The 57671-nt window shown below is 63.7% G+C and carries 49 protein-coding genes, 1 tRNA gene and 1 pseudogene (1 of these 51 cut by a window edge); 28 read left to right on the top strand and 23 right to left on the bottom strand.

Annotated elements, in window-relative coordinates:
* The first annotated feature begins 219 nt into the window (after positions 1-219).
* Complete coding sequence (locus JQ635_RS28220) at positions 220-837, top strand: hypothetical protein (protein ID WP_211413036.1); 618 nt, start codon at positions 220-222, stop codon at positions 835-837.
* A gap of 40 nt (positions 838-877) precedes the next feature.
* On the opposite strand, the gene JQ635_RS28215 is transcribed toward JQ635_RS28220, so the two are convergent.
* The 3 genes from JQ635_RS28215 to JQ635_RS28205 form a co-directional block, all read right to left on the bottom strand.
* Complete coding sequence (locus JQ635_RS28215; protein WP_211413035.1) at positions 878-2074, bottom strand: PepSY-associated TM helix domain-containing protein; 1197 nt, start codon at positions 2072-2074, stop codon at positions 878-880.
* 2 nt (positions 2075-2076) lie between these two features.
* Positions 2077-4413, bottom strand: coding sequence for a TonB-dependent siderophore receptor (locus JQ635_RS28210; protein ID WP_211413034.1), 2337 nt, complete (start codon positions 4411-4413; stop codon positions 2077-2079).
* Positions 4414-4613: 200 nt separating this feature from the next.
* The gene (locus JQ635_RS28205; RefSeq protein WP_211413033.1) at positions 4614-5498 is read right to left on the bottom strand and encodes a dihydrodipicolinate synthase family protein; all 885 of its coding nucleotides are present in this window, start codon (positions 5496-5498) and stop codon (positions 4614-4616) included.
* 179 nt (positions 5499-5677) lie between these two features.
* Between JQ635_RS28205 and JQ635_RS28200 the strand changes: the two genes are divergently transcribed.
* Together JQ635_RS28200 and JQ635_RS28195 are read left to right on the top strand one after the other, a co-directional pair.
* Entirely contained in the window at positions 5678-7090 is a 1413-nt protein-coding gene (locus tag JQ635_RS28200) for an FAD-binding oxidoreductase (RefSeq protein ID WP_211413032.1), read from the top strand.
* Between the two features lie 12 nt (positions 7091-7102).
* Entirely contained in the window at positions 7103-7798 is a 696-nt protein-coding gene (locus JQ635_RS28195; protein ID WP_211413031.1) for a GntR family transcriptional regulator, read from the top strand.
* Positions 7799-7804: 6 nt separating this feature from the next.
* Here JQ635_RS28195 and JQ635_RS28190 read toward each other — a convergent pair whose 3' ends face one another.
* Together JQ635_RS28190 and JQ635_RS28185 are read right to left on the bottom strand one after the other, a co-directional pair.
* Positions 7805-7969: a hypothetical protein gene (locus JQ635_RS28190; RefSeq protein ID WP_211413030.1), complete on the bottom strand. Its 165-nt coding sequence runs from the start codon at positions 7967-7969 to the stop codon at positions 7805-7807.
* Between the two features lie 179 nt (positions 7970-8148).
* Positions 8149-8334, bottom strand: a complete 186-nt coding sequence (locus tag JQ635_RS28185; RefSeq protein WP_211413029.1) for a hypothetical protein — start codon at positions 8332-8334, stop codon at positions 8149-8151.
* A gap of 193 nt (positions 8335-8527) precedes the next feature.
* Between JQ635_RS28185 and JQ635_RS28180 the strand changes: the two genes are divergently transcribed.
* The gene (locus JQ635_RS28180) at positions 8528-10549 is read left to right on the top strand and encodes a YgiQ family radical SAM protein (protein WP_211413028.1); all 2022 of its coding nucleotides are present in this window, start codon (positions 8528-8530) and stop codon (positions 10547-10549) included.
* 255 nt (positions 10550-10804) lie between these two features.
* Here JQ635_RS28180 and JQ635_RS28175 read toward each other — a convergent pair whose 3' ends face one another.
* Together JQ635_RS28175 and JQ635_RS28170 are read right to left on the bottom strand one after the other, a co-directional pair.
* On the bottom strand, positions 10805-11458 hold the full coding sequence (locus JQ635_RS28175) for a nitroreductase family protein (protein ID WP_246583826.1): 654 nt from the start codon (positions 11456-11458) through the stop codon (positions 10805-10807).
* Between the two features lie 121 nt (positions 11459-11579).
* Positions 11580-12497 carry an NADP-dependent oxidoreductase gene (locus JQ635_RS28170; RefSeq protein WP_211413027.1) on the bottom strand — a complete coding sequence of 306 codons (918 nt, stop codon included), beginning with the start codon at positions 12495-12497 and terminating at the stop codon, positions 11580-11582.
* A gap of 143 nt (positions 12498-12640) precedes the next feature.
* On the opposite strand from JQ635_RS28170, the gene JQ635_RS28165 reads away from it, so the two are divergent.
* The 4 genes from JQ635_RS28165 to JQ635_RS28150 all read left to right on the top strand — a co-directional run bounded on the left by JQ635_RS28165 (position 12641) and on the right by JQ635_RS28150 (position 16235).
* Positions 12641-14044: a PLP-dependent aminotransferase family protein gene (locus tag JQ635_RS28165; RefSeq protein WP_211413026.1), complete on the top strand. Its 1404-nt coding sequence runs from the start codon at positions 12641-12643 to the stop codon at positions 14042-14044.
* A gap of 16 nt (positions 14045-14060) precedes the next feature.
* On the top strand, positions 14061-14273 hold the full coding sequence (locus JQ635_RS28160; RefSeq protein ID WP_211413025.1) for a hypothetical protein: 213 nt from the start codon (positions 14061-14063) through the stop codon (positions 14271-14273).
* Between the two features lie 286 nt (positions 14274-14559).
* Entirely contained in the window at positions 14560-15018 is a 459-nt protein-coding gene (locus tag JQ635_RS28155) for a hypothetical protein (protein WP_246583825.1), read from the top strand.
* Between the two features lie 194 nt (positions 15019-15212).
* On the top strand, positions 15213-16235 hold the full coding sequence (locus JQ635_RS28150) for an LLM class flavin-dependent oxidoreductase (protein ID WP_211413024.1): 1023 nt from the start codon (positions 15213-15215) through the stop codon (positions 16233-16235).
* A gap of 116 nt (positions 16236-16351) precedes the next feature.
* Here the strand turns inward: JQ635_RS28150 and JQ635_RS28145 are convergent, their stop codons facing one another.
* The 5 genes from JQ635_RS28145 to JQ635_RS28125 form a co-directional block, all read right to left on the bottom strand.
* On the bottom strand, positions 16352-17395 hold the full coding sequence (locus JQ635_RS28145; protein ID WP_211413023.1) for a zinc-binding dehydrogenase: 1044 nt from the start codon (positions 17393-17395) through the stop codon (positions 16352-16354).
* 13 nt (positions 17396-17408) lie between these two features.
* Positions 17409-18074, bottom strand: a complete 666-nt coding sequence (locus JQ635_RS28140; RefSeq protein ID WP_246583824.1) for a class I SAM-dependent methyltransferase — start codon at positions 18072-18074, stop codon at positions 17409-17411.
* A 144-nt stretch (positions 18075-18218) separates the two neighbouring features.
* On the bottom strand, positions 18219-19253 hold the full coding sequence (locus tag JQ635_RS28135) for a tripartite tricarboxylate transporter substrate binding protein (RefSeq protein WP_211413021.1): 1035 nt from the start codon (positions 19251-19253) through the stop codon (positions 18219-18221).
* A gap of 22 nt (positions 19254-19275) precedes the next feature.
* Positions 19276-21363: an acetate--CoA ligase family protein gene (locus tag JQ635_RS28130; protein WP_211413020.1), complete on the bottom strand. Its 2088-nt coding sequence runs from the start codon at positions 21361-21363 to the stop codon at positions 19276-19278.
* Between the two features lie 3 nt (positions 21364-21366).
* Positions 21367-22158: an enoyl-CoA hydratase/isomerase family protein gene (locus JQ635_RS28125; RefSeq protein WP_211413019.1), complete on the bottom strand. Its 792-nt coding sequence runs from the start codon at positions 22156-22158 to the stop codon at positions 21367-21369.
* A gap of 160 nt (positions 22159-22318) precedes the next feature.
* Between JQ635_RS28125 and JQ635_RS28120 the strand changes: the two genes are divergently transcribed.
* Positions 22319-23104, top strand: a complete 786-nt coding sequence (locus JQ635_RS28120) for an IclR family transcriptional regulator (protein WP_211413018.1) — start codon at positions 22319-22321, stop codon at positions 23102-23104.
* A 58-nt stretch (positions 23105-23162) separates the two neighbouring features.
* A complete protein-coding gene (locus JQ635_RS28115) occupies positions 23163-23516 on the top strand; it encodes a hypothetical protein (RefSeq protein ID WP_211413017.1) in 354 nt (117 codons plus the stop codon).
* Positions 23517-23663: 147 nt separating this feature from the next.
* On the opposite strand, the gene JQ635_RS28110 is transcribed toward JQ635_RS28115, so the two are convergent.
* The 6 genes from JQ635_RS28110 to JQ635_RS28085 all read right to left on the bottom strand — a co-directional run bounded on the left by JQ635_RS28110 (position 23664) and on the right by JQ635_RS28085 (position 30102).
* Positions 23664-24323, bottom strand: coding sequence for a hydrolase (locus JQ635_RS28110; RefSeq protein ID WP_211413016.1), 660 nt, complete (start codon positions 24321-24323; stop codon positions 23664-23666).
* Between the two features lie 366 nt (positions 24324-24689).
* Complete coding sequence (locus JQ635_RS28105) at positions 24690-24962, bottom strand: hypothetical protein (protein ID WP_211413104.1); 273 nt, start codon at positions 24960-24962, stop codon at positions 24690-24692.
* A 6-nt stretch (positions 24963-24968) separates the two neighbouring features.
* Positions 24969-25343 carry a hypothetical protein gene (locus tag JQ635_RS28100; RefSeq protein ID WP_211413015.1) on the bottom strand — a complete coding sequence of 125 codons (375 nt, stop codon included), beginning with the start codon at positions 25341-25343 and terminating at the stop codon, positions 24969-24971.
* A gap of 219 nt (positions 25344-25562) precedes the next feature.
* Positions 25563-25988, bottom strand: a complete 426-nt coding sequence (locus tag JQ635_RS28095; protein WP_211413014.1) for a globin domain-containing protein — start codon at positions 25986-25988, stop codon at positions 25563-25565.
* 87 nt (positions 25989-26075) lie between these two features.
* A complete protein-coding gene (locus tag JQ635_RS28090; protein WP_211413013.1) occupies positions 26076-26711 on the bottom strand; it encodes an invasion associated locus B family protein in 636 nt (211 codons plus the stop codon).
* A gap of 16 nt (positions 26712-26727) precedes the next feature.
* Positions 26728-30102: an autotransporter outer membrane beta-barrel domain-containing protein gene (locus JQ635_RS28085; RefSeq protein WP_211413012.1), complete on the bottom strand. Its 3375-nt coding sequence runs from the start codon at positions 30100-30102 to the stop codon at positions 26728-26730.
* A 327-nt stretch (positions 30103-30429) separates the two neighbouring features.
* On the opposite strand from JQ635_RS28085, the gene JQ635_RS28080 reads away from it, so the two are divergent.
* Positions 30430-31464, top strand: a complete 1035-nt coding sequence (locus JQ635_RS28080) for a helix-turn-helix transcriptional regulator (RefSeq protein WP_211413011.1) — start codon at positions 30430-30432, stop codon at positions 31462-31464.
* Between the two features lie 323 nt (positions 31465-31787).
* Here JQ635_RS28080 and JQ635_RS28075 read toward each other — a convergent pair whose 3' ends face one another.
* Positions 31788-32690 (bottom strand): hypothetical protein, encoded by a 903-nt coding sequence (locus JQ635_RS28075; protein WP_211413097.1) that lies wholly within the window; start codon positions 32688-32690, stop codon positions 31788-31790.
* A gap of 91 nt (positions 32691-32781) precedes the next feature.
* Here JQ635_RS28075 and JQ635_RS39065 point away from each other — a divergent pair.
* The 4 genes and pseudogenes from JQ635_RS39065 to JQ635_RS28060 form a co-directional block, all read left to right on the top strand.
* Positions 32782-32895, top strand: a pseudogene (locus JQ635_RS39065) (TetR/AcrR family transcriptional regulator); the annotation flags it as partial.
* A 190-nt stretch (positions 32896-33085) separates the two neighbouring features.
* On the top strand, positions 33086-35383 hold the full coding sequence (locus tag JQ635_RS28070) for an MHYT domain-containing protein (RefSeq protein WP_211413010.1): 2298 nt from the start codon (positions 33086-33088) through the stop codon (positions 35381-35383).
* A 552-nt stretch (positions 35384-35935) separates the two neighbouring features.
* Positions 35936-40759: an NAD-glutamate dehydrogenase gene (locus tag JQ635_RS28065; RefSeq protein ID WP_211413096.1), complete on the top strand. Its 4824-nt coding sequence runs from the start codon at positions 35936-35938 to the stop codon at positions 40757-40759.
* 46 nt (positions 40760-40805) lie between these two features.
* Positions 40806-41126, top strand: a complete 321-nt coding sequence (locus JQ635_RS28060) for a hypothetical protein (protein ID WP_211413009.1) — start codon at positions 40806-40808, stop codon at positions 41124-41126.
* An 80-nt stretch (positions 41127-41206) separates the two neighbouring features.
* On the opposite strand, the gene JQ635_RS28055 is transcribed toward JQ635_RS28060, so the two are convergent.
* The gene (locus JQ635_RS28055) at positions 41207-41785 is read right to left on the bottom strand and encodes a hypothetical protein (RefSeq protein WP_211407597.1); all 579 of its coding nucleotides are present in this window, start codon (positions 41783-41785) and stop codon (positions 41207-41209) included.
* Between the two features lie 181 nt (positions 41786-41966).
* On the opposite strand from JQ635_RS28055, the gene JQ635_RS28050 reads away from it, so the two are divergent.
* From JQ635_RS28050 to JQ635_RS28035, 4 genes are all read left to right on the top strand, one after another.
* Complete coding sequence (locus tag JQ635_RS28050; protein WP_211413008.1) at positions 41967-44819, top strand: penicillin-binding protein 1A; 2853 nt, start codon at positions 41967-41969, stop codon at positions 44817-44819.
* A 10-nt stretch (positions 44820-44829) separates the two neighbouring features.
* Positions 44830-45837, top strand: a complete 1008-nt coding sequence (locus JQ635_RS28045; RefSeq protein WP_211413007.1) for a hypothetical protein — start codon at positions 44830-44832, stop codon at positions 45835-45837.
* 466 nt (positions 45838-46303) lie between these two features.
* Positions 46304-46738 carry a CBS domain-containing protein gene (locus JQ635_RS28040; protein ID WP_246583822.1) on the top strand — a complete coding sequence of 145 codons (435 nt, stop codon included), beginning with the start codon at positions 46304-46306 and terminating at the stop codon, positions 46736-46738.
* Between the two features lie 428 nt (positions 46739-47166).
* Positions 47167-47541, top strand: coding sequence for a hypothetical protein (locus JQ635_RS28035; RefSeq protein WP_211413006.1), 375 nt, complete (start codon positions 47167-47169; stop codon positions 47539-47541).
* A 36-nt stretch (positions 47542-47577) separates the two neighbouring features.
* On the opposite strand, the gene queD is transcribed toward JQ635_RS28035, so the two are convergent.
* The 3 genes from queD to JQ635_RS28020 form a co-directional block, all read right to left on the bottom strand.
* Positions 47578-47934 (bottom strand): 6-carboxytetrahydropterin synthase QueD, encoded by a 357-nt coding sequence (gene queD / locus JQ635_RS28030; protein WP_211407620.1) that lies wholly within the window; start codon positions 47932-47934, stop codon positions 47578-47580.
* An 82-nt stretch (positions 47935-48016) separates the two neighbouring features.
* A tRNA-Arg gene (locus JQ635_RS28025) sits at positions 48017-48093 on the bottom strand.
* 274 nt (positions 48094-48367) lie between these two features.
* Positions 48368-49867, bottom strand: a complete 1500-nt coding sequence (locus JQ635_RS28020) for an ATP-binding protein (RefSeq protein WP_211413005.1) — start codon at positions 49865-49867, stop codon at positions 48368-48370.
* Positions 49868-50231: 364 nt separating this feature from the next.
* Here JQ635_RS28020 and rpmH point away from each other — a divergent pair, with 364 nt between their 5' ends.
* The 9 genes from rpmH to dapD all read left to right on the top strand — a co-directional run.
* Positions 50232-50366 (top strand): 50S ribosomal protein L34, encoded by a 135-nt coding sequence (gene rpmH / locus JQ635_RS28015; protein ID WP_008542748.1) that lies wholly within the window; start codon positions 50232-50234, stop codon positions 50364-50366.
* A gap of 27 nt (positions 50367-50393) precedes the next feature.
* A complete protein-coding gene (rnpA, locus tag JQ635_RS28010; RefSeq protein ID WP_211413004.1) occupies positions 50394-50801 on the top strand; it encodes a ribonuclease P protein component in 408 nt (135 codons plus the stop codon).
* A gap of 16 nt (positions 50802-50817) precedes the next feature.
* Positions 50818-52659 (top strand): membrane protein insertase YidC, encoded by a 1842-nt coding sequence (gene yidC / locus JQ635_RS28005; protein ID WP_211413003.1) that lies wholly within the window; start codon positions 50818-50820, stop codon positions 52657-52659.
* 133 nt (positions 52660-52792) lie between these two features.
* Positions 52793-53446, top strand: coding sequence for a ribosome biogenesis GTP-binding protein YihA/YsxC (yihA, locus tag JQ635_RS28000; protein WP_211413002.1), 654 nt, complete (start codon positions 52793-52795; stop codon positions 53444-53446).
* Entirely contained in the window at positions 53446-53805 is a 360-nt protein-coding gene (locus tag JQ635_RS27995) for a DUF423 domain-containing protein (RefSeq protein WP_211413001.1), read from the top strand. Before yihA ends, JQ635_RS27995 begins: the two co-directional genes overlap by 1 nt.
* 276 nt (positions 53806-54081) lie before the next feature.
* The gene (gene argB / locus JQ635_RS27990; protein ID WP_211413000.1) at positions 54082-54969 is read left to right on the top strand and encodes an acetylglutamate kinase; all 888 of its coding nucleotides are present in this window, start codon (positions 54082-54084) and stop codon (positions 54967-54969) included.
* A gap of 143 nt (positions 54970-55112) precedes the next feature.
* Positions 55113-56099 carry a DUF1036 domain-containing protein gene (locus JQ635_RS27985; RefSeq protein WP_211413094.1) on the top strand — a complete coding sequence of 329 codons (987 nt, stop codon included), beginning with the start codon at positions 55113-55115 and terminating at the stop codon, positions 56097-56099.
* 216 nt (positions 56100-56315) lie between these two features.
* Positions 56316-57008, top strand: coding sequence for a pyrimidine 5'-nucleotidase (locus JQ635_RS27980; RefSeq protein WP_211412999.1), 693 nt, complete (start codon positions 56316-56318; stop codon positions 57006-57008).
* A 234-nt stretch (positions 57009-57242) separates the two neighbouring features.
* A protein-coding gene (dapD, locus tag JQ635_RS27975; protein WP_211412998.1) for a 2,3,4,5-tetrahydropyridine-2,6-dicarboxylate N-succinyltransferase crosses the window boundary here: on the top strand, positions 57243-57671 show its 5' portion. The gene runs 417 nt beyond the window's last position; the window shows 429 of its 846 coding nt (coding positions 1-429); the start codon lies at positions 57243-57245; the stop codon falls past the right edge of the window.

The raw sequence follows: 57671 nt of genomic DNA, 5'->3' as shown, positions 1-57671 counted from the left end.
CTTCGAAGTTTTAACAGGGCGCTTTTGGCCGATTGCAGACCGCTTGACCAGCCCGACGAGAGCATGCCCTCCCCACTCCGCGGCGTACATCCCCCAGACCGGGGAGAAGAAGCATGTTGTCCGCGGGCGCGAGGCGGGTAAAGTTCCGATTCGTGCGTGGGGGGCAGCATGCGAATCGTAAAATTCCTGGTGGTGTTTCTGGTGCTTCCGGCTGCGGCCATGGCCGCGCTGACCAATGCGGAGCGCAAATCCCAATTCGAGCGAGCGATGGCGTCGATCGTAGCCGCGACGACGCCGACCGTGTTCGGCTTTGTCCGCGACACGCTGATCAAGGACTACGTCGCCTGCAAACCCAACAAGGGGCAGGCCGTGGAGCTCGTCGGCGCGAGCTATTTTCGGTCCTGTGAACACGAGGACGCGTCGGTCACCGGCGAACGCTCGCTGGAATCGTGCCAGTTGCGCTACGGCAAGCCGTGCGCCCTGCTTGCGGTGAATGAAGAGATCGTTGTGGAGGGCGAACTGACCGCGCGGGACATGCCGCGACTGCATTATGCGGGCAAGTATGATCTGTCGCAGATTCCGATCATCCGGCGGGTGACGCGACAGCGCGCCGACGTGCAGAACTACGACAAGGCTATGGAGCCCAAGGCCATGGCGATCCACCCCTGGGGCAAGTTGTTCATCTCGGCCGGGGATCCAAGTCTGCAGGACGCACAGACCTCCGCACTTGCAAAGTGCAACAGCGATCCGGCGCGGAATGGCAGGGATGGCGGCTGCTTTGTCTACGCCGTCAACAACGATGTCGTCATTGGTGAACGGCGCATGCAGCCGAAGTGACGTGACGGGATGACACCGGACGATCGAGGTGCCCGACCCCTCACTCGCCCGGAACGAGGCGCCCGAGCGGCGCCTGCGCGGGGCGCCGCAGCTTGCGGCGCGACAGATAGAGCAAAATGCCGGTGATCGAGAACAGCGGCATCAGGGCCGCGGCAATCATGAACGCGAGCTTGCCGGGCCAGCCCAGCACCGCGCCACAATGGATGTCGAGCACGTTGGCGATGATCTTCTCGCCGAACGTCTTGTCGGCATAGCGTTCCGCGGAGGTCAGCTGGCCGGTCACGGCATCGATGCGGAATTCATCACGCGTGGTGTCGAGCGTCGAATCCTTCGCCCACGACCGGATCCGTATCGCCGTGCCGGGGCTAGGCGGCAACGTCAGCAAGGCCCTGGCAAAGCGGCCGCCCTCCTCACGCCGGAACGTCGTCCATGCCTGGTCGAATCCGATCGGCTGGGCCGGCTCGGAGCGGGCGGACGCGCGCGGAGTCTTTGCGGACATTTTGGGCTGCATCTTCGCAGCACTGACCTCCGGGCGTGCCAGCAGCCAGACGACTCCGTCCTTGTACCAGTCGAACGAGTACCACAGTCCGGTCAGCGTCATCACCAGATAGACCGGCAGGACCCAGGTGCCGATGACCGCATGCAGCGAGCGATGCAGCCCGCGTCCGCTGAGCCCGAGATTCGGCTTCAGCCACATCTTCACGCTACGCGCGCGGCGCGGCCAGCGCAGCACGAGGCCCGAGACCAGCATGACGATCAGGCCGAGCGCGGCGATGCCGGTGATCTGGCGGCCCCAGCCCTTGGCATCGCCGGGGATCAGCAGCCAGCGATGCAGCCTGCGCACCGTCGCGAAAAATTCTTCGCCGCGCGGCGCCCCCAGCACGCGCGCGTCATAGGGATCGACATAGAGCGACGCCGGTCGCGTGCCCTGCTCGTCGCGCGCGAAGCGGACCCGCACGGCGGCGGCAGGATCGATCGACAGCGTCACGGCCGAGACCTGACCGAAATCCTGCCTCGCCTTCAGCCGGGCGACCAGCTCGTCCGGCATCAGCGCCGGCATCTCGCGCAGCGCGACATGCATGATGCCGGCATTGAGATGATCGACGATCTCGTCCTCAAAGCTCATGACCGCGCCGGTCAGCGCGATCAGAGCAAGCAGCAGCGCGAGCGCCAGGCCCGCAATGGAATGGACCTGCAGCAGGGCAGCCTTGATGGTATGGCCCAGCCGCGCTGCCATGGCTAGAACTTCACCGTCGCCGACAGCGAGAAGCGTCGGGCATCGCCGATGGCGACGTTCAGATTATTGACGGCGGAAGGATAGTAGACAGTGTCGAACAGGTTCTTGACGTTGAACTGATAGATGACCGGAAGCTGCTCGTACTTGGTCTCGTAGGTCGCGAAGATGTCCGCGACGACATAGGACGGCAAGAAGAAGGTATTCGTCGAATCGCCGGGGCGGTCGCCGACATAGCGCGCGCCGCCGCCGAGGCGGAGCTGGCCCGGCAATGCTGTGCCGAAGTCGTAGACCAGATAGAGCGAGGCCGTGTTCAGCGCGACGTTCTGCAGCTTCCTGCCATAGAGCGTCGGATCCTCGGAGGCCGTCACCCGCGCGTCGGTATAGCCGTAGCTACCGATCAAGGCCCAGCTGTCGGTGAGCCTGCCGGTGACGTCCAGCTCGACGCCCCGTGAGTGGGCGCGGCCGACAGTGTGGAGCTCCACCACGCCTGCGCTGTTCGTCTTGGTCGTCTGCACGTTCTTCTTGTCGAGATCGTAGAGCGCCAACGTACCGGAGATGCGTTTGTTCAGATCGAACTTCACGCCGGTCTCGTAGGACACGCCCTCTTCCGGTGCGACATTGGAGTCGATCACGACGCCGATCGGTGCAATGGTCGAATTCGGCTTCAGCGATTCAGTGTAGCTCGCATAGAGCGAGATCTCGTCGGTCAGCTTGAAGATGGCGCCGCCGAGGGGAAGCACCTTGTCCTGGGATACGTTGGTATTGGTGTTGAACGGCTTTCCGCGCCCAGCGATCTGGTCGTAGTCCATGTAGCGCACGCCGCCGACCAGCGCGAACCGCTCGGTGAGATGCAGCGTGTCCTGGACGAACAACGACCATTGACCGAGCTTGTCGGTCTGGGCGCTGTCCATGTTCGACGCTGTCGTGCCGGGCCCGATCAGCCCGTAGACGGGATTGTAGACATTGAAGGCGGGAGTTGCCTGCCGGATCAAAACGTCGCGGTAGATCGTGCGATACTGACCGTCGCCGCCGAACACCACGTCATTGCGCATGTTGCCGAGCCAGAAGCTGCCTGAAACGTAGGACGTTCCGTAGCTGACGTTGCTGAGCGAGCTTCCCGTGCCGTCATTGCTGCGCTTCTCGGCGCCGGTGGTGAAGTCGATGCTGGTGATGCGGAGCTGATTGGCGCTGAAGGTTTCGGTGTTGTAGCTGTAGCCGGCGTAAAGCTTCCAATCCTGGTTGAAGCGATGCTCAACCGAGGCCTGCATCAGGTCGGATGTGCCCCAGGTGTTGTTGAAGGGCTCGTCGAGCCGGCGGTCGGCGGGAACTGCCAGCGGCGCCTTCGTCACCGGATTAAACGCGGTGCCGCGGTCGAACGGATAGATGAACTCACGGTGCTCGTAGTTGAGCTGGACGGTGGTGTCCTGGCCGTACCAGGCCAGCGACGGTGCGACCAGCATCTCGCGATGGCGCCCGAAATTGCGCCAGTAATCCTCGCTGACACCGTAACCGATGAAGCGATAGGCAAGACCCTGGTCGCCGATCGGGCCGGTGACGTCGAGCAGGCCATCAGCGCCGGTCTTGGAGACACTGAAGGCCGAACCGAGCAGCGTGACCGAGCCGTGCTGATAGAGTTCGGGACGCTTGCTGATGGTGTTGACGATGCCGCCGGGGTCCATGATGCCGTAGAGCAGCGAGGCCGGCCCTTTCAGCACCTCGACGCTTTCGACCGCGGCATTGAGGCTGCGGCCCTGCACCAGCGGCATGCCGTTGCGCATGATCGAGCCGTCGCGGTTGTCGCCGAAGCCGCGCCGGATGACGGCGTCCTGGGTGCCGGCGAGCGTGTTGGTTTGAGTGATGCCGGAGATGTTGATCAGCGCATCGTCGATGTTGCGCGGCAGCTGATCCTTCAACACCTGCTCCGGCACGATGTTGACGGACTGCGACGTGTCGAGCGGCGAGGCGCCGCTGCGCAGCGTCGTCGCGCTCGGCATCGCGCGGTAGCCGAGCTTGGCGGCCTGTTGCGCGGCGGCTTCTGCGGCAGCGCGCTCCGAGAGCGTCGGCACCGCAGGCGCAGCCGTGGCATTGCGACTGCGCTGGCGCGCCGCGGCTTGCGTGCGGCGTGGAGTCCCCTCCGATGCGCGGGCCGGCTTCGGCCGCGGCGCCGGTGCTTCCACCGTCACCGGCGGCAATGCCGATTGCGCCCGCGCGCTCGTCGTGTTGGTGGGAGATTCGATGAGCAGCACCGCTGCACCGATGAGAAGACCTGCACGGCTCTTGCCGGCACGGGTTCGATGGCCGCTGTCGCGCTGGCCATCCACGAAGGCACGCACTTTCATTCCACTTCAAGTCAAGAACGTTGAAGTGTGCGCGTGTAACAGCCACTGCGATCGAGGAGAACCGCAGCCGAGCTTGAATCGCTCTAGTCTTGAATCGTTCTAGGCGCAGAGGAACGCCAAACGTCAATCAACGATTGATCTCGCGGAAATCGCGACACGCTGCGCGAGAATTTGCGGCAGCGTGTCCCGATATTTCACGATCACGCGAAGGCGGGAGCCACCAGTTCGTCGAGCTTCCGCTTGAGCGCGGTACCGTCGGACAAGGCGCGGAGCGGCGGTCGCACGCGCAGCCAGCTTGCATCGCCGGTCTGCGCCGCAAGGATCGCCTTCAGCGTCGTGAGGAAAGATGGCGATTTCACCACGATGTCGATCGCCGCCTGCATGCGCGCTTCGACGTCTTTGCCGTCGACCATCGCCTTGACCAGCTCCGGCGCAATGTTGGCCATGCCGCAGATGGTGCCGGCGCCGCCGGCGGCGATCGCGCGGGTGATATCGGCTTCGTTGCCGACGGTGATGGCAAGCTCCGGCGCGGCGGCGCGGAACGCCTGGAACTGCTTGAAGTCGCCGCTGGAGTCTTTCAGACCGGCGACCACTTTGCCGTAGCGCTTGCGCAGGCTTGCGGCGACCGTCGTCGGGATCGCAACACCCGAGATTTGCGGGATGTGATAGAGATAGGCGCGCAGGCGATCGTCGGCGACGCCATCGATGATCGCGGCGAACGCATCCTCGATACCCTCGGGCGTGACGTTGCGATCGAAATAGGGCGGCAACATCAGCACGTGGCGCAGGCCGAGGCCGAGCACGGCGCGCGTCAGCGCGATGCTGTCGGTGATGGCGGGAAAACCGCCGCCGATGCCGATGCGCTCCGCAGCGACGCCGTTCTTGAGCAGAGCCTCGATGGTCGCGATACGTTCGCCGGCATTGAACGAGGTGCCCTCGCCGGTGGTGCCGAACAGCACGACGCCGTCGACACCTTTGCTGAACAGGTGCTTGGCGTGAGCGGCGAGCTTGGCGGAGTCCACGCCGCCGTCCGTTGCCAGCGGCGTCGCCGACGCCACCCAGAACCCGCGAATCGCCTCCGTCATCACACCACCCTTTGCTGCGGCCGCCGGCTAAGCCTCTGATCCCTAACGATCTTCTCAGCCAAACAGAACCATGTTTTTGCTTTACTTTTCATCTTGTACCTTACATACAAGAAGGGCGCAAACCCTTTCCACCGTCACGGCGCGCATGACGCCCCGGCGAATCCTTAAGGAGGTCTCGCATGAACATGGTGACCCCCATTGAACGTCCCGACCAATTGCTCGGCGCGTTGCGCGACAGGCTCGGCGCGGCCGCCGTGCTTGTTGGCGCGGATGTGCCGGCGCGCAATTGCAATGACTGGAGCGCGAGCCTGCCGCAGACGCCGCGCGCGGTGATCCGTCCGACCGATGCGCAAGGCGTTGCCGATGCGATTGCCACCTGCCGGCAGGCGTGCGTGCCGTTCGTGCCGCAGGGCGGATTGACCGGGCTGTGCCGCGGCGCTTCGCCCGAAGCAGGCTGGGTCGCGATCTCGCTGGAGCGCATGACCGGCATCGAGGAGATCGATCGCGCGTCGATGACGATGACCGTGAAGGCGGGCACGCCGCTGGAGACGATCCAGAAGGCCGCCGATGAAGCCGGCTTCTTCTTTCCGCTCGATCTCGGCTCGCGCGGCTCCTGCGCCATCGGCGGCAATCTCTCGACCAATGCCGGCGGCAACCGCGTGATCCGCTACGGCATGACGCGCGAGCTCGTGCTCGGCCTCGAAGTGGTGCTGCCCGACGGCACCATCATCACCAATCTCAACAAGCTGATGAAGAACAATGCCGGCTACGATCTGAAGCATCTGTTCATCGGCTCGGAAGGCACGCTCGGCATCATCACCCGCGTCGTGCTGAAGCTGTTCCCGAAACCGCGTTCGACCATGGCGGCGCTCTGCGCCTTGAAGGACTATGCCGCCGTGATCGACTTGCTCGGCGCGGCTCGCAGCGGACTCGGGCCGCTGCTGTCGGCCTTCGAGGTGATGTGGCCGGACTATTGGGACGTCATCACGACGCGCGCCGGCGTGAAGCCGCCGGTCGCGGCCGGCCACGGTCTCTACGTGCTGGTGGAGGCGCAGGGCACCGACGAGAGCATCGATGCGCCGCGCTTCCAGACCTGGCTCGAAGAGCTGATGGAGCGCGGGCTGCTGGCCGATGCCGCCGTGGCGCAGTCGCTGGCGCAGACGCAGGCGTTCTGGCGGGTGCGCGACATTTGCGCCGAGTTCGGCCAGGTGCTGGGCCCGCACATCTCCTACGACATCGGCCTTGCGGTGGCGCGGATGGACGAGTTCGTCACGCGCTGCAAAGCGGCGCTCGCCTCCGGCATCAAGGGCTGCGAGAGCGTCTATTACGGCCATATCGGCGACGGCAATCTGCATCTGGTCTCCTGGGTCACCGGGCTCACGGTCGAGCAGCAGCCCAAGGAGGAGATGGACGCGATCATCTATGGTCTCGTCCGCGAGATGGGCGGCAGCGTCTCCGCCGAGCACGGCATCGGCACGCTGAAGAAGAAGTGGCTGGGCCATGCCAGGAGCGAGGCCGAGATCGCGCTGATGCGGACGCTGAAGGCGGCGCTCGATCCCGATCACCTGCTCAACCCCGGCAAGGTGATCTGAGCGGGAGCGCGCATGCGATCGCTCAAGCTCAATACGCCGAAATCGCTGTCGCAGCGCGTGATGCAGCGGCTGCGGCAGGCCATCATCGACGGCGAGTTCGCGCTTGGAGCTGCGATCTCGGAAGAGATGGTGGCAAATTCCTTCGGCGTCAGCCGCACGCCGGTGCGCGAGGCCATGGGCCAGCTGCAGACGCAGGGCCTCGTGGTGATCCGGCCGCAGGTCGGCAGTTTCGTCTTCACCCCGAGCGCCGACGACATCACCGCGCTCTGCACCTTCCGCATTGCGCTCGAGCCCAAGGCGGCCGAGCTCGCTTATCACCATGATCGCGAGGGAGCGATCGCCGCGATGAGCGATGCGATCGCGGCGATGGAGCCTGCCGTCGCGACCAGGGACAACATCGCCTATGGCCGCGCCGACGCCGCATTCCACGAGGCGTTGTTCGCCCATTGCGGCAATCGCTATCTCCTCGAATCCTACCAGCTCGTCTCCGGCCGCGTCGCCGCGCTCCGCACCAATTTGACCTCACCGATCGACGTGCGCACCCGCACGTCGTTCGACGAGCATCGCAAGCTGCTGGATCTGTTCGCACGCGGCGAGCTTGCCGCTTTCGAACAGCTGATGACGACGCACATCACCAATTCGGGCGTGGTCTATGCCAAGGCCTTGAAAGTGGAGGCCTTGAAAGTAGACGCGCTGAAGGCGGATTGAGCGCGGCTATCGCCCGTCCCTCGATCCCGGCCGGTCCAGGAAGTCCAGCGCGGTGTTGATCTGCTCGAGCTGGTGCTCGATCCTGTCGCGGTCCTCGACGACCTGCACCTTCTCGAGTTCCTCCACGAGCTTCTGCTTCCGCGCCAGCAAGTTCTCTATGACCGTGCTCACAAGTCCCCCATCGCCCCGAAGCGAGCATCGGGGCAAAAATCCGGCCAGCGGCGCTGGCGCCGGGATTGTCGAGGCGCGCGCGAGCGGGGCTCGCGCGGGTGCCAGGGTCAGAATGTTCGCGAAGGCGGTTGGTTCCTGCGAGTGAACCACAATGCTGGCAGATGTGATGATTGCGACACTCAATGTGTCGAGACGATACCTGCAAGTTGCAGCGGCACGATGGGGGTGCGGGTGATCGAGACCGAGAACGCAGCCAGCAACACGAAGAACATGCAGAGCCTCATGTGCACCGTCCTTCGATCGGTGACCGGCAGAAGCAGGAAGAACAACATCGCCAGGATCAGCAACGCGTCGATCAGAAGCATGGACCTCTCCCTTGAAACCTGGAGCAGGATGACACGGCGCGGCCGACCGGTATGTGGACGGCGTCACAGAGCCGGGCCGGGCCGTCCGCGCGGCTCGTGCTGCTGAATTGTGCGCCACCGGGGAACCTTAATCAGCAAACGCGGCATAGCGGCCGGTTGTATTCGCGGCCCCGGGGTCCTATGCGTAGGCGCCATGGACACCCAGATCATCACCGCCGAAAAGCCCCTGATGGCCCAGGCCCGGCCGCGCACGCCCGCGCCGTTCCTCCCCATGAGCCGTGCCGAGATGGATGCGCTCGGCTGGGATGCCTGCGACATCGTGCTGGTGACCGGGGACGCCTATGTCGACCATCCCAGCTTCGGCATGGCGATCATCGGGCGGCTGCTGGAGGCGCAGGGATTCAGGGTCGGCATCATCGCGCAGCCGGACTGGCATTCGGCCGAGCCGTTCAAGGCACTCGGCAAGCCAAAGGTGTTCTTCGGCGTCACCGGCGGCAACATGGACTCCATGGTGAACCGCTACACCGCGGACCGCCGCATCCGCAGCGACGACGCCTACACGGCCGGCGGCGAGGGCGGCAAGCGGCCGGACCGCTGCACCATCGTCTACGCCCAGCGCTGCCGTGAGGCGTTCAAGGATGTGCCGATCGTGCTCGGCGGCATCGAGGCCTCGCTGCGCCGGATCGCGCATTACGATTATTGGTCGGACAAGGTGCGCCGCTCGGTGCTGGTCGACGCCAAGGCGGATCTCCTGCTCTATGGCAATGCCGAGCGCGCCGTCGTCGAGGTGGCGCAGCGGCTCGCGGCCGGCGAAGCGCCGCGCGAGCTCGACGACATCAGGGGCGTCGCGCTGTTCCGCCGCGTGCCCGAGGACTACGCCGAGCTGCACGCCGACGATCTCGGTTCCGCCGACGAGGGCGCAACACGTCAGAAGGGCGCAACCGTGATCCGGCTGCCGGCGCTGGAGCAGGTCGAGCAGGACCGCGAGGCCTATGCACGCGCGTCACGCGTGCTGCATCGTGAGAGCAATCCCGGCAATGCGCGGCCGCTGGTGCAGCGTCACGGCGACCGCGATCTCTGGCTCAACCCGCCGCCGATCCCGCTGACCAGCGACGAGATGGACGCGGTCTACGACCTGCCGTATGCGCGCGCGCCGCATCCGTCCTACGGCGATGCCAAGATCCCTGCCTGGGACATGATCAAATTCTCGGTGACAATCATGCGCGGCTGCTTTGGCGGCTGCACCTTCTGTTCGATCACCGAGCACGAGGGCCGCATCATCCAGAACCGCTCGGAAGGCTCGATCCTGCGCGAGATCGAGCAGATCCGCGACAGGACGCCGGGCTTCACCGGCGTGATCTCCGACATCGGCGGCCCCACCGCCAACATGTACCGGATGGCTTGCAAGGATCCGAAGGTCGAGGCCGCATGCCGGCGACCGTCCTGCGTCTTCCCCGAGATCTGCCCGAACCTCAACACCTCGCATGATGATTTGATCCGGCTCTATCGCAAGGTGCGCGAGACCAAGGGCATCAAGAAGGTGATGGTCGCCTCTGGCGTCCGCTACGACCTCGCGGTCGAGAGCCCCGAATACATCAAGGAGCTCGTCACCCATCACGTCGGCGGCTACCTCAAGATCGCGCCCGAGCATACCGAGCGCGGCCCGCTCGACAAGATGATGAAGCCGGGCATCGGCGCTTACAACAAGTTCAAGCGGATGTTCGATGAAGCGGCCGAGCGGGCCGGCAAGAAATATTACCTGATCCCCTATTTCATCGCGGCGCATCCGGGCACGACCGACGAGGACATGATGAACCTCGCGCTGTGGCTCAAGAAGAACCGCTACCGCGCCGATCAGGTGCAGACCTTCCTGCCCTCGCCGATGGCGACCGCGACCGCGATGTACCACACCGGCGTCAATCCCTTGCGCGGCGTCCGCCACGGCGGCAGCGACAAGGTCGATGCGATCAAGGGCCTGCGCCAGCGCCGCCTGCACAAGGCGTTCTTGCGCTATCACGACCCCGACAACTGGCCGGTGCTGCGCGAGGCCTTGATCGAGATGGGGCGCCGCGATCTGATCGGTTCGCAGCCCCACCAGTTGGTCCCCGCGCACCAGCCGCCCGGCACCGGCAAGGCCGCCGGCACGAAGCGCCCCGTTCGCCCCGGCGGCAAGACGCAGCGGTTCACGACCAAGGGCCTGCGGGTGATGAAGTAGCGGGCGAGAGCCGGATGCCTTCGTGCCTCCAAAACAAAAATGTTCGAAAACAACCCCATGCACAGTAGCCGGCCCTAGTGGGATCAATCACTTAGGCGCTCTGCAGAGACGTGGCGCGTCGGGCAACTGGTCGTTGCTCCGTCGGGCAAAACAGGAGCATGATGGCATGATCGGGCACGTGGGATAGAACGAGCCCGGCCTCTTCCCCCTACAGATATTCTCGAGCTTCCGCCCCGTTAAGAACGGACTCCGCAACTATGCGAATTCCAACACATCAGCCACCGGACGACGCGGCTTCTGCGGCCAGTTTCCCGAACGCACCGCCCCCACGGATAACAGCATGACCGGCACTTCGTCCGCGGCCAGTACGAACTCGCGGACCACTGCTTCGGCATCGAAACCGATCATCGGAGTCGAACCTAGGCCCAGCGAGCCGGCCGCATAGATCATCGCCGCCGCACCGAAGGTGCCGGAGCGGACTGCCTCATCGCGCTGGCGCTGCGGATACGCCATATACAGATCGCGCGCGGGGATTTCCCAATCCGGCACCATCTTTGCCGGCATGATGCCCGCTTCCACCAGCGGTGCCAAGCGCGCCGGTATTACGCTGGAATCGGCCAACTGGCCACAGACGATGAAGGTAACGGCTGCATCAGTGATCGCGGGCTGATGCCAGGCAATCGGATGCAGCCGAGCCTTGGCTTCAGGCGTGCGTACGGCGATGAAGCGCCAGTTCTGCAAGTGGAAGGATGTCGGCGCCGTGGTGCCGATTCGCACCAGCTCGCGAATTTGGTCGTCGCTCAGGGTCGCAGCAGGGTCGTAGTACTTGGCAGCGCTACGGCTCAGGATGCATTCGATGACGGCGTTAGTCATCGTGATTCCGTCAGTCGAGGTGATTCCGTCGGTCATGGGGATTCCTGTGGGAAGGGATAGGTTGAAGTAGAGGCATGTTTTCGCCGAATGCGGCGCGCGCGGGGTAGCCGCCCCGGACAGCGCCGGCCGGTCGCGTGCGTCAACGGGCTTGCGTCGCTCAGTCACGAACGCGGATGATCGTCTTTCCCTTGCGTCGCTTGGTCGGGTTTAAGGCGGCGACGGCATCGTCGAGGGTCGAGACGTTATCGATGTTTATCCGCAGTCGTCCGTCCCGCACCCGCTGCACGATCTCACTCAGTTGGGCACGATCGGGCTCGACGACGAAGTCGACCGCAAGGCCGCCGTCGGGCCGCGCCTCGACCGGCCCGACGATGGACACCAACGTTCCTCCGGCTCGAACCAGGCGCGCGGACCGCTTCCCGACGTCGCCGCCGATGACATCGAAAACCAGATCGACTCCGCCGACGTCCTCCATGGTGTCGTTGTCGAGGTCGACGAACTCTTTCGCGCCGAAGTCGAGCGCCGTCTGACGGTCAGCGGCGCGTCCGGTGCCGATGACGTGGGCGCCGAACTCTCGCGCGAGTTGCGTCACCATCGAACCGACTGCGCCGGCCGCGCCGTGCACGAGTACGCGCTGCCTCGCCTGAAGGCGACCGTGCTGGAACAGTCCCTGCCACGCGGTGAGGCCCGAGATCGGCAGACTCGCGCCCACCGTGAAGTCGACGTCGCCCGGGAGCGGCGCAAGGTTGCGGGCCTCGATGGCTACATACTCCGCCAGGGTGCCGTCACGATACCAGTCGGCGAGTCCGATCACTCGCTGTCCCACCGACAGCCCTGTCGTGCCGTAGCCGAGAGCGGTGACCACTCCGGCCAGCTCATGGCCGGGGATCGACGGTGTCCGGTCGCGGTCGAGGCGATCGGTCCAGGTCGAGGGCCATGACAGCTCGGTCGGGACGAATCCCGATGCATGAACCTGAACGATGACGTCGTTTATCGCTGCCTGCGGCTCTGGCCGCTCCACCAGCTTCATCCCGGCGGTTCCTGCCGCCTGGTCAGTCACAACGATTGCCTTCATGATAATTTTCTCCTCGGTCGACCCGGTTCCCACTCAAGCTGAGGGATCGAGATCGCGCTGGTCGCTGGTGTCGCCGAATAGATGCGTTGTGCCCGGTCATAAAACAGTACCAAGATTGATGATCTTGGCTGTACCATCGCGCGATGGCTGTGCTCCCCATCCGACTCGATCGTGCAAGAAGGACTCCGCTGGCTGCACAGATTTACTCGGCGATCCGCGAGGGCATCGAGAACGGACGGCTCGCCTCTGGCGCACGGTTACCCTCTTGGCAGGATCTGGCCGCTCAACTCGGCGTCTCCCGCGGCACCGTCCGTGTGGCTTACGAGCGTCTCATCGCGGAGCAATTCGCGATCGGTCTCGGGCCGGCAGGAACGCGCGTGGCCGAGCGGCCGTCCCGATCTCCGGTGCCCGACTGGCCGCCTGACGCGGAGCCTCTCCCGGAACTCTTCTACGAATTCGGAAACACGCCGCTGGTATTTCAGATGGGCGTGCCGGCTCAAGATGCCTTCCCGTTCAAGCTGTGGTCGCGCATCCTCACGCGTGAGACCCGGCGGGCCGCGGCGGCGCCGGTGACGTATCCAGATCCGCGTGGTGATCCGGAGCTGCGAAAGGAGGTCGCGGCTTACTTGGGGCTGGCCCGCGGCATCAGCTGCAATCCCTCTCAGGTGCTGATAACGGGTGGATTCTCCGGTGCCCTCGGTCTGGCAATCCGAGGGCTTCAACTTGGAAGCATGGGAGCCTGGATCGAGGATCCGGGCTTTCCACTCACTCGCACCGCACTCGGCCTGGCCGGCATGGCTGTGACGGCTGTCCCGGTCGATGCGGAGGGACTAAATGTTGCCGCTGGTGTCCAGACCGCCGCTGGAGCGAAATTGGCCGTTGTGACACCGGGTCAACAGGCGCCGCTCGGGATGACGATGTCGCTGTCACGGCGTCTTGCACTGCTCGACTGGGCTCGGCAAAGCGACGCCTGGATCATCGAGGACGATTACCTTAGCGAACTGCAGCTGGAAGGACGGGCGGCTCCCGCCCTTGCATCTCTCGACCATGGAGGACGGGTGCTCCACATAGGCAGTTTCAGTAAAACGATTAGCCCTTCGCTGCGCCTGGGTTTCATGGTCGTACCGTCGGGACTGACTCGTCGGTTCGCTGAGCTGGCTGCTTCCCTGGCGCCGGCGCCGGCTGCGGGCATGCAGCGCGCTGTGGCGGAATTCCTAAGGGACGGTCACTATCTTCGCCATCTGCGCCGCATGAAGCGGCTTTATGCCGCCCGACGACAGAGCTTGCTTCGTTGCCTGGGAGAAATGGCACCAGACTCGATAAAAGTGCGGGCGACCGCCGGTCTTGCGGTGGTTATCTCCCTTCCCAAATCCGCATCGGACGTAGATATCGCTTCGCGTGCACGAGAGTTTGGCCTCGCGCCGCGTCCGATGTCGGTGTGGTGCATGCAAGCTCCACGGCAGCAGGGACTGTTGCTCTGTGTGACCAATCTCAACGAAAGGCGATTGCCGGCGGACTGTCGCCGGCTGTTGGAATTGGCGCGATAGCACTCGAGATGGTTCCATGGACGCGAAATCAACCACACGATTTAAACAGCACGCAGAGCGGGCCATTGAAGAGTTATCCCTGGCGCTCACGCTCGCCAAAGAAGCCTCTCCAGCAGATGAGTTTCTGAGATTGAGGACATCGGTCGGCGATATCATCGCTCGGATAGACGCCATGCTTCACGACAAAATTTACAAAGATCATCCAGGTCTGGATGGCATGAAAGACTGACCGCCAACGTCCGCTATTGGTCGAAAAGCAGCCATCGTCCAATCGGTCAGGCGGTGTCCGGCTTCCCTCAAACAGCAGACATGACGATCGCTCTCGTGGCGCTCGGCTCGGGGCTCACGGAAACCGACGTGAGCGGCGGCATTCTCGGCACGTGCCGAAGCATCACCGACGTTAACCCTGTCGGCAAATGATTCCTCGTGGGGTCGGCAGCCGTCGACAAGTTGCCTCATTGGCACGGAGAATTTTCAGCGACACGAACCTGGGTCAGAGGCGCATTATGCTGAGAATGGCGTTGCTGGGCCTCCTCATCCTGCTGAGTGCAGGAATCCTGTCAGCAATGGAGCTGAGCGCGCCACCGCGTCGCGCAGCCGCAATCGTGCAGCCGCTTGCCGAGCAAGACACAGGCATTTCTGCTTCACGCGACGCGTTGGCGAAGGCTGATCGCCTCGACGTTGCCGCTGTGAGCAGCGCGATGCCGACACAGACTGCCTCGGTCGAAGACCGCGCTGCTCCGCCGGAAGACACCCATATCGGCTCGTCCGAGCCGGAGCCGGTCGTCCGTCATCGGCACAATCCGAAAAAGATCGCGACCGCTGAACGTCCCAAGCCGAAGCCGAAGGCAATTGCTGTCAAGCGAACCGCGGACCTCCAGCGCTCGAAGGCCGCAAGCGATGCCGAGCCCTGTCGGCTCAAGGCGTTTGGAGGCTTGCGCAAGGCATTGAATTTGACCGGTTGCGACATCTGAGGAGGCTTCTCGGCGTGGCCGATCGAGGTCGAATGATCTGAGTTCGTGGTCCGCTGTAAGGCAGAAGCACCAGCAGTCCAAACCCGTGCCTCATCTGTTTCCCCGGGGGACGCTTACGGGTGCATGCCCCGTGTCACCATCTTTCCTCGGGTCGACGTCTCGCAAACTGTTCCGATCATCCATATGTTGCCCCCATGAAAAAGATCGGATTCCTCTCCTTCGGGCACTGGACGCCCTCGCCGCAGTCGCAGACCCGCTCTGCGAGCGACACGCTGCTGCAGTCGATCGAGCTTGCGGTGGCTGCGGAACAGCTTGGCGCCGACGGCGCCTATTTCCGCGTGCATCATTTCGCGCGCCAGCTCGCCTCGCCCTTTCCACTGCTGGCGGCCGTCGGCGCCAGAACCAGCAAGATCGAGATCGGCACCGCCGTGATCGACATGCGCTATGAGAACCCGCTTTACATGGTGGAGGATGCCGGCAGCGCCGATCTCATCGCCGGCGGGCGGCTGCAGCTCGGCATCAGCCGCGGCTCGCCGGAGCAGGTGATCGACGGCTGGCGCTATTTCGGCTACCGGCCGGCCGAGGGCCAGAGCGACGCCGACATGGGCCGGCGCCATGCCGAGGTCTTCCTCGACCTCCTGCGCGGCGAAGGTTTTGCCGAGCCCAATCCGCAGCCGATGTTTCCCAATCCGCCGGGTCTGTTGCGCATCGAGCCTCATGCGCAGGGCCTGCGCGACCGCATCTGGTGGGGCGCCGGCTCCAACGCGACGGCGGTCTGGGCGGCGAAGCTCGGCATGAACCTGCAGAGTTCGACATTGAAGAGCGACGAGACCGGCGAAGCCTTTCATGTGCAGCAGGCCGCGCAGATTCGTAGCTTTCGTGCCGCCTGGAAGGAGGCCGGCCACAGCCGCGAGCCGCGCGTGTCCGTGAGCCGCAGCATCTTCGCGCTGATGGACGATCGCGACCGCGCCTATTTCGGCGGCGAGCGCGGTGGCGAGGACCAGATCGGCTTCATCGACCCGCACACGCGCGCGATCTTCGGCCGCTCCTATGCCGCCGAGCCGGATGTGCTGATCGAGCAGCTGCGGCAGGACGAGGCCATTGCCGAGGCGGACACGTTGCTGCTGACGATTCCGAACCAGCTGGGCGTTGCCTATTGCGCGCATGCGATCGAAGCGATCCTCACGCATGTGGCGCCGGCGCTGGGGTGGCGGTGAGGGCCACTGACGTGCATGTTCGGCCTGCTCTCCGCGACATGCCAATCAGTGAAAACAGTGCATCACCGCCGATGAGGATGCACACGTCGCCATGACAAACGCAATCGCCGCATCCCTCAACTGATGTTCAGAAGTATCCGCCCCGATTCGCCGCTACGCATCAGATCCAGCGCGTCGTTGATGTCGTCGAGCGCGAACTCGTGGGTGACGATGCCGCGGTAACTGACCTTGCCGGCCTCGTCGAGGCGAACCAGACGCGGGATATCGCGCGCCGGCTGGCATTGCCCGCCTTCCGAGCCCTTCAACACCTTCTCGAAGTGCAGGGGCAGCGTGTAGATCTCGACCTTCTCGCGGGGAACGCCGACGAGGATGCAGCGGCCTTTCTTGGCGGTGACCTCGTAGGCGAGCTCGATCAGGTTCCTGACGCCGGTGGTCTCGACGACCTTGTCGGGTCCGTCAGCTCCCGTGATGGCCCGGACCGCGGCGGCGACATCCTTCACCGCGTCGGAGTTGATGGCGTGGGTGGCGCCGAACTGTTTCGCCATCTCCAGCTTGTTGTCGAGCCGGTCGATCGCAATGACCGGATGAGCGCCAACCATCGCGGCGAATTGCACGATGTTCAGGCCGACACCGCCGACGCCGAACACGACCACGGCTTCGCCGATGGCGATCTGCGCGTCGTTGTTGACGACGCCGAGCGCGGTCGTCACCGCGCAGCCGAGCAGCGGCGCGCTGGTGCGATCGATCGAGGACGGCACGGGCGTGACGCGGTTTTCCGACACCACGGCATATTCGTTGAAGGTGGTGACCCAGCCCGCGTTGAGCCGCTTGCCGCGCCAGGAATAGACCGGCGTGTTGGACTGGACGCCCTTGCCCGGCCGCCAATGCATGACGACGGTGTCGCCCTGCTTGCAGGAGACGACGCCGGGGCCGGTTTCGACAACGGTCGCCAGCGCCTCGTGCCCGAGCAGGTGCGGCAGGAACTTGTCGACGCCCTTGACGGCGTCGATCTCATTGATCTGCGCGCCGCAGATGCTCGAGGTGTGCACATGTACAAGCACCTGGCCGTGCTCGAGCCTATCCGGCAGGGTGAACTCGTCGACGATCAGCGGCTTGCCCGATTCGACGAGAATCGCAGCCTTTGCGGTCTTGATATCCATGGGGAGCGCCCGGTCACTCGAAATAGATGAATTCGTAATCGCCGGTGTAGCCGAGCTTTCCGTACAGCCAGATCCATTCCGAGGTGTGCAGGATGGATTCCGCCGTCAGCGCCCAGCATTCGAGATTGTGCAGCTCGGCGACGTTCCGGTAGCCCTCGACCATGACATATTTGTTCTTGCCGACGCGCTCGATCTCCTTCAGCGCCGCATCGAGCTCGTAAAGCCTCAAGTTGTGCAGGGTGCCGAGCGAGATGACGAGGTCGAAACTGTCGTCGCCATAGGGATAGATATCCTGGGCGCGATAGTTGAACAGATACGGCCTCACCTGCTCGTGCGAATTGGCAAGACCGTGTTTTGAGATGTCGAAGCCGGTGACCTTCAGGCCCGGCAGGATCTTCAGCATCTCGTACAGCAGAAAGCCCTTGCCGCAGCCGACGTCGAGCACGCTGGACCCGTCCTTCAGGCCGTAGGTCTCGATCAGCGCCTTGGCGACCGGCGCCCAGCGCCCCTCGATGAAGCGGTAGCCGCCATAGCCGAAACGGCGGTCGCCATCCCAGTAATCGGCCTCGTATTCCCGCGCCTTCAGCGAGCAGCCGATCTTGTCGTCGTTCATGCGCGCCATGTAGTCGCGCTTGGTCGCAGTATGCAGTGGCGTAACGATATTCAGCAGTCGTCCCATTGAGCCCTCGGATTCCATCACGGCGCTGAGACTGTCTCAGGCCCCTTGGGGCCCTGCGTCGTGAACCGCGACTCAACCCTAGCACTTTCGCTGAAGGCCATCGTTGTTTCAGATCAATGACTGCATAGGGCGGCGCGCCCGTCGCTATTGCACCTCGATGTTCGCGTCCTTGACCAGCTTGCGCCAGCGGTCCTCCTCCTGCCGGACATAGCGATCGAGCTCTTCCGGCGCGCTGCCGACCATGATGAGGCCTTCGTTGGCCTCCAGCTGCTTGAAGGCACCGGACTGAACGGCCTTTGCGACCGCCTGATTCAGGCGCGCAATCACCGCAGCAGGCGTCCTGGCCGGCGCGTACAATCCGTACCACGACTCGGCGGCGTAACCTGGCACCCCGGCCTCGGCGACAGCAGGCAATTGCGGGAACGCGGCCGAACGCTCGGCGGAGGTGACAGCCAGCGCCCGGAGCTGACCTGCAGCCACCAGCGAGGCGGCGCTCGCCACGGTGGTGAACATCACGTCGATCTGCCCGCCCAGGAGATCGCTGATCGCAGGCGCCGCGCCCTTATAGGGCACCGCCGTCATCTTGACCTTCGCCATCGAAATGAACAGCTCGCCGGCGAGATGGGCCGAGGTGCCGGTGCCGAACGTCCCGAAATTCAGCTTGCCCGGATTGGCTTTGGCCTCGGTGATCAGATCGGCGATCGAGTTGATTTTGGAGGCCGGGTTGACGACGACGATGTTGAATGATCGCGCGATCAGCGAGACCGCCGCAAAATCCTTGTGCGGATCGAACGGCAGCTTGTTGTACAGGCTCGGATTGACCGCATGCGCGAAGGTCGCCATCAGCAGCGAATAGCCGTCGGGCTCGCTGGTCGCCACCGTCTGGGTTCCGATGATGGTCCCGGCGCCCGGCTTGTTCTCGATGATGACGGATTTGCCGAGGTCCGTCTGGATGTCCTGCGCTGTCGTTCGCGCGATGATGTCGGTCCCACCGCCGGCCGCGAAGGGCACCACGATCCTGATGATCTTTTCTGGATATTCGGCCCACGCCGGCGCCAGCCCAAGCCCCGTGACGACCGGCAAGACGACGCAGGCGAGGATGGCGAGGTTCAGCCAGCGCCGCACAGCGAACCGCTTCCGGCGAGCGCCGTCGTGATTGTTGATTTCGCCAATGGCCATCTGGAGCTCCATCCGATTTTGTTCAGACATTGAGGACAACCAATCCGTCGGCCGCCTTCACGCCCTGCCCGGCCGGCAGCACGAAGACCGGATTGATCTCGGCTTCAGCGAGGCGATCGCCGAGCTGCGCAACCATGCGTGAGAAGGCGACGACCGCGGCTGCAAGGGCTTCGACATCGCATTTCGGCCGGCCACGGAATCCATCCAGCAACGGCCACGTGACGAGATCGCGCGCCATCGCGCGAGCCTCGGCCAGGCTGAGGCCGCCTTGCGGCGGAAGCAGACGCATCGTGGTGTCCTTGAACAGCTCGGCGGCGACGCCGCCCATTCCGAGAAGGATCGCGGTGCCCAGGGCATCGCGATGCATGCCGAGAATGATTTCGACGCCGCCTGAAATCATCTCCTGAACCAGGAATTGGTCGGGCCGCCTCCCGGTCCTGAGCGCGACCTCGTCAGCCATCGCCGTCAGGCGGCCGCCGATCGTCTCTTCTGTCAGGTTGACGGCGACGCCGCCGACGTCGCTCTTGTGCGCGATCTCGCGCGAGAGAATCTTGAGGACGACGCGGCCACTGAGGTCTCGTGCCGCCTGCTCCGCTTCTTCAGGCGTTGCGACCACCTTCTCAGCTGCGACCGGAACGCCAAAACGGGCGAACAGCGCCTTGGCCTGGGCTTCATCCAGCGATCCCGCCGGGAAATCGCTGATATCGACTGCCGTCCCGTTCGAGCCGGATGCCTGGACTTGTTCCGGCATTCCAGCCTGCAAGAGCCCGTCGAGCGCGGCGGCGCAGCTTTCAGCAGACGTGTAGGCCGGGACGCCTCGCCGGGTGAGGACGGAGACCACGTCGGGCGCGTAGGGACTGACATAGGCAATGACGGGCTTGTCGCTGAGCGGCAGGCAGTCGTGAATAGCATCGGCCATCAGCGCCGGCGATCCCACGGCTGAGGAGCCGGCAATGACGGCCAGCGCGTCGTAGGAGGGACTTGCGAGCAGGATGCGGATTGCGGCGCGCAGCAGATCCGGCTGCAGGCCGGCCAGGGTCACGTCGATCGGATTGCGATCAAGCATGGCATGCGATCCCGATTGCAATGCGCGCAATTGCGCGGCCGTCTCCGCATCGGGAGCGGGCGTTGCAAAGCCTGCGACACCCAGACTGTCGGACACGATCGTGCCGGCGCCGCCGGTCGAGGTGAGGATCGCCACGCGCTTGCCGGAGAGCTTCCGTCCCACGCTGAGGGCTGCGGGAATGTCGAGCAGGTCTTCGAACGTCTTCGCGCGGATCACGCCGAGCTGCCTGAACAAGGCGTCATACATGCGGTCGGAGCCCGCAAGCGCCCCCGTATGCGAGACGGCCGCCTTTGCACCCGCTTCCGATCGCCCGATCTTGAAGGCGACAATTGGCTTGTCGGCGCGCCGCGCCTTGAGCACCGCTTCACGGAAGCGGGATGGATTGCGGATCGCCTCGATATAGAGCGCAATGACGTTGGTCGCGCTGTCTTCGGCGAGAAAATCGATGAAGTCGGCGAGCTCGAGATCGGCTTCGTTGCTGGTCGACACCAACTTGGACAGCCCGACCCCGCGCGCCGCAGCGCGCGACAGCACAGCGCCGAGAATGCCTCCGCTTTGCGAGACCAGCCCGATCGGGCCTGCCGGGAAATGATCCATCGCCAGCGCGCCGGATGCCGACAGCACCATATTGTCGGTGAGATTGACGAGGCCAATCGTGTTCGGCCCGAGCAGGCGCATGGATCCGGCGGCTTGCATGAGCTGCTGCTGGCGCGCGGCGCCTTCCGCTCCCGTTTCGGTGAAGCCGCTGGCGAGAACGATCGCTGCGGCCGCGCCGCGCTCTGACAATTCGCGCACCGCGATGTGGGCACGTTCGGCGCCGAGCAGGACAATGCCGACGTCAGGCACATCAGGCAGCGACGCGATGTCGGCGTAGTATTTCAGACCGCCGATCTCGCCGCCCCTGGGATTGACGGGATAGATCGCGCCCGTAAAGCCGTGCTTCTGGAGATAGGAGACCGGCCGCCCCGACGTCTTGCTCGGGTCCGCTGACGCGCCGATGACGGCGATGCTGCGCGGCCGGATCAAGCGTTCGATCGCATTCATCGCTCAATCCTTCGACGAGGATTGCGCGAGGAACGCCATCACGGCGTCGCGGTGCTCCGCGCTGGTGTAGCAGATGGCCTGCGCCTGGCTGCCGAGATTGAAGATATCGTGCGCGGAATGCTCGAACGTCTCGTTCAGGATCTTCTTGCTCAGGGCGAGCGCGGTCGGAGATCCCTGAGCCAGTTCGGCCGCCCAGGCCTGCGCGGCCGACAGCAGTTCGCTCGAAGCGACCTTGCGATCGACGATGCCGAGTGCGAGCGCTTCGTCGGCCTCGACGACGCGCCCGGTGAAGATCAGCTCCTTTGCCCTGGGAAGCCCGACCCGGCGCGGCAGGAAATACAGGCCGCCGCCATCGGGGATCAAGCCGCGCTTGATGTAGGACCAGGTGAACTTCGATCGTTCCGTGCCCATGACGAAGTCGCAGGCCAGCGCGGTGTCGGCACCGAGGCCCGCCGCAGCACCGTTGACGGCGGCGATCGTCGGTTTCGGCAGGCCCAGCAGCAGCGACTGCACGTGATGCACGCCCTGCTGCCGGCTCCATCCGTTGAATGCGACTTCGCCCTGCGGCGCCTCGAGCCGGCGCTTCATTCCGCTGATGTCGCCGCCGGCGCAGAAGGCGTTACCGCGCCCCGTCAGCACCAGGGCCTTGATCGCCTTGTCGCGGGACACGACTTCGAGGGCGCCTGCGAATTCGGAGCGCATCTCGTCGCTCATGGCGTTGCGCCGTTCCGGTCGGCTGAATGCGATGGTCGCGACACCTGCCTCGACGGAAAATTCGATGGGCTGATAGGACATGGCAAGCTCCGCGTGGGCTCCCGAATGCCGATTCAGGCCGTGCCGTTTCCTCGTTAAGCCGTGCGCAGCCGGGCATTCTTCTTTCCCGTGCCTATAGCGGCTTGCACCCGCCCGAGCATCCCCTTAATTCCACTTAGTGGAAATGCTTGAGGAGGCTGGCTTGGCGCAGGCGCGCAGATATGCGGGCGGGGTTGATGGCAACCGGTCGCTCGAAAGAGGCATCGAGATCCTCAGGGCGTTCCGGCCCGGCGTCGACACGCTGGGCAATGGCGAGATTGCGGAGCGATGCGGCTTGCCGCGATCGACGGTCAGCCGGCTGACGCGAACGCTGGTCAATTCCGGGATGCTCGACGAAGTCCGCAGCGAGCGGGCTTACCGCCTTGCCGCGTCCGTCATCAGCATCGGCCACGCCATGCGGACGGGATCACCCGTGCTCAACGCGATCGGCCCGATGATGCGCGCGGAATCGGCGAAGCGCCGGCTGAACGTCGGGTTAGCTACCGCGGATCGAACCATGATGGTTTATCTGGAGTCGATCCGCTACAGCCCGCGCGCGGCGCTGCGCAACGTAGTCGCCGGCCAGCAGGTGCCGATGGAGCTGACATCGCTCGGTCGCGCGTACCTCGCCGGCATTGCAGAGGTCGAGCGCGAGCGGTTGCTAAGACTGTTCAAACGGCGCAGCGCTGCTGCCACGAAGGCGCTGCTTGCCGACGTCAGGAGATCGATCAGCGCCGTCGAACGCGACGGTTATTGTGCGGTGTCGTGGCAACCCGCCGTTCTTGCCGTCGCAACGCCCATCGTGCTGGAGGGCCTTCCGGTCTACGCACTCAACATGAGCCTGCAAAATGTCGAAAGGTCCGATGCGCTGGCGAGCGAGATCGGCTCGTACCTCAACGCCTTCGCAGCCAAATGCCAGGAGGTGCTGGCGGGCCGTGAACCCGAATGACGCGATGGCCGACCAAGGGGGACGCACCTGCGTGGTGCCTGCTGCCGTCGAGCGAAACATGACAAAGCGAACTTCCCTGGTGGTTCTCGTTGCGGCCCTGCCGCTGCTGGCGGCATGCGGACAGCCGGTGCCCGAGGACAAGGCCGCCTATGTCGGCGAATGGCACGCGCCGGCGATGGACGTCGAGCTGACCAAGGACGGGATCGTCCACTACAAGCGCGTCACGGACGGCACCAAGATCGGCGAGGTCACGACAACGATCAATGCGCCGCTGCGGCGGTTCGAGGGCGATAATTTCGTCGTCGGAATTCCGTTTCTGTCGACGACATTCTTGGTGTCGACCCCGCCTCACCAGGAGGCGGGGACATGGAAGATGGCCGTCGATGGTGTGGAGCTGACGCGCAGTCCCTAGAGCTCGTTTGGATCGAGCCGGAACCTGACCACCCCATTCAATTCGACATCGACGGCATCGGCACGTGCTTCAAGCGAGGCGCGCTCCGTTCATTCGACGCCGAAGGGAATGGATCAACCTTGTCCGCGTGATCGGGGTTGTACGACTTCAAGCCTTGCCGTCGCGGCTTTGGAACATCGTTTTGGCATACTGGAGGCCGACGCCGAAAGGGCCACCGTACTGCTTCGCGATGTCGACGGTGAGGTCGTAGGTGTCCAGACGCGCCCAGTCCCGCTGCAGTTCCAACAGATAGCCCAGTGACGTCATCGGGCGTGCGCCGGCCTGGATCATACGCTCGACCGCCCGTTCGTGCGCCTCGATCGTGCAGTCACCGCACGCATCCGTGACGACATAGACTTCGTAGCCCTGCTCGAGCGCCGACAGCACGGGGCCATTGCAACATACAGAGGTCCAGAGACCGCACATAACGAGGCGGTCCTTGCCGATGGCGTTGACGCGGCAGATGAGATTCTCGTCTTCCCAGCCGTTCGAGGTCGTGCGGTCAGCGACTTCCACATTCGGAAAGGCATCGGTGATTTCACTGAATAGTGGACCGGCGAAGGTATCCTTCGAAATCGTCGTGACAATCGTCGGGACTTTGAAGCCCTTCGCCGCATGAGCGAGAATGGCGACATTCGCACGCAAAGCGGTGATATCGATCGACTTGGTATTGAACGCCATTTGCGACTGATGGTCGATCAGGATCAACGCGTGATCATTCGGGCTCAGAAGTGTTCTCGCGGGCTTTGCGATCGCTTTGATGCTCATTCAGGTTCTCTTTCTCGGGATGATGCAGCGTTCCAAACGCGACGTTGCAAGGGTGCGGCACCCGCCGATCGAGGAGCTTTTGGAGCGTCAGGTAAGTCGTCCGATATTGCCATGTCGGGTTTTCCTGACCGCGCTCGTCGGCAGATGATCGCTCCATCTGGCCCCGATCAGTCGATCCGACTAGGTGGGCTATCGTGCACTCAATACTGAACCAAGATCATCAATGGTCGAAGACAGTGAGCGACCGGATCCAACCGCCTTCGGCTGCGCCCTATCGCAACCTCCGGGCTGCGACGGTCTGGCTTGGCACACCGGTTTCCCTGGCCGAGCCACGGGCGCATGCGCCCGTAATGCAACGCAGCGCCGCTACAATTTTCCATAGACCCGCCCGGCGACCGCCTTCAGGCGCTCGACCGAGCCGGACTCGGGATGCGGCTTGACCGGCGCGAACAGGATCGAGGCCTGCCTGCCCTTCTTCCAGACATAGATGTTGACGGCGTTGCCGTTGCCCTTGGTGCAGGAATGCTCGCCGAAGGCCGCTGCCGGGCTCGTAAAAAGGGCGCCTGGCCGAGCGGCGCTGGGCGATTCGGCGCAGCTCTTCGACCGTCGCAGTGAGATCGAGCTCCGGCTGGCGCACATGCGCGACTAATTTTTGGCGTTCCGCCTCTTGCTCGCTCCCCTGAGCGGGGTCGCCGGCGTGGCAGCCGGATTCACCCAGCCTGCCATCTGCAGACAGGTGAGCAGATCGACGTAGCTTTGTATTCCTGCTGCCGCAGCCTCGCCTTCGCAACTATCGCGCGCGGGATTCGGAACGGTCAGCCAAGTCGAACTTAGCTGTTGCTGCGCAATTGTTTCGTCGCGCACGCATTCGCTGGCGTCCTGCGCAAGGGCGAGCCCTGACGCTTTGTCGTCAGCGGAAACGTCCCTGCAAAGAGCTTCCACATTGAAGATGGGCACACGGTCTGAAATCGGTATCGCGGGCTGGCCAAGAAGCGACAGCGCCAAAAATGCTGCTTTCATGAGATCCTCTCCCTTAGATCGGGTTGGACAGGGCAGCTCTTGGTGAGGCTAGGCCAGGTTTGTTTCCGGCCGGCTTCGCCCGGCCGGCAAATGGTTTCGTCCTTGCCTGGCGGCGCATTGCGGGCCTCCCGGTCGCAGCGATGCCGAGACTGCCGGCAGACATTCGCGCCATGGAATGGTGGGCGATAACCGCCGTCAAATGACTGAAAATGGCGGCCTCTACTGTCGTTGAGGCGCGCCGACCGGCTCTTTCGCAGCGGTAATCGCATGGGACAGCGTATCGAGAGTCGTGGTCCAGGCTTCCCACTCATCGGAGGTCAGGACGTGCTCAAGTCCCTGCTCCAGGACCCAGACGAGACTATCACCGGCCACGAGATAATGCTCATCGAGCACCACGTTGTCCTGGTGACGGCGTGCAAGGTCAGATACGGCGGAAAGGATCGCATCGATCTTCTGAAGGTTGTCAACCATGAGGGCCAGCTTGTGCATGAGGCTTCTGGCGTGCGACTGAATGTCCTCCGCAAACAACGGTCGCAGTTGCGGATGCGCCTCAAACAATCGCCCGTACACGGTGCCGAGTTCATTTGCGATGGGCAGAAGCGTTTTGAAGCTTTCTCGGAGCTGAGTGGCGATATTCTGATCCATGGTTCTCCTCAGAATCTCACGGCGAAGCTGTGACGAACGGGCTGGCCTGCGGCGATCTCCGTCTCGGGCCGCGCCCAGGTGGAAACGTCAACGTGCGAGCGCCGCGACCCTATCGAGCGCAGCAGCGAAGCCCTGGAGCGAGATGGAGAATGGCGTTGCCTTGCCGCCGTCGGCGATAGTCGCGATCTTGAGCGCCGTGCCTCTGCGAAGTGCCGACAAGGTTCCAGCGTCGAAGGAGAGCGGAACAAGGCAGCCACCCGGCAGACAAGTACGATACCGGAGCGGCGGCGCGGCCACGCCGTCATCGATCTGGAGCGTTGCGCCAGAGTCGAGTGCGAGGCCGAAGGGAAGCATCAGCACGCCCTCCACCTTGTTGGGGGCAACGCTGTTGATTTCAACGGCCAGCACGCGCTGTCGCGTCTGGGGATTGATCTGCTGCTGAGACATCACGCAGCGCTTTCCCGTGCCCTGCTGCTCGCAGGCGACCTGCCAGTCCCGATACATTTCGTTCAGGGAGCTGGCGCCGCCCGGCAGCGTGGCCGCAGCTTGCGACGCCTGCGCAAGCGCGACCCCCAACAGCCCGGGATCCGGTCGCTGCGCAGATTGGGGAGCATCGCCGCCTGCCGATACGGCACCTCCAAGCGCCACGTAGAGACCCACCCCTATCGCGATCGAAGCCGCGATGACACCTGCGGATCCCAGCAATTTCAGATCTGATCGCATCCCGACGCCTTCGCCGTCAGAACTTGACGTTGAGGTTGGCGCGGACGGTCTGATCAAGAACACTGGAGGCGAATTGGCCGCCATAGGAAACGCCGAGGACCGCAGCCGCAGCAAGGTTGACATCGAGGCCGGCATCGACGACGGCGGCATCGCGCGCGATCGGCACGCCCGCGATGGTGAATGGGCTGCCGCCGGCGAACACAAATGTCGACAGCGGCGAGACGTCGGCGAAGGCATGCCGCCAGCCGAACGTGGCCTTCGCGGTGCCGGTGACGCCACCGAGCTTAACGTCGGTCGAGCCCCGCAGCCCCAGCGTAGAGAAGGTCGTATTGGTATCCGAGCCGAAGCCCGGCAGCGCCGCCGCGCCACCCTTTTCGGTGAAGCCGCCCGTCCGGAGATTTACATGGGCCAAGTTGGCGAAGGGCTCGAATGCGAACCGGCCCGCCTTGAGGCGGTAGCCGAACTCGCCAAAGACTTGCGCGGTGCCGGCGTTGTAGTTGCCGGTCAGGCGATCGGCGAAGCCGGGGAAGGACACGGATCGGCTAGTGGACAGGTCGTGCCATGTGTAGGCGGCGCCACTTCGAAATGCGAGATCACCCCATCGGGTGCCGCCATAGAGGCCTGCATGGTAGTTGTCGCTCGTGCCGGAAGAACTGCGGTCCTTCACGTTGAAACCGGTGCGGCTGTAGCCACCAAGCAGACCGAGCCGCCAAGTATCGCCCACTATTCCATCTGCGCCGATCAAGACGCCACCGGTATCGCGCCTGAGCGCGGCGGCGTTGCCGTCACCGCTCCAGCGGCCGAACGAGCCGAAGCCGCGCGTCCAGAGAGCGACGCGGTCGGTGGTGGCCGGTGCGAGCACCAGCCTGTCGTCGGCGGCGTAGGCCATCACCGGCGAATGCACCGCACCGACCGTATCGAATGCAGCGCGCAGCCGGTCCGCCGCAGCCTCGCGCACGAAGCGGCTGTCCTCTATCAGAGCGGCCTTGGCCGAGGCATGCACCTCGCCCGAGAGCTGGTCGAACGCAGACCGCGCTTGCGTAGCGGAGAGGTTGAGCACAGCATTGTAGATGGTGTTGCCGTAACCCAGGCTCTCGACACCACCGCCGGTGGCGATCTGGTTCCGTGTCAGGCCAATCGAGGCGAAGTTGGTGTTGTTGCGGGTCAGCGTCAGATAAATGTTGTTGGGATCGTAGGACAGGGTCGGGTCGAGGAATGCGAGATTCGAGGTGACTGCATCGAATGCTCCGCTGCGCCCGCCATTGGCCGTCAGGATGGTGTAGGTCGTGGCGGGCGAATAGTTGCCAGCGCCTGCCAGCACCTGCACCGTGCCGCCATTGATGGTCGCGGTGCCGCCGGCAACGATCCTGTCGGACTGGCCGGCCGTATTGACCTCGACCTGGTAGATCGATCCGGCTGCGAAGGTGACATTGCCGGCGACGTTGAGCGTGCCGATGGAGTTGCCGGGCGCAACGGTGGCGCCCGCGCCCGCCAGCAGCGTGCCGACGGTACCGTTACCGCCGAGAATGCCGCCGGTCATGACCACGTCGGAATTGGCGATCGACCCGTTCACGACGAGCTTGCCGTCGGAAATCGTCGTCGTTCCGGAGAAGGTGCTGACTGCCGACAGGATCGTCGTTCCCGACAGGACATGCAGGCTGCCGGTACCGGAAATCGCCGCATCGAAGCTGTAGGCCGTGCTCGTGTGGTTGAAATTGATGGTTGCGGCACCGGAACCCATCACGACGGACGTCGTATCGACCGTTCCGGGCGCAGCCGCGGCGGAGCCAGGGGCGGCACCAATGTTCAGGGTGCCGACGCTTCCGGAAGCGCTGCCGATAAAGATGGTCGTCGCGCTGACCGCACCGCCGTTGGAAACCGTCAGCGTACCATTTCCGCCCGAACCAATTTCAAGGGAGCTGGTCACGGCCAAGGACGAGCCCGATCCATCGATCGTTACGGTGCCAACGCTACCGGAGAACCAACCGATTACGCCAACCCCTGTCGTGACGGCACCGCCATTGGAAACGACGAGCGTGCCGTTGCCGGAGTAGCCGACGGCGACACCGCCGGCACCAGGGGCAAGCAAAGTCGACCCCGCGCCGTCAACGGTCAGCGTACCGACACCACCCGATGCAGCGCCGACATAGGTGACGGGGCTCGTCACCGTGCCGCCATTGGAAATGCTGAGCGTGCCGGTGCCCGACTCCCCCACAACAATGCTGTTGGAGGCGACAACGCTTGTGCCCGCGCCATCGACCGTGACCGCACCAGCACCGCCAGTATTGGCACCGATCCGGACGGATACAGCGCCAACGGCTGCTCCTTGCGAGACAGCCAACTGGCCGGTTCCGGAGTCACCGACAAAGAAAGTGCTGGCAGAGTTCAATGACGATCCCGAACCGGTGACATTCACGGCTCCTTCGCTACCCGCGAACGAGCCGACCGAAACGACATCGGCTATCACCTTTCCTCCATCGGATACGGTGAGCAGGCCGCTGCCGAAGACGCCGACGCCGATCGTCCCACCTGTGGTGACAGTCAGTGTGGCACCATTCGTAATGGTGACCGCGCCGCTCCCGGTCATCTGACCGATGGAAGCACCTCCAACCGTTACATTCGAGCCGGCCTCGGTGACCAGCAATTCGCCCTCTCCGTCCACGCCGACAGTCATGAAGTTCGCGGTCAGGGACGAACCTGACCCGATCGTCACCGAGCCTTCACTGCCGGCATTGACGCCGACCAAGAGACCGCCGCCGACTGTCACGACCGCGCCGCTTGCGACGCTCAGCTCGCCCTGCCCCTCGCTGCCGACATACATATTGCCGCTGATGGTTGCAGTCGCTCCGCTGACGGCCATGAAACCATACGCCGCTTCGCTGGTGCCGAGCGCGCTGGTCTCATGCCCGAGCATGACGGTGGTCGCGGTTAGCGTGGCGCCGCTTAACACCTGAAGGCTGCCGAACCCGCCGTCGCCCACGATCACCGACGCTGCGTCAAGCCGAGAGCCCGAGCCCGTCACCAATATCTTGGAAAAACCCGTCGCGCTCTTGTTGAGCCCGATACCAACCTCTGTCGCCACCGTCAGAGTGCCGCCGCCATGTATGATGAGCTGTCCAACGGTGCCTTCGCCGACACCCAGGTAGAGATTGTTGACCGTATAGGCTTCGCCGGACGAGATCACGGGATACGTAGAGTTGGCATCGATCGTTGCGTTATCCGCGGCCGACGGCACCGATGGGTTCGTGCTCCAGTTGGCCGCCGCGTTCCAGTTCGAATCGGCGCCATTCCAGACCGCATCCCCCGCGAAAACCGGCGCCGACAGCAGGCTCAGGGCCACCAACGCTGTGCCCCAACTGACGGCAACAGGCGTCAGTGCAGTGGACGACAACAGTGAGACTTGAGCGACAGACAACTTGCACCGCATGAAATCCAGAATCCTTGAGCAGCTAAGCTGCCGAAAGGTCTAGGTAGTCACGCCAACCTTGTCGTGGACTGAAACGCAACCTTTGGACCCAAGCGAACTCGAAAATTGAAAAGCAAAAATGTCTTGTCATCTCGATGCATTTTGGCAACGGCGCGCGGCGCGGCAAAGATGGGATAACGCGTTCGATGAAGTGGGGAGCACGGCGGTTCGCGTCGTCGACCAAGACGCTCGCGCACGATTGCCATGGCGCATGGTCGCAGGCGACGACACGGGCCTTGAACCTCGAACCACATGCCGCCTACCAAGGCCGTGCATGTGGTGCGTCAGGCAGGGCCGGCAATCGGGGGAATCGTGATCGAAGCAGATGTATTTCGGCTTTCCGCTGCGGATGGCGGCGAGAAGTGGGCGGATCATTTTCATGATGTCATCGGCAGTCAAATCATGCGCGTGCAGATCGACGTCAAGCCTGGCGAAGACTTCCTCTTCAACGCGCGCGGGCGCGTACTGCCAGGTGCTACGCTTTTGCGTCAGGCACAAAAGTCCGAACGGATCGTTTTTCGCCGGACAAGAAACCTGATCAACAACGACGATGTATTTCTCCATTTCGTGCGCAAGGGGACCTTGCAAGTTCATCAACTCGGACACGAGGTCTTGCTCGAAAGGGGACAGGCCGTCATCACCACCCAAACCGATATCGGCCACGGCATCGTCGGCGGCGCCGGCTACAGTCAGTCGCTACGCATTCCGCGAACGACGATCGCGGCCCTCGGCGGCACAATCGAAGACAGGTGCATGCGGCCGATTTCGTGGACGCTGCCAACGCTGCGCCTCTTAACGAGCTATTGTGACCTGATCTTCGATATGGGCGGCGCGCTTACACCCGAGACCGGCGTTTCGACCGTTGCCCGGCATATACAGGATCTCGTCGCCCTCATCGCGGGAGCGACCGGAGATGCCGCCGAGGAAGCCATGAGTCGCGGCGTCCCCGCCGCGCGGCTGGCGACGATCCTCACCGACATGCGGCAGAACGCAGCTCAGCCGGATATGTCGATCGCACTCGTCGCCGCGCGCCACGGCGTTTCCCCCCGCTATGTTCAGATGTTGTTCGCAGACCAAGGGCTCACCTTCTCGCAAGTGCTGCTGAACGAGAGACTGGATCGGGCGTATGCGGCCCTCACCGACACGCAATCGGCACGGCTGGTCATCAGCACGATCGCCTTCAACGCGGGCTTCAACGACCTGTCCTATTTTCATCGCGCCTTCCGTCGCCGCTTCGGAGCAACTCCGGGTGAAATTCGCGAAGCAGCCGGCGTTGCCACCCCGTAATCCGCCGAACCGTGCGACGGCTGACATGGGTGAGGAGGAGAAAATTCGTCTTCGGATTCGCCGGGAAGGCGTGGGCAGAGACCGGCTCCGGCACATCGAACTTGGCCAGGTCGACGCCGCGGCGCGCCTTGTCGGGTCGATGACAATCCGATGATCGAGCGTCCCGCCTCGGCTTCGCCTCGAGGAGACCGCCAAACAGCCGGAGAAGTTGACCGGCAAATGGCGCGCCCGGAACGTGCGAACGTCCGCCCCTCGGATCCGTGGTCTGACGCGCTATCCAGCCGAGCTACAAGCGCAGGCGCCGGCAATGTCACGCGGCGCCGTTACAGCTTTCCATAGACTCGCCCGGCGACTGCCTTCAGGCGCTCGACGGAGCCGGACTCGGGATGCGGCTTGACCGGCGCGAACAGGATCGAAGCCTGCCTGCCGTTCTTCCAGACAAAGATGTTGACGGCGTTCCCGTTGCCCTTGGTGCAGGAATGCTCACCAAACGCTTCACTGCCGAGCTCGGGTATCGCCACGTGCTTGCAGGGGCCTGCGCGTTTCATCATGCCGATGACGGTGTTGCGCGACATCTCGATCACCCCGACGGTCATGGTGTTGGCCTCGCGATCGAACATCATGCAACTGCCCGCGCCGGTCCGCTGCACCGTCAGCGTGCTCTTGTCGAGAAAGCCGTCGGCATCCGCGGCCGTGAGCCACTCGCAATCGCCGAACCGCTCGCTGCTCTTGCTCACGTTGCCGATGGCGACGCGCGCGGCGTCGCTGATCGGTCCGAGCAGCGCATCGTCGGCACGCCGGCCGATCGGATAGACGCTAACTTGCAGAATGTAATCGCCGGACAAGGCGACGACCGAAGCCTCCTGGCGCTCGGCGCCGGCGGCGGTCGTTCCGCCCTGGCCTTCGTCGCCGATCCCCGCAACGGCGTTCAGCGGCATACGCTCGCCGAGCGTCTTGACGAAGGTCGCGTACAATTCCCTGGCGCGGTCCTTGTCGGGATTGCGGAAAACGGACAGCATCATCGTGTCGCCGCGCCCGGCCTGGTAGATGCAGCCGCGACCGTCCTGATTTGAAATCAGCGACCATTTGAGCGCCGGCATTGCGCCGGCGAGTTCCTTGCCGCTGATGAACGGGCAGGTTTCCGCCGCGCGCACGGGAGGCACCGGAACGGCTGCGATTGCAAGGAGCAGGACGAGGCAGGAGAACAGACGGTCGATCGTGCGCATGGGACAACTTACTACCGCAAATGGTTGCTGCCGCAAATGGCGCGCCATTCAGAATTAAAAACACGAACTCATACACAATTGAAATTCCTCATCATTCTTCGCCGCCATCGCCGGCGCCCAGCTCCTTGCGCGGAGCTGCCCGGGTCTCTCGCTCTACGCCCCCTTGATCGACAGCTACCGCGCGGCCGGTCTGCTGCCGGCATAACGGATGGTTCCCGCGAGCCGGGGCGATGACACCATGAGAGTGGCGGCACCGCAGGATTGCGTGCACCATGGCCGCCGATTCGAACGTCATGGACGCCTGCGGCGCCCATCTTGGTGCCGCGGACGATTTCGGTGTCGGGGGAGGACCTCATGCGTAAGCCCGAACGCAACTTCGGCTAGCGTTGGCCGAAATGCATCATCATGCGGCTTCTCACGATCCCGTTCTGGTCGCGCTGTCGATTCTGATCGCGGCCCTTGCCTCCTATACGGCGCTGGACCTGGCGACCCGAATGCGAGCTGCTTCGGGAAGGGCCCGCCGATCCTGGCTGGTCGCCGCTGCGATCGCCATGGGCGGCGGCATCTGGTCGATGCATTTCGTCGGCATGCTGGCCTTCAGCCTGCCTGGAATCGAGATCTCGTACGATCCATTCCTGACGCTGCTCTCGCTTGTCATTCCGATCGTCGTCGCCGCGGCCGCCTTTGCCGTTGTCGGACGGCGCCCGCAGGCGCTGCTCGCATCCGGCTTCGCGATGGGACTTGGTATCTCCGGCATGCACTATACCGGCATGGCCGCGATGCGGATGGCGGCCCTCATCCAATACGATCCCCGATGGGTTGTGCTCTCGATCCTGATCGCGATCAGCGCGTCGATCGTGGCGCTCCGGCTCGCCTTTCGCAACACCAACGCGGTCCAGCGGCTGTTCGCCGGCCTGGTGATGGGCCTTGCGATCTCCGGCATGCACTACGCCGCGATGGAAGGCGCCATGTTCCTGCCGACGAGCGCCATGGCACGGCCGGCAGGACATCTCGGCGTCGGTCAGGCGCCGCTCGCGTTCCTGCTCGCCGGCATCACCATCCTGATCCTGAGCATCGGCATCGCGGCTGCCGTCTATGACAGGGCATCGGCGGAGCGCGCCCAACGCGAGGCCGCCGCACTGAGGCGCAGCGAGGAACGCTACCGGCTGCTTGTCGAAGGTATCGCGGACCACGCGATCTTCATGCTCGATCCGGACGGGCGCGTGGGCAACTGGAATCTCGGCGCGCGCCGGCTGATGGGCTATGGCGACGATATCGTCGGGACGAGCTACACCATTTTTCACACCGAGGAAGATTGCGTGGCCGGGGCGCCCGCGCGCGCGCTCGTTGAAGCCGAGCGGGAGGGGAAGTCCGCCATCGAAGGCTGGCGGGTGCGCAAGGACAGCAGCCGCTTCTGGGCGGAGGCAACGATCGTCGCGGTCCGGAACGAGAGCGGCGCGATCGCCGGCTTTGCGAAGATCGTGCGCGACGTCAGCGAACGGAGACGGGCGCAGGAAGCGCTGGATCGCGCGCGCGAAGCCCTCATGATGTCGCAGAAGATGGAGACCATCGGCCAGCTCACCGGCGGCGTGGCCCACGACTTCAACAACCTGCTCGCGGCCGTTCTCGGCAGCCTCGAGCTCCTGAAGAAGCGGCTGCCGTCGGACGATCCGAAGATCCTGCGCCTGGTGGAGAACGCGATGCAGGGCGCGGTGCGCGGCACCTCCCTGACCCAGCGCATGCTTGCTTTCGCGCGCAAGCAGGATCTCAGGCCGGCGGTCGTCGACATCAGCGAATTGGTGCGCGGCATGGCGTCATTGCTGAAATTCGAGGCCGGAATTAATGTCGAGACGCGGTTCCCGATGCACCTGCCGAAGGTGAAGGTCGACGCGAACCAGCTCGAACTGGCGATCCTCAACCTGGCGGTCAACGCGCGCGATGCGATGCCAGACGGCGGCCAGATCACCATCGCCGCGCGCGAGGAGCAGGGCGAAGGCGGCCTTGCGTGCGGAGGCTATGTCGCGCTCTCGGTGAGCGACACGGGCTGCGGCATGAGCGACGAGATCCTCAAGCACGCCCAGGAGCCGTTCTTCACGACCAAGGGCGTCGGCAAAGGCACCGGGCTCGGCCTGTCGATGGTCCACGGACTTGCCGAGCAGTCCGGCGGCAGGCTCGTCTTGAAGAGCCGTCCCGGAGAGGGCACGACGGCCGACATCTGGCTGCCGATCGCCGCCGAGGAGACCGCGGTGCCGGACCTGCGCACGGCGGCTCCGGCAGCCGTAGCCCGGCCCAGCCGGCAGCTTTCCGTGCTCGTCGTCGACGACGACCTCCTGGTGCTCGAGAACACGACAGCGATGCTGGAGGATCTCGGGCACATCGTGGTCGAGGCGCGTTCCGGCGACGAGGCACTGGCTTTGCTCCGCCGCACGCACACCATCGACCTGGTCGTGACCGACTATGCCATGCCCGGCATGACCGGCCTGCAGCTTGCCAGCGCCATCGCTGCGGAGCGCCCGGAGACGATCATCCTCCTCAGCACAGGATACGCGGACCTCCCGAGTGACACGCGATCCAGCCTGCCGCGCCTGGCAAAGCCGTTCGACCAGGCCGCACTTGCCAAGGCCATCGAGGCGGCGATGGACGAGGAAGAGCCGGCCGGATCCGTCGTCGCGTTTCGGCCGAAGAGCGCATGATTGCCTGATGATGAATCGCGCGCCAACACACGCGCCGGCAGCGGCATGATCAGATCATGTTGCTGACTCCGGACCAGGTGCGGCGATCGGACATTTGGGCTTTCTGGCGGGGAGCAGGATGGTAGTTGCATCAACCTCCAAGGCAACCCGTACTTGCGGAAAACAAAGTTTGGATGCAGCCTCTCTTTGCGCAAGGGCGACTATGACGCCCTGCCTGAAGAGCCGACGGCGGTCTCGCGAGCGGCGGCGCAGAAGCCGTATCTTATGCAAAATCGGAAAATGGCGCGCCATCCAGAAAGCCACGAGTTCCTACACAATTGAAACCCCTTGTGATTTTGCAAGTGCTCACGGCGCAGCGATGCTCGCCGCCGACTTCGGCCTTAAGCACGCCTCATAACTCTGCGCGCCATGGCGGCTTCGGGATGCTAGTATCGTGAAGCCGCAAGACCGAAGATTTCGCCGAGGCGATTGAAACGCGGTCAAGAAGATGCGCTCGAAGAGGCGCACTCCAAGAACAATGCCCGACCGTCATTGCGGTTCGTCGGCTGGGACATGGAGGACGCTATGGCATGGCGTGACGACAAGGCCCGGGCAACTCTGATCCGCGAGGCAGCAGGAAGCGTGCAGCCAGGCAAGGCCCCCGGCAGCTTTGCCGAGCTTCTGTTCGCCTTCACCAATGTCGAGGATCTCGCCAGTCACGATGCCTCCTCGCTTGCCTTCCTGGCGGAGCAAGCCTGGGAGCATGTGCAGCGGCGCACGGCGGGGCGCGCCGATATCCGCGTCGTCAATCCGCTGATGCCGGACGGGCGCGAGATCTCCGTGCTCGAAATCCTCAACGACAACATGCCCTTCCTGTTCGATTCCACCATGGCGGAGCTCACCGAGCAGGGCATCGAAGTCAGCCTCGTCGCTCACCCCATCATCGCGGTGGAGCGCGATGACCTGGGCAAGCTCCTGCGCTTCTACGGCGAGACACTGCCGGAAGGGGCAAAGGGCGCGCGAGAGAGCCTGATTCACCTCCACATCACCCGCCTGGACGTCGACGCGGACCGCGAGAGGCTGATTGACGGCCTCACCAGGACGTTGAGCGACGTGCGCGCCTGCGTCGCGGACTGGCGCACCATGCGCGACCGCGTCGAGGACGCGGTCAAGACGTTCTCATCCAATCCGCCGCCGCTGCCGATCGACGAGGTCGCCGAGGCCAACCAGTTCCTGCAATGGCTGTGCGCGGACAATTTCACCTTTCTCGGCGTGCGCGAATATCGCTTCTTGCCCGGCCGCGATGCGTCGGACGACATCACGACCGCCGAGGGCCTCGGTATCCTCCGCGATCCCGATGTGAAGGTCCTGCGCCGCGGCAGCGAAATGGTGGTGATGACGTCGGAGATTCGCGAGTTCATGCGCGAGCCGACCCTGCTCATCGTCATCAAGGCCAATGTGAGCAGCCGCGTTCATCGTCGCATCCGGATGGATTATGTCGGCATCAAGCTCTACACGCCCGACGGCCGGCTCGAGGGCGAATTGCGAGTCGTCGGCCTGTTCACCTCGGGTGCCTATACGCGCTCGGCACGACAGATCCCCTATGTTCGCCTCAAGGTATCGCGGGTGCTCCAGCGCGCCGGCTTCGACCCGAACAGCCATTCCGGCAAGGCTCTCCAGCATATTCTCGAGGAATATCCGCGCGACGAACTGTTCCAGATCGACGTCGATACCCTGTTCGATTTCGTCATGGAGATCCTGATCCTCTATGAGCGCCCCCGCGTCCGGGCGCTGGCGCGGGTCGACAAGTTCGATCGCTTCGTTTCCATCCTCGTTTTCATTCCGCGCGACAAATACGACACCGACGTGCGCATGCGCGTCGGCGCCTTCCTGGCGCAGAGCTACAAGGGGGCACTGTCGGCCTCCTACGTGTCCTTCCCCGAAGGCGCATTGGCGCGCGTCCACTACATCATCGGACGCTATGAAGGTAAGACTCCCGCCGTCGAGCGCGCCACGCTGGAAGCCGGGATCAGCGCCATTGCCGCGACCTGGGCCGACAAGCTGAAGGCCGCGCTGGCTGCGTCGACCGACGGCATGCGGGCGCGCATGCTCGCAAATCGCTACGCCCAGGCCTTCAGCGGCGGCTATACCGAGGCTTCCACGGCAGAACAGGCGATCGCCGATATCGCCACCATCGAGAAGCTCACGCCGGCCCGCCCGGTGACGATTTCGGTTCACCGCTTCGAGGATGACGATCCCAGGCGCTTCGGCCTGAAGGTGTTTTCGGACGCCGCGCCGCTGTCGCTGTCCTACCGCGTGCCGGTGATCGAAAATCACGGCCTGCGCGTGGTCAACGAACGCACCTATCAGATCGTGCCCGGCAACAGGCCTGAGCCGGTCTGGCTGCACGACATGACGATCGAGACCAGCGACGGCCATCCGATCGAGATCAGCCCGGACTTCAGCCAGCGGCTGGAAGCCTCGATCATGGCAGTGGTCACCGATCGCGCCGAATCCGACGGGTACAATGCCTTGATCCTGCGCTCGGCCCTGGGCTGGCGGGAAGTCTCGACCATCCGGGCGCTGTCGCGCTATTTGCACCAGATCCGCGCTCCGTTCACCCAGGACTATATGTGGGAGACCTTGCGCAAGAACGCCGCGATCACAGCCAACCTCGTCGCGCTGTTCCAGGCCCGCCGCGATCCACGCCTCGTCCTGACCGATCGCGAGCGTTCGGCGCGCGAGATAACTCTCCTTGCCGAGATCGAGGAGCAGCTCAAATCCGTCGCCTCGCTCGATGAAGACCGCATCCTGCGCCGTTTCACCAATCTGGTGCAGTCGACCATCCGCACCAATTTGTGGCAGGTCGGCCCGGACGGACATCCGCGCCCGGTGATCTCCTTCAAGTTCGACGCGCGCAAGATCGAGGATCTGCCCCCTCCCCGACCGCTCTACGAGATCTTCGTCTATTCACCGCGTGTCGAAGGCATTCACCTGCGCTTCGGCAAGGTTGCGCGCGGTGGCTTGCGCTGGTCCGATCGGCCGCAGGATTTCCGCACCGAGATCCTCGGCCTCGTGAAAGCGCAGCAAGTCAAGAACGCAGTGATCGTGCCGGTCGGCGCCAAGGGCGGCTTCGTGCCCAAGCGCCTGCCGCCGCCCTCCGATCGCGAGGCGTGGCTCGCGGAGGGCACCGAAGCCTATCGCATCTTCGTGCGCTCGCTGCTCGAACTCACCGACAATCTCGACGGCGATATCGTGGTGCCGCCCGACCTGACCGTGCGGCATGACGGCGACGATCCCTATCTGGTCGTCGCCGCCGACAAGGGCACCGCCACCTTCTCCGACGTCGCCAACGCGATCTCGGCCGAGAAGAACCATTGGCTCGGCGATGCCTTCGCCTCCGGCGGCAGCCAGGGCTACGACCACAAGAAGATGGGGATCACGGCGCGCGGCGCCTGGGAGGCGGTCAAGCGCCACTTCCGCGAGCTCGGCACCGACATTCAGACCATGCCTTTCACCGTGGTCGGCGTCGGCGACATGTCCGGCGACGTCTTCGGCAACGGCATGTTGCTCTCGCCGGCGACGAAGCTCGTTGCGGCGTTCGATCACCGCGACATCTTCATCGATCCCTCCCCCGACCCGGCGATCAGCTTCACTGAGCGCAAGCGCCTGTTCGACCTGCCGCGATCGAGCTGGCAGGACTACAACAAATCGCTGATCTCGGAAGGAGGCGGCGTGTTCTCGCGCTCGCTCAAGGCGATCCCGCTCGCGCCGGAAGTGCGCACCCTGCTCGATCTCGACAAGGAGCAGGCAACGCCCTTCGAGGTGATGACGGCGATCCTGAAGGCGCGCGCGGACCTGTTGTGGTTCGGCGGCATCGGCACCTATGTCCGGGCGTCGGCGGAGAGCGACGATCAGGCCGGCGACCGCGCCAACGATCCGATCCGCATCAGCGGGGCCGACGTTCGCGCCAGGGTGATCGGCGAAGGCGCCAATCTCGGCGTCACCCAGCGCGGGCGCATCGAAGCGGCGCAGAAGGGCGTCAAGCTCAACACCGACGCGATCGACAATTCGGCCGGCGTGAACACGTCCGACGTCGAGGTCAACATCAAGATCGCATTGGCGCGCCCCGAGCGCGAGGGACGCCTCAGCCCGGCTGACCGCAACACCCTGCTTGCCGCGATGACCGGCGAAGTCGGTGCGCTGGTCCTGCGCAACAACTATCTGCAGACGCTGGCGCTCTCGCTCGCCGAACGCAAGGGCATGGCCGAGACCGGCTTCCTCACCCGCCTGATGCAGTCGCTCGAGCAACGCAGCCTGCTCAGCCGCGCCGTCGAGTTCCTGCCTGACGACGCCGCGATCGCCGAGCGCACACGACGCGGCCAAGCCCTGACACGGCCTGAACTTGCCGTGTTGCTCGCCTATGCCAAGCTGACGCTCTTCAGTGACCTGCTCGAAACCGGCGTGCCTGATGATCCTTATCTCGCCCGCAGACTGTCCCTGTATTTTCCGCGCGAGATTCTCGACAAATTCCCGGCCGCGGTCGAGCTCCATCGACTCCGACGCGAGATCATCGCGACCAGTCTCGTCAATGCCGTGATCAACCGCGGGGGCCCGGCCTGCATCGTGCGCCTGACCGACGAGACCGACGCCGATATCTCGACCATCGTCATGGCGCAGGTGGCGGTGGACGCGATCTATGAGCTCAGGCGGCTCAATGACGCGATTGACGCGCTCGACACCCTGATCGACGGACAGTTGCAGCTCGGTCTCTACGCGGCGATTCAGGATCTCCTGCTCTCCCGCATGGTCTGGTATGTGCGCAATGTCGATTTCAAGGACGGTCTGGGCGCGGTCATCGCCCGGTTTGGCCCTGCCGTCCGTGAGGTCGCAGCCTCGCTCGACAACGCCCTGCCACCGGACATGCAGGCCGCGCACAGCAAGCGCCGGCAGGACCTGATCGATGCCGGCGTCCCGGCCGGGCTCGCCGGCGACCTGGCCGACCTCGACGCCCTGGTCTCGGCGCCTGATATCGTGACGGTCGCCGAGCGCACCAGCCGCAGCATCGGTGATGCCGCCGCGACGTTCTTTGCCGCCGAGGCCAGTTTCCGTCTCGACCGCATCACCGCCGCTGCGCGCAACGTGCCGGCACGCGATCATTACGAGCGTCTCGCCATCGACCGCGCCGTCGACCTGATCGCGGCTGCCGAAAGACGCCTGGCCGCAGATATGCTGACAATCGGCCAATCCGGCCAGCAGGCTGCGGAGACCTGGCTTGCAGCTCATCCCGAGGCGACGCGCATCCGCCGTACGGTCGAGGAGATTGCCGCCGGCGGCCTGACGCTCGCAAAGCTGATGGTGGCGGCGAACCTGCTGGGGGACCTGGTCAAAGCCTGAGGGCGAGCGAGAGACGTGCAATGCTAGCGCAGGACGGAGGAATCCAATGATTCACGCCACTTGCCATACCGCCGACAATGTCCGCTGCATCGAGTTCGATGCCACGCCGTGGTTCAGCGAGGCCGATGCTCCGAGCATCATCGATTTGGCCCAACGAGGATGGACCAGCACGGCGATTGCAGAGTCCCTCGAGCACCGACGAGGATACGAAGGCTTGCACGACCTCATCGAATATGCGGCGAAGCGACTGCAATCGGAATCCCTGGAGGATCCAACCTGGGAAACCTTCGAGTGCGTCGTCGATGGACCTGAAGCCGTCGCCTGGCTCAAGCAGAACCGGCCCAACGTCGTGGCAAGGATCCCGTAAGCCACGAAAGGCGCTGCAACGGCGGCGCTTGATTGGCGAGATTGGTCGCTACGACTGCAAATCAATTCAAGCGCATAGCTTCACTCATCCAATTTCTTGCTCAGTTCAGGATCGAGCTTGGTCCGGTCGACAGACTGATAGAACGTGATAGGTCTGCATTTTCCTTCGAAATCCGCGAGAACGACGGCCGTCCACGGATTCGTGGTCTCGCTCGAACCGTCGCGGGGGTCCGGCATGACCTTGCGAGCAGCGACCACATACCAAGCGCGGCCAGCCGTTGCCGCCTTCGCAGCCGCAGCGAATTCATCCAATATCCCGCGCAGATTTTTGCGCATTTCTTCTTCAGTGTCCCCGCGGAGGTATTTTCGAGACGACTTTCCCGCCTCCCCGTACTCATGATGGATGTTCAACTGCAGTCGGGCATCGTCCACTTCGATCTTCGTCACCCGTGCCACCGCTCCGCCTTCGCGAAGATAATCTCGCACCCGGACATCGCAGGCCAAAAATCTGTCCGTGGGCGGCTGAGCAACGTTGGCTGCAGGGGAGACTGCGGCAAGTGTCCGGGTGTTCTTTTTTCGAGGAGCAGCATCCGCAGGCATCGTGGCGACGGCTGCGCTGAGAAGCGCCACGGCAAGCACGACTGGAAGAGGGGCATTCATGAGTGCGCTGCCAATTCGGTCTTTCTAAAACGCGCGGGCCTCGGCGTTGGTTCCGCGGCCGGGACGGAGCAATCATGAAGGCGCGGGGCGGCGGCACCCCAGGAACTTTTTCCTCAACACAGTCTTGTTTGTTATTGTTCTACGACCTTACGGAGGCGGCTTTTTCGACCGTCGGCCGGTCATGGACTCGATACTCATCAAGATCTTCGCCACGGCGCTTGCCTTCAGCCAGGTCACTACCCGGCCGGATGGGGTCAAGACGGAGTTCGATGCGGTGCGCGACCGCTTCGAGGTGGCGCAACTTTTGAGTGCCGGCTGCGTCCACATGCGCAGGGCTTTCGACATCGAGGACATCAACCTGGACGATCTGATTGCCACTGCCATGGATGACAAGGAGGCGTTGAACAGCGAGATCAAGGCGCTCAAAGGACTCAAGCTGGCCGATCTCCAGGTGGTCTATAGGCAGTTCTGCAAGGTCGAAAATGTGGAAGAGTCTCCAGTCGATCTTGGTCAGGTCATCGCCTTCTACAACAGCGCGGTCAAGGATCTGCCCGACGCGGCGCAGCTGAAGCACCTCAGGCTTTCCGGCACCAGCTTAGTCCTCGACAACAAGAGCGAGCGCCTTGCTGAGATCTACGCGCCGAACAACCGCCGCATCTCGGTCAAGCTTGCGGATATCCCGGAAGCGGTGCGCAACGCATTTGTCGCCGCCGAGGACAAGCGCTTCTTCCAACACGCCGGCATTGACGAGCGCGGACTGGTCCGCGCCTTCATCGGCAACTTCACGCACCCGGGCCGGCCACAGGGCGGCTCGACCATTACGCAGCAGGTCGCCAAGAACCTGCTGGTAGGCAACGACATCACTTACGAAAGAAAACTGCGCGAAATGATCGTTGCCTCGCGGATGGAGCGGGCCCTGACCAAGGCGGAAATCCTCGAGCTTTATCTCAACTCGATTTATCTCGGTCGCGGAGCCTGGGGCATCGAGATGGCGGCGCGGAGCTATTTCGACAAGCCGGCCAAGGCGCTCTCCGCCGTCGAGGGCGCCCTCCTCGCCGGGCTCGCCAAGGGACCGAACTACTTCAACCCCGACCACCACCCCGAGCGCGCGCGCGAGCGCCTTGCCTACGTGCTCGGCCGCATGCGGGACGACGCCATGATCGACGCCGCCACGGCGAAAGCAATATTGCCGCAGCTGGTCGAGTACCGGCCGACGCGACGGGACTTCGGCTTTCACTTCGTCGATCACATCGCCCGCGAGGCAAAGTTGGCCGCGGGCCTCGATACTCTCACCAACTCCTCCTACACGGTACGCTCGACCATCAACTCTGCCTTGCAGCGCGTAGTCGAAGCGACATTGCAGGAGGGCCTCGCACGGTACGAGCTGAACACCAGCCGCTACAAATTTGAGGGACCCGAGGCGAACATTTCCGATGCCGTCCGTCGTATAGCGGCCGAGCTGAAGGCCACGGAACCGGCCTGGCTCGCGGCGTTGAAGGCGACGCGGCTACCTCTCTACGACGTTCACTGGGAATCGGCGGTCGTCCTGGAGAATGCGCGTGGCAAGCGTGGCCACGCGATCAACGTCGGACTGACCGACGGAAGAATCCTGCCGCTGAACACCTGGAGCGCTGCGATCCAGCGCGGCCTCAAGCCGTACGATGTGGTCTACGTGCAACTGCGCGAAGCCAAGGGCAAGGAAGCGGCGGGTGCCGATCTGCGTATTCGACCAACCGTGCAGGGAGCGGCGCTCGTACTCGGGAACGAAACCGGCCGCATTCTCGCGATGGCGGGAGGCTTTTCGTATCCGGCGAGCCAGCTCAACCGCGCCGTCCAGAGTTTGCGCCAACCCGGCTCCACCTTGAAGCCGCTGACCTATCTCGCCGCCCTTCGCAAGGGATTGCAGCCCAACACGCTGGTGATGGACGAACCCATTACGCTGACACCGATCGGCGCGCACCGGGGCGATTTCTGGTCGCCGAAGAACTATGACGGCGGCGCCTTGGGCGCCATTACACTGCGGCGTGCGCTGGAAAACTCCCGCAATCTCGCCACCGTGCAGCTGCTCGCGTCCGGTCTCGACGACAGTGCCGAGCGAGGCCTCGACCGGGTCTGCGAGCTCGCGATGGAAGCGCAGCTCTACAAGAACTGTATGCGCTATTACCCGTTCGTGCTCGGTGCCCAAACCGTGCGGCTCATCGACCTTGCGGCGTTCTATGCAGCGATCGCCAACGAGGGCGCCCGGCCCCGGCCCCATGCGATCGAAACGATCGAACAGGACGGCCGACCAATCTACCAGCACGATCCGCGTGCGGTGGACTGGATCGGCTCCGCCGACCGCGCATCGTTTTACCAATTGAAATCAATGCTGCAGGGCGTGCTCGCGCGCGGAACCGCGCGCGTGGTGAAGCATCTTTCTCCCTTTGTCGGCGGCAAGACTGGTACCACCGATAATGCGGTCGACGCCTGGTTCGTCGGTTTCACAAATGACGTTACCATCGCCATCTGGGTCGGCTACGACAACAGCGATGGCGGGCGCCGCTCACTTGGCCGCGGCCAGACCGGATCAAAAGTGGCGCTGCCGATGTTCGAGCCGATCGTGCAGGCAGCCTGGGAGCTGCACGCGCCCAAGATGGCATTGAACGGCCCTTCGCGCGAAGCAATGCGTCAGCTCGTTACCCTGTCGATCGATCCCCATACCGGCGATCCCTCACCGGCCGGCTCCGGCCGCGCTTTCACCGAGTATCTCAAGAGGGATCCGTCGGGCAGAATCGATGATACGCAATTTCGGATCGTCTCGCGCGCAGAAAGCTACGCCTATCGTGGCGGTCGTAACGAAGACGACGGGCCATTCGAGCAGTGGTCCTACGACAACCGCCATTACGGCGATAACCGGCCGCCCTTTCCTTTCCCGACCTGGCGTCTTGGTCCGCACGAATATCCCTCCTGGCGCGGACCTCCCGATGACGAGGACCGCCTCCCGCGACCGCCGCTCCGAGTCGATCCCGATTATTTCTGGCGGCGGCTGAATTGAGCATTGACCCATGAGGCTTCACCGTACCGCTGTCCTCATCGTCGCCTGCGTGGCCGCTTGTGCGGGTGCGGCCGCGCAGGAATTCCAGCTGGAGGAGGTGCCCGCAGCCACCAGCGTCCCGATCGCACAGATCAAACCGCGCACCGTCATCTTCGCCGACCAACGCAACGACAAGCTCGCCGATTCCTCGACTGAGCTCATTCCTTTCGACGATTGGGCCCGCTCACGTCCGGTTCAGCGGCGCTTCCTCTCGCTCTTTCCGAGCTTCGTTGAGCCCACGCTCAACCAGCAAACGAAGCTGAAGCTCTCGGTCTACCAGGCGGAGGCGCGGTTTCGACTTCCAAGACCGGCAGCGGCATTGGATCTGTCACGGTATGCGAATGTCGCGTTCCTTGAGCAGATCGATCCGGCAGTCAAGCACTGGCCGATCAGTGCGGGCGACGATGTTCCCAACAAAGACGCGAGCGCCGCGCACAACCGTCCGCCGGATCGCCGCTGGTGCAAGGACGCGAACGCGATCTGCGTGCGGTCCCGTTACATGTTCGAAGGGAAAATTCCGGCGGGCATTCAGCTTGCCAACAAGCTGCGCGAGGAGAGCAAAAAACCGATTCCGGATTTCATCGAGTTCCAGAGTGAGATCATGTTGGTCACGCAGCCGCGCCTTGCCGAGCTGCCGACGCTGACAGGGCTCGACTCCACAGTCACCAGCGCGCTCGAGCAGAACATCTTTTGGGTGAACCAGGTCATCCAGTTCGGCAAGCTGCTTGCGGTTCTGCAACAGCATCCGACCGAGCGGGAAGCCGCCATCGCAACGGTCTACATCCTGATTGCGGTCAGGAACGACGTGCTGAACAAACAAAGGGAATACAGCAATACACCCGTTCTGCGAAACCTCGTGCCCGCGCAACTGCTCATGGGCAAGAGCTCCTTCAACAGCGGCGATTCGCTGAGCGCCGGCCTGCCGAAATATGCCAGAAGCCGCATCAAGGCGATCGCCAACATGATGGAGCGGGAATGAGTGGATCGTGTGCGGCAACGACAAATCGCGTTTGCAGTCGACAGGCGTCTGCCCCCTGGCAAACAGTCTCCGAGCCAGGGCAAGTCCCCTGCCCGCCGCCGCTTGCAAGATCAGTCGATCAAGAGGCTGGCACTCCCGATTGGGACTCCCATCTCAAAAATATCGCGGAATATCGTGCAATTGGTGCGCCATTCAGGACAAAAGTACGAACTCTTATATATTTGATATTGCTGTATAATTTCAAAGAACCCGGATTCGACAACCACCGCCCACACGCGCCATCAGACATGCCGGACGTCATTTCGTTTTTCGGAAACCTCCCACAGCCGCACCAACGAGTTGCCGCGCATTTGCCGCAGGCTCGATGCCACCAATCCTCATCACATCGTCTTGACGCATGATCTGGATCAATGCGCGTCAACCGAAGTAGTCATTGAAATACAGTTTACAGTGAGGGTTGCGTCCCATGGCAACCATTGGGCAGTTGCTGGACAAGAAAGGCCGTGAGGTCTTGTCCGTTGGTCCCGACGAGACTGTGTCTGATGCCATCAAGAAGATGGCGGACAAGAACGTGGGTTCTGTGGTTGTGATGGAGGGCGACAAGCTCATAGGCATCATGACGGAACGCCACTATGCGCGGAATGTGTTCTTGAAAGGCCGCACATCGCCCACCACTCCCGTCCGCGATATCATGGAATCGAAAGTCGTCTTTGTGCGGCCCGATCAATCTGTCGAAGAAGCCATGGCCATCATGACCGAAAAGGCCGTGCGCCATCTTCCCGTTATTGAGCAGGGAAACGTGGTAGGAATGATCTCAATCGGAGATTTGGTGAAGGACAAGATCAGCGATCAAACATTCGTCATCGAGCAGCTTGTGCATTACATACACGGCACGAGGTGAAGCGAGTTCGAAAACCCGCTCGTTGCCGAACGTCGCGATGCTCCCCAATTCCGGAGTCCTTTTCAGGCGGGGCTTGATAGCATCTCCCGAAGGACAAGCTTGATCGAGCGCGGCAAAATTTCAAGTTCAGCAAACCCAGGCAGTTGCGGCGACGAGATGGTGTCGAGCTGCATCAGTTCCACTTGATTGCGAGTGAGTTGCGGACTCGGTTTCGCCCGGCCGGAGCGTGCGCGATTGCGGCTTCCTTGCCCTCGAATGGCAGTGTCCGATCTTACAAAGCACGACCCGCGCGTCATCATACTTTGGTCCTGATCGTACTTTGGTCCTGATGCGGGACCGTAGTGACCCGGGTACATAGCATTGCGCCTGATCCATTCAGGCGGGTCCCGTCCGGACAAATTACCGGCTCTATTGCATTGGAGACGCGTATGGCTGGAAATGGATTGACGTCGATGGCCGCCCCATGCGCGGCTCATAAAGGTGCGGCTCATCAGGATGCGGCAGATCGAATCGTCTATCTGATCGTCGACAACATTGCCGGACGGCCCGGCAGAGCCGGCCGGAAAACCGAGGTCGAGCGGACTGACATCGAAACCGTCATCTCGAACCTGATCGCCGGCCGTTTCAACGACCCCGTCCGCATCGTCGCCTTCGATTCAAGGGGGCGTTGGTCGAAGGATATGTCGAGAGAGCTTGCGGAAGAAATCCAGACGCGTTGCGACATCGACACCATGCCCGTGCCGGAGCACATCCGGGACTTCGTGAGGAGCCATTGGGCCGCCCCGGCAGCGGTCGCTTTTTGATCTGGTCGTGCTGAACGGGTCACCTTGCGGTTGTCGTCACCGCCCTTGATATTCGGCCCAACAGTCCGCCGTTTCGTAAACTCGAATTGCGGAAAGCTGGTGGAGACGCGAGCCCAACCGGTCCCATATCCAGATCGCGATATTCTCAGCGGTTGGGTTCTCGAGTCCTTCGACGTCGTTCAGGCATCTGTGGTCCAGGGCCTCCAGGACGCCGGCAAAGCATTCTTCAATATCGAAGAAGTCCGCGACGAAACCCGTGTGCGGGTCCACGGGTCCCTCCAACTGAACCTCGACCCGATAGGAATGACCGTGCAGCCGGCTGCACCGGTGCGTTTCCGGCACGTTCGGCAAGCGATGTGCCGCCTCGAATTTGAATGCCTGCGATATCTTCATCGGATTTCCAAGGGCGCGCCCCATCGGCGATCTCGGGCGAGCGACCGGACGCTGCATTGCTTTTGCCTGCATCGGAAGAAACTGGCGCGCCCGGAACGATTCGAACGTCCGACCCTCAGATTCGTAGTCTGATGCTCTATCCAGCTGAGCTACGGGCGCGTTTTTCGCTGATAGTGCGGGCTTTAGCCCACACGCAGCCTCCGGACAGCGCCGGAGGGGTGCGAAAGAGCGCTCTGACTAACCGCTCTTGTCCCGGTTGGCAAGGTCCGGGATGGGGAGATTTTCGCGTATTTCCACCTTCCTGGCCGTCATTCCGGGGCGCGACGAAGTCGCGAGCCCGGAATCCATAAACACCAGCGGGGGTTATGGATTCCGGGCCCGGCCCTTTGGGCCGTCCCGGAATGACGAGAGACTATCGGCCCCTGGCCTAGCCTTACGCCCTCTGCCGCTCGTTGCGAATGGAGAGGAGTTCCACGGGGCGGTCGGGGATGACGATCCGGAAGGTGGCGCCGATGGTGCCTTCGACGAGGTGGATGTCGCCGCCATGGGCGCGGACGAGCTCGGCGGCGATGGCGAGGCCCAGCCCGCTGCCGCCGGGGCGACCGGAGGTCTGGAACGCCTCGAACAGGTGCTCCCGGGTCTTCTGGGGCACGCCGGGGCCGGTGTCGGAGACCTCCAGGATGGCGACGGCGCCCTCGCGTTTTCCCGTGATTCGGATCTGCTGCGCCCCGCCATCGCCGGAGGCGTGGCTTTCCAGCGCCTGGGCGGCGTTGCGGACGAGGTTGAGCAGCACCCGGAACAGCTGGTCCGGATCGGCATCGATCGCGAGCCCGCGCTCGATCGCGGCGACCCAGGCGATCGAGGCGTCGCTGGCAAGGCCGGCGGTCTCGCGCACCTCCAGCACCACCGGCTCGATCAGGATCATGCGACGATCGGGCGCGGCCTCCTGGGCGCGTCCATAGGACAGCGTCGACTGGCAGAAGGCGATGGCACGCTCGAGCGAGCGCACCAGCTTTGGCGCAAAGCGCTGCACCCGCGGGTCGGGCACGCTGGCGAGCTGGTCCGACAGGAGTTGGGCCGAGGCCAGCAGATTGCGCAGATCGTGGTTGATCTTGGACACCGCGAGGCCGAGGGCGGCGAGCCGGCTCTTCTGGTTCAGCATCGACATCAGGTCGCGCTGCATGTCCGACAATTCGCGCTCGGCGACGCCGATCTCGTCGCTGCGCTGGCTCGGCACGATGATTCCCGCCGAGCTTTCCGGGTTCTCGTGGAAGCCGACCAGGCTCGCGGTCAGCCGCCGCATCGGCCGCACGAAGAGATAATGGAGCGCGAGATAGACGAGGCCCGCGGTCAGGACGCCGATGATCAGGGCGACCACGACGACATTGCGGGAGAAACGGTACATCGCCTGCCGCAGCGGCAATTCGTCGGTCACGATCTCGACGAACTGGGCGTTGCCGACGCCGGGGCCGACGATGCGAATGGCCTGGTTGCCGGTCTCCAGCATCATCTGGAACGAGCCGGTGATCGCCTCCCACACGGTCATGTCGCGCAAATCGACGTCGTGCCCAATCGTAGCAGGCAGATTGTCGCTGGCGAGCAGCCGGCGCTGCTGGCCCATCTTGATGGCGACGGCGCGGGCATTGATGCTCTTGAGGATCTCGCGCGAGAGCGAATCGGGGACCATGCCGAGCGGGGCTGCATCCAGCACCAGCGCCGCCGTATTGGCGGCCGCAACGCGGTCGTTGAGCCGGTTGACCCAGAAGTTGGCGATGGCGGGCACGTAGAGCAGGATCGCGGCGATCATCACCAGGGGGACGGTCAGCAGCAGCAGCTTGCCCGACAGCCCAAGCCCCGCAGGCCCGCGCGGCCGCGCCGCGGGCGGGTCCTGCTGATCCGTATCCTGGATCGGCCGGAGGTCTGTCTCTGCCACGAAATTCGTCCTCGCTGATTTGCCCGGTGAACGATCTGGCGGATGAAGGATGCGGCCCGCCCCCGGCCCGGTCAAATTACGGATCGCTAATATGCCGAGGTGGGATGTAGGTGCTGATAGGGCGAGTCGCTACCTCACGGGTTAAAAACCCCGCACAAACAGCGATATTCACCGGAATCGTGCGCTTGTGCGGCGTTGACGAAAAGGGGGCGCTCGCATATAAGCCGCGCGAATTGTCCGCGATGACCCGGTGTGACGCCGGGAGCGGCTCTCTTGGGGCCGAAAAGGGCCCGTTTTGGGCCGCATCTTCCGGACTTTACCATCAATTCTACAGGCAAATTGCCCGGTCAGCGGAGAAAAACCCGTGAAGCGGACTTATCAACCCAGCAAACTGGTGCGCAAGCGCCGTCACGGCTTCCGTGCCCGTCTCGCCACTGCCGGCGGCCGCAAGGTTCTCGCCGCCCGCCGCGCCCGCGGCCGCAAGCGTCTGAGCGCCTGAGCCGGACCCCCTTTTTGGGATTTCATCATGGATCGGCTGAGGCAGCGGGCGGATTTCCTCGCCGTTGCCAATGGCGCGCGGGTGAATAGTCCCGCGTTTGTCCTGCAAAGCCGCCGCCGCGACGATCTCGGCCCGATCCGGATCGGTTTCACCGTCACCAAAAAGAACGGCAACGCCCCCGAGCGCAATCGCATCCGGCGCCGGCTTCGCGAACTGGTGAAGCGGCTCGATCCGGTGTCGATGCAGCCCCATCATGACTATGTACTGGTCGGCCGAAGGGACGCGCTCTCGCGCGACTTCGCCACCATGCTCGACGATCTGCGCATAGCCTTCTCGAAGCCCGCGCGGCATACGGCCAATGGGTCTCACAAGGGATCTGCGAAGGGGCGCGGCGAGAAGCCGGGCGCTGCCCCTGCCAGCCGCAAACCGGATTGATGACGAGACATTAGAGATGACCGACAATCGCAATACCATCCTCGCCGTCATTCTGTCGGGCCTCGTCCTGATCGCCTGGCAATATTTCTACAACGTGCCGCAGATGGAGAAGCAGCGCGCCCAGCAGCAGGCGCAGGTCGAGCTCCAGAAGACCACGCCGCAGCCGACCGCGTCCGCAACGCCGGGCGCCACGCCGCAGGCCGGCGGCGTGCAGCCCACGACGCCGGGCACGAGCCAGCAGGCCCAGCCGGTCGTTGCCCGCGACGTCGCGATCGCGGCCAGCCCGCGCGTCAAGATCGACACGCCGCGGATCGCCGGCAGCATCTCGCTGAAGGGCGGCCGCATCGACGACATCGCGCTGGTGCAATTCCGCGAAACGGTCGACCCGAAGTCGCCGCCGATCATCCTTTATTCGCCCTCGGGCACCGCCGAGCCCTATTACGCCGAGTTCGGCTGGGTGGCCGCGACCGGCGTGACGGCGAAGATGCCGAACGCCCAGACGGTGTGGCAGCAGGACGGCAGCGGCAGCCTGACGCCGACGACGCCGGTGGTGCTGAAATGGGACAATGGCGACGGCCTCACCTTCCGCCGCACCGTCTCGGTCGACGACCACTATCTCTTCACCATCAAGGACGAGGTGAGCAATGTCGGCAACGCGCCGGTCACGCTCTATCCGTTCGCGCTGATCTCGCGCCACGGCACGCCGCAGGTCTCCGGCTATTACATCCTGCATGAAGGCCTGATCGGCTATCTCGATGGCCTGCAGGAATATGCCTACAAGAAGATCGACGAGGCCAAGAAGGTCGACTTCAAGGCCACCAATGGCTGGCTCGGCATCACCGACAAGTACTGGGCCTCGGCACTGCTGCCCGACACCAATGCCCAGCTCCAGGCGAGCTTTTCATCGACCCTCGCCAACAACATCCGGGGCTACCAGACCGACTATCTGCTCGATCCCGTCACCGTCGCGATCGGCGGCACCGCGACCGCGAATGCGCGCCTGTTCGCCGGCGCCAAGGAAGCCGGCGTGGTCGGCGTGTTCCCGTTCGCCGGCCTCGGCGGCTACAACAAGGAGCTTGGCCTCAACCATTTCGATCTGTTGATCGACTGGGGCTGGTTCTACTTCATCACCAAGCCGATGTTCCTCGGCCTCGACTTCTTCTATCGCTTCTTCGGCAATTTCGGCATCTCGATCCTGCTCGTGACGGTGATCGTGAAGCTCTTGTTCTTCCCGCTGGCGAACAAGTCCTACGCCTCGATGGCGAAGATGAAGTCGATCCAGCCGCAGCTTCAGGCGCTGAAAGAGCGCTATCCCGACGACAAGGTGAAGCAGCAGCAGGAGATGATGGAGATCTACCGCAAGGAGAAGATCAATCCGGTCGCCGGCTGTCTTCCTGTGGTGATCCAGATCCCGGTGTTCTTCTCGCTCTACAAGGTGCTGTTCGTTACCATCGAGATGCGGCACGCGAAGTTCTACGGCTGGATCAAGGACCTCTCGGCGCCGGATCCGACCAACCTGTTCAACCTGTTCGGGCTGATCCCGTTCGATCCGACCACGATCCCCGTCTTCGGCCACTATCTCGCACTAGGCATCTGGCCGATCATCATGGGCATCACGATGTGGTTCCAGATGAAGCTGAACCCGACGCCGCCGGATCCGACGCAGCAGATCATCTTCAACTGGATGCCGCTGATCTTCACCTTCATGCTGGCGGGCTTCCCGGCAGGTCTCGTGATCTACTGGGCCTGGAACAACCTGCTCTCGGTGGTTCAGCAGAGCTACATCATGCGCCGCAACGGCGTGAAGGTGGAGCTGTTCGACAATCTCAAGGCGACGTTCGCGAAGAAGGCGACGTAAGTCTCACTCCGTCATTCCGGGGCGATGCGAAGCATCGAACCCGGAATCTCAAGATTCCCCGGTGCGCAATTGCGCACCTGCGGTCTGGTCCTTCGGACCATCCCGGAATGACGGTGCAAGCAAAGAGCTTCGCATGACCGACGACAAAGATGCGAAGCTGATCGAGGCCGGGCGAAAGCTGTTCGCGCGCGACTGGCAGTTCATCTGGGCCTCGCCCTCGATCCAGACACTGCCGCCGATGGAGGGGCTCGAGATCGCCTTTGCCGGCCGCTCCAATGTCGGCAAGTCCAGCCTGATCAACGCGCTCACCGGGCGCAACGCGCTGGCGCGCACCTCGCATACGCCGGGCCGCACCCAGGAGCTGATCTTCTTCGAGGTCCCCGGGAAAAAGGACCTGCGGCTCGTCGACATGCCCGGCTATGGCTATGCCAAGGCGCCGAAGAGCCAGGTGGCGTCCTGGACCGAGCTGATCCACACATTCCTGCTGGGCCGCGCCTCACTCGCGCGCGTCTACGTGCTGATCGACGCCCGGCATGGCCTCAAGGACGTCGATCTCGAAATCCTGAAGACGCTCGACCGCTCCGCCGTCAGCTACCAGATCGTGCTGACCAAGGCCGACCAGGTGAAGGCCTCCGAACTCCAGTCGCGCATTGCCGAGACCGAGGCGGCATTGGCAAAACATCCGGCCGCGTTCCCGAACGTGCTCGCGACCTCGTCGCGGAGCTCGACCGGCATGGCCGAATTGCGTGCCGCGATGGCGAAGCTGCTGGAAGAGCGGAGCAAGTAATGGTTCGCCTGCTGATTGGGCTTGCCGGTTTGATGGGCGCCGCCGGTGTCGCGCTGGCCGCCGCCTCCGCCCACGGTGCGGACGCTGGCCGCCTTGCCTCCGCCAGTGCCATGCTGCTGTTTCATGCAACTGCCGTACTCGCGGTGATGGGCTTGCTCGCGCGCGGCCTTCTGCACGGCGGAATTGGGCTTGTGGCAGCATGCGGCTTCGTGATCGGCGCCGCACTGTTCGCGGGCGACCTCACCTTGCGGCAATATGCCGGGCAATCGCTGTTTCCCATGGCGGCACCGACCGGCGGGACGGTGATGATTGCGAGCTGGCTGGCGGTGACGCTGGCCGCGGTGGTGGCGAGGAAATAGCTGCTCTTCTTCCTTCTCCCCTTGTGGGAGAAGGTGGCGTAGGCGGCCTTCGGCCGCCGTTCTTAAGAGAACGCCGAAGCGAAGCTTCGGCTATGGCGCCGGATGAGGGGTTTCTCTCCGCGGGCGTGAGCGTGGATAGAGACCCCTCACCCGTCTCGCCGCTGTCGCGGCGAGCCCCCCTCTCCCACAAGGGGAGAGGGAAAGAACATCACTTTGCGCCCCGCGCGCCAATCAGATAGAACGCGCACCGACAGTCCCGCCAGCGAGATCCGTGACATGACCGACATCTCCCCGCTCGACCAGGCCCGCATCCTGTCCGAAGCGCTGCCGCACATGCAGCAGTATGACGAGGAAACCATCGTCATCAAATATGGCGGCCATGCCATGGGCGACGAGGAGACTGCGAAGAACTTTGCCCGCGACATCGTCCTGCTCGAGCAGACCGCGATCAACCCGGTCGTGGTGCATGGCGGCGGGCCGCAGATCGCGACCATGCTCAAGCGCCTCGGCATCGTCTCGGAATTCGCCGCGGGCCTGCGCATCACCGATGCCGCGACCATCGAGATCGTCGAGATGGTGCTGGCCGGCTCCGTCAACAAGCAGATCGTCGGCTACATCAACGAGGCCGGCGGCAAGGCCGTGGGCCTGTCGGGCAAGGACGGCAACATGGTGAAGGCGTCGAAGACGACGCGCACCATCGTCGACCCGGACTCGCATATCGAGAAGGCGGTCGATCTCGGCTTCGTCGGCGACCCCGAGAAGGTCGACCTCACGCTGCTCAACCAGCTGATCGGCTATGAGCTGATCCCGGTGCTGGCGCCGCTCGCGACGTCCAAGGAAGGTCAGACGCTGAACATCAACGCCGACACTTTTGCGGGTGCGGTGGCCGGCGCGCTGAAGGCCAAGCGCCTGTTGCTGCTCACCGACGTGCCCGGCGTGCTCGACAAGTCGAAGAAGCTGATCCCGCAATTGTCAGTAAAAGATGCGCGAAAGCTGATCGCCGACGGCACCATCTCCGGCGGCATGATCCCGAAGGTCGAGACCTGCATCTACGCGCTCGAGCAGGGCGTCGAGGGCGTCGTCATCATCGACGGCAAGATGCAGCACGCGGTGCTGCTGGAGCTCTTCACCAACCAGGGCACGGGAACGCTGATCCACAAGTGAGAGACGAACGGCGAAGAAAAGAGGGCATCATGCCCGGGCTTGTCCCGGGTATCCACGGCTCTCGCTTTTCCGGGTTCGATGCTTCGCATCGCCCCGGAATGACGGGGATGAAACACCGTCGCTCCACTCTCACCCGCTTCCTGATGACGCTGCCAGCCGCAGCCATCTCCTTCTTCTTCTCCTCCGCACCCGCCTTCGCCGACCTCAAGATCTGCAACCGCATGTCCTATGTCGTCGAGGCCGCGATCGGCATCGACGACAAGGCGGCGACCGCAACGCGGGGCTGGTTCAGGATCGATCCCGCCACCTGCCGCGTGGTGGTGCAGGGCACGCTGACGGCCGACCGCATCCTGCTCAACGCCCGCGCGCTCGGCATCTATGGCGCCTCCCCGATCCCGCAGAACGGCAACGACATGCTGTGCGTGGCACAGGACAATTTCGTCATCGCGGCGGCGCGGCAATGCCGCAGCGGCCAGACGCAGGTCCCCTTCACGCAGGTGACGCCGACGCAGGGCGACGACGGCAATCTGGTCACCTATCTCGCGGAAGATTCCGAATATGACGACGAGCAGGCGCGGCTCGCCGGCATCCAGCGGCTGCTGGTGATCATCGGCTACGACGTCGGCGCCATCGACGGCGTCGACGGACCGAAGACGCAAGGCGCGCTGGCTGCGTTCCTGAAGAGCCGCGGGCTGTCCTCCGACGCGGCGTCGTCGCAAAATTTCTTCAAGACCATGGTGGATGCGACGCAGACGCCGTCGGCAAGCGGCCTCACCTGGTGCAACGACACGCCGCACAAGGTGATGGCGGCAATCGCTACCGACGACGGCAAGGCCGTGACCAGCCGCGGCTGGTACCGCATCGATTCCGGCAAGTGCCTGCATCCTGATGTGACCGGCCAGCCAAAGCAGATCTTCAGCTTCGCTGAAGCGGTCGATGCCGACAACCGCGCGATCAAGCTGAAGGACAAGCCGCTGAACTGGGGTGGTGACAAGCAGCTCTGCACGCGCGAGACCAAGTTCGAGACCAATGAGCACACCGATTGCGCCGCGCGCGGATTTGCGGCGGCGGGCTTTGGCGCGGTGGACATGTCGAGCGGCGGCAAGACGCTGCGGTTTGCGGTGCCGTGAGGGATCGCTGTGATACTGGTGTCACGACATATACCGGTGTCGTCCCCGCGAACGCGGGGACCCATAACCACAGGCCGCAGTTCTGGCGCGAGATGCTGGTTGTCAATCTTCGCCAAACTCCTCCCTGTGGTTATGGGTCCCGGATCTGCGCTTCGCTTGTCCGGGACGACAGCGGAGAGTGGGACAGCGCGTGCGCCCAACAGATAGAGAGTTGAGATGACCTCCCGCCGCAGCTTCACCTACGTCGACACCTGGGTGTTCGACCTCGACAACACGCTGTATCCGCATCACGTCAATCTGTGGCAGCAGGTCGACGCTAGAATCGGCGAGTTCGTGTGCAACTGGCTGAACGTGACACCCGCAGAAGCGCGCAGCATCCAGAAGGACTATTATCGCCGCTTCGGCACCACCATGCGCGGCATGATGACCCTGCATGGCGTCCGCGCCGACGACTACCTCGCTTACGTCCACAAGATCGACCATTCGCCGCTCGAGCCGAACCCTGCGCTCGGCGCCGCCATCGCAAAACTGCCGGGACGAAAACTGATCCTGACCAACGGCTCGGTCGACCATGTCGATGCGGTGCTGGCAAGGCTCGGCTTCACCGGCCATTTCGACGGCGTGTTCGACATCATCGCCGCCGAATTCGAGCCGAAGCCGGCGCCGCAGACCTACCGGAAATTCCTCGTGGACCATTCGGTCGATCCGACCCGCGCCGCCATGTTCGAGGACCTCGCCCGCAACCTCACCGTCCCGCACGAGCTCGGCATGACCACCGTGCTGGTGGTGCCGGACGGAACGAAAGAGGTGGTGCGCGAGGACTGGGAACTGGAGGGCCGGGACGCCGCCCATGTCGACCATGTCACGGACGATCTGGCGGGGTTTTTGGCCGGGCTGTCACCGAAATAACCGCTGTCGTCCCGGGGCGCGAAGCGAGTCCGGGACCCATAACCACAGGACGTAGTTGTAGCGCCGGATTGGTAACTCCGAGTCTTCGCCAAACACCTGCCTGTGGCTATGGGTCCCGGGCTCGCGCTTCGCGCGCCCCGGGACGACAACGGAGTATGCCTTGACTCCGCCCCTCCAAATCCCGAAAAAGCGCCCCAATCCCATCAAAATTCCCGCTCCGAAGAGGAAATCCCGATGTCCCTGTCCGCCCTCGAATCCACCATCAACAGCGCCTTCGACGCGCGTGACGGCATCTCGACCTCGACCAAGGGCGAGGTGCGCGAGGCCGTGGACCAGGTGCTGGAGACCCTGGACAAGGGCGAGGCGCGCGTTGCCGAGCGCGGCGCTGACGGCAAGTGGAAGGTCAACCAGTGGCTGAAGAAGGCCGTGCTGCTGTCGTTCCGCCTCAACGACATGGACGTCATTCCCGGCGGTCCCGGCAAGGCGAGCTGGTGGGACAAGGTGCCCTCGAAGTTCGAGGGCTGGGGCCCGAACCGCTTTCGCGATGCCGGTTTTCGCGCAGTGCCCGGCGCGGTCGTCCGCCGCTCGGCCTTCATCGCCAAGAACGTCGTGCTGATGCCGTCCTTCGTCAATCTCGGCGCCTATGTCGATGAGAGCACCATG

Source organism: Bradyrhizobium iriomotense (assembly GCF_018130765.1).
In the GTDB taxonomy this organism is placed as follows: domain Bacteria; phylum Pseudomonadota; class Alphaproteobacteria; order Rhizobiales; family Xanthobacteraceae; genus Bradyrhizobium; species Bradyrhizobium iriomotense_A.
Note: the sequence above shows the minus strand (reverse complement) of the source record. Positions and strands in the feature narration are given on the sequence as shown.

Excerpts from the sequence above, each read along its gene's own strand:
- JQ635_RS28220 (WP_211413036.1), top strand. The coding sequence starts at position 220 with ATGGCCGCGCTGACCAATGCGGAGCGCAAATCCCAATTCGAGCGAGCG.
- JQ635_RS28215 (WP_211413035.1), bottom strand. The coding sequence starts at position 2,074 with ATGGCAGCGCGGCTGGGCCATACCATCAAGGCTGCCCTGCTGCAGGTC.
- JQ635_RS28210 (WP_211413034.1), bottom strand. The coding sequence starts at position 4,413 with ATGAAAGTGCGTGCCTTCGTGGATGGCCAGCGCGACAGCGGCCATCGA.
- JQ635_RS28205 (WP_211413033.1), bottom strand. The coding sequence starts at position 5,498 with ATGACGGAGGCGATTCGCGGGTTCTGGGTGGCGTCGGCGACGCCGCTG.
- JQ635_RS28200 (WP_211413032.1), top strand. The coding sequence starts at position 5,678 with ATGAACATGGTGACCCCCATTGAACGTCCCGACCAATTGCTCGGCGCG.
- JQ635_RS28195 (WP_211413031.1), top strand. The coding sequence starts at position 7,103 with ATGCGATCGCTCAAGCTCAATACGCCGAAATCGCTGTCGCAGCGCGTG.
- JQ635_RS28185 (WP_211413029.1), bottom strand. The coding sequence starts at position 8,334 with ATGCTTCTGATCGACGCGTTGCTGATCCTGGCGATGTTGTTCTTCCTG.
- JQ635_RS28180 (WP_211413028.1), top strand. The coding sequence starts at position 8,528 with ATGGACACCCAGATCATCACCGCCGAAAAGCCCCTGATGGCCCAGGCC.
- JQ635_RS28175 (WP_246583826.1), bottom strand. The coding sequence starts at position 11,458 with ATGACCGACGGAATCACCTCGACTGACGGAATCACGATGACTAACGCC.
- JQ635_RS28170 (WP_211413027.1), bottom strand. The coding sequence starts at position 12,497 with ATGAAGGCAATCGTTGTGACTGACCAGGCGGCAGGAACCGCCGGGATG.
- JQ635_RS28165 (WP_211413026.1), top strand. The coding sequence starts at position 12,641 with ATGGCTGTGCTCCCCATCCGACTCGATCGTGCAAGAAGGACTCCGCTG.
- JQ635_RS28160 (WP_211413025.1), top strand. The coding sequence starts at position 14,061 with ATGGACGCGAAATCAACCACACGATTTAAACAGCACGCAGAGCGGGCC.
- JQ635_RS28155 (WP_246583825.1), top strand. The coding sequence starts at position 14,560 with ATGGCGTTGCTGGGCCTCCTCATCCTGCTGAGTGCAGGAATCCTGTCA.
- JQ635_RS28150 (WP_211413024.1), top strand. The coding sequence starts at position 15,213 with ATGAAAAAGATCGGATTCCTCTCCTTCGGGCACTGGACGCCCTCGCCG.
- JQ635_RS28145 (WP_211413023.1), bottom strand. The coding sequence starts at position 17,395 with ATGGATATCAAGACCGCAAAGGCTGCGATTCTCGTCGAATCGGGCAAG.
- JQ635_RS28140 (WP_246583824.1), bottom strand. The coding sequence starts at position 18,074 with ATGGGACGACTGCTGAATATCGTTACGCCACTGCATACTGCGACCAAG.
- JQ635_RS28135 (WP_211413021.1), bottom strand. The coding sequence starts at position 19,253 with ATGGCCATTGGCGAAATCAACAATCACGACGGCGCTCGCCGGAAGCGG.
- JQ635_RS28130 (WP_211413020.1), bottom strand. The coding sequence starts at position 21,363 with ATGAATGCGATCGAACGCTTGATCCGGCCGCGCAGCATCGCCGTCATC.
- JQ635_RS28125 (WP_211413019.1), bottom strand. The coding sequence starts at position 22,158 with ATGTCCTATCAGCCCATCGAATTTTCCGTCGAGGCAGGTGTCGCGACC.
- JQ635_RS28115 (WP_211413017.1), top strand. The coding sequence starts at position 23,163 with ATGACAAAGCGAACTTCCCTGGTGGTTCTCGTTGCGGCCCTGCCGCTG.
- JQ635_RS28110 (WP_211413016.1), bottom strand. The coding sequence starts at position 24,323 with ATGAGCATCAAAGCGATCGCAAAGCCCGCGAGAACACTTCTGAGCCCG.
- JQ635_RS28105 (WP_211413104.1), bottom strand. The coding sequence starts at position 24,962 with ATGTGCGCCAGCCGGAGCTCGATCTCACTGCGACGGTCGAAGAGCTGC.
- JQ635_RS28100 (WP_211413015.1), bottom strand. The coding sequence starts at position 25,343 with ATGAAAGCAGCATTTTTGGCGCTGTCGCTTCTTGGCCAGCCCGCGATA.
- JQ635_RS28095 (WP_211413014.1), bottom strand. The coding sequence starts at position 25,988 with ATGGATCAGAATATCGCCACTCAGCTCCGAGAAAGCTTCAAAACGCTT.
- JQ635_RS28090 (WP_211413013.1), bottom strand. The coding sequence starts at position 26,711 with ATGCGATCAGATCTGAAATTGCTGGGATCCGCAGGTGTCATCGCGGCT.
- JQ635_RS28080 (WP_211413011.1), top strand. The coding sequence starts at position 30,430 with ATGCCGCCTACCAAGGCCGTGCATGTGGTGCGTCAGGCAGGGCCGGCA.
- JQ635_RS28075 (WP_211413097.1), bottom strand. The coding sequence starts at position 32,690 with ATGCGCACGATCGACCGTCTGTTCTCCTGCCTCGTCCTGCTCCTTGCA.
- JQ635_RS28070 (WP_211413010.1), top strand. The coding sequence starts at position 33,086 with ATGCATCATCATGCGGCTTCTCACGATCCCGTTCTGGTCGCGCTGTCG.
- JQ635_RS28065 (WP_211413096.1), top strand. The coding sequence starts at position 35,936 with ATGGAGGACGCTATGGCATGGCGTGACGACAAGGCCCGGGCAACTCTG.
- JQ635_RS28060 (WP_211413009.1), top strand. The coding sequence starts at position 40,806 with ATGATTCACGCCACTTGCCATACCGCCGACAATGTCCGCTGCATCGAG.
- JQ635_RS28055 (WP_211407597.1), bottom strand. The coding sequence starts at position 41,785 with ATGAATGCCCCTCTTCCAGTCGTGCTTGCCGTGGCGCTTCTCAGCGCA.
- JQ635_RS28050 (WP_211413008.1), top strand. The coding sequence starts at position 41,967 with ATGGACTCGATACTCATCAAGATCTTCGCCACGGCGCTTGCCTTCAGC.
- JQ635_RS28045 (WP_211413007.1), top strand. The coding sequence starts at position 44,830 with ATGAGGCTTCACCGTACCGCTGTCCTCATCGTCGCCTGCGTGGCCGCT.
- JQ635_RS28040 (WP_246583822.1), top strand. The coding sequence starts at position 46,304 with ATGGCAACCATTGGGCAGTTGCTGGACAAGAAAGGCCGTGAGGTCTTG.
- JQ635_RS28035 (WP_211413006.1), top strand. The coding sequence starts at position 47,167 with ATGGCTGGAAATGGATTGACGTCGATGGCCGCCCCATGCGCGGCTCAT.
- queD (WP_211407620.1), bottom strand. The coding sequence starts at position 47,934 with ATGAAGATATCGCAGGCATTCAAATTCGAGGCGGCACATCGCTTGCCG.
- rnpA (WP_211413004.1), top strand. The coding sequence starts at position 50,394 with ATGGATCGGCTGAGGCAGCGGGCGGATTTCCTCGCCGTTGCCAATGGC.
- yidC (WP_211413003.1), top strand. The coding sequence starts at position 50,818 with ATGACCGACAATCGCAATACCATCCTCGCCGTCATTCTGTCGGGCCTC.
- yihA (WP_211413002.1), top strand. The coding sequence starts at position 52,793 with ATGACCGACGACAAAGATGCGAAGCTGATCGAGGCCGGGCGAAAGCTG.
- JQ635_RS27995 (WP_211413001.1), top strand. The coding sequence starts at position 53,446 with ATGGTTCGCCTGCTGATTGGGCTTGCCGGTTTGATGGGCGCCGCCGGT.
- argB (WP_211413000.1), top strand. The coding sequence starts at position 54,082 with ATGACCGACATCTCCCCGCTCGACCAGGCCCGCATCCTGTCCGAAGCG.
- JQ635_RS27985 (WP_211413094.1), top strand. The coding sequence starts at position 55,113 with ATGACGCTGCCAGCCGCAGCCATCTCCTTCTTCTTCTCCTCCGCACCC.
- JQ635_RS27980 (WP_211412999.1), top strand. The coding sequence starts at position 56,316 with ATGACCTCCCGCCGCAGCTTCACCTACGTCGACACCTGGGTGTTCGAC.